This window comes from Pseudomonas sp. Lb2C2 (genome assembly GCF_052112205.1).
Classification (GTDB): domain Bacteria; phylum Pseudomonadota; class Gammaproteobacteria; order Pseudomonadales; family Pseudomonadaceae; genus Aquipseudomonas; species Aquipseudomonas kilonensis.
The window spans coordinates 171,244-228,302 of record NZ_JAUTYW010000010.1 but is presented as its reverse complement, the minus strand read 5'-3'; the positions used below and the strand labels follow the sequence as shown (position 1 = coordinate 228,302).

The 57,059-nt window shown below is 62.3% G+C and carries 52 protein-coding genes (2 of these 52 only partly in view); 25 read left to right on the top strand and 27 right to left on the bottom strand.

Features of this window, described 5'->3' with window-relative positions; all coding sequences use genetic code 11:
• The 4 genes from Q7F16_RS27080 to Q7F16_RS27065 form a co-directional block, all read left to right on the top strand.
• Positions 1-1,287: the 3' portion of an acetyl/propionyl/methylcrotonyl-CoA carboxylase subunit alpha gene (locus Q7F16_RS27080; protein ID WP_409557242.1), read on the top strand. It extends 453 nt beyond the left edge of the window; the window shows 1,287 of its 1,740 coding nt (coding positions 454-1,740); its start codon lies off the left edge, out of view; it ends in the stop codon at positions 1,285-1,287.
• 152 nt (positions 1,288-1,439) lie between these two features.
• A complete protein-coding gene (locus Q7F16_RS27075; RefSeq protein WP_046065197.1) occupies positions 1,440-2,681 on the top strand; it encodes an OprD family porin in 1,242 nt (413 codons plus the stop codon).
• A gap of 56 nt (positions 2,682-2,737) precedes the next feature.
• Positions 2,738-4,621 carry a methyl-accepting chemotaxis protein gene (locus Q7F16_RS27070; RefSeq protein WP_409557254.1) on the top strand — a complete coding sequence of 628 codons (1,884 nt, stop codon included), beginning with the start codon at positions 2,738-2,740 and terminating at the stop codon, positions 4,619-4,621.
• 76 nt (positions 4,622-4,697) lie between these two features.
• Complete coding sequence (locus Q7F16_RS27065) at positions 4,698-5,933, top strand: TIGR03862 family flavoprotein (RefSeq protein ID WP_409557253.1); 1,236 nt, start codon at positions 4,698-4,700, stop codon at positions 5,931-5,933.
• A 128-nt stretch (positions 5,934-6,061) separates the two neighbouring features.
• Here Q7F16_RS27065 and Q7F16_RS27060 read toward each other — a convergent pair whose 3' ends face one another.
• Positions 6,062-7,399, bottom strand: a complete 1,338-nt coding sequence (locus Q7F16_RS27060) for a DEAD/DEAH box helicase (protein WP_024618228.1) — start codon at positions 7,397-7,399, stop codon at positions 6,062-6,064.
• A gap of 58 nt (positions 7,400-7,457) precedes the next feature.
• Positions 7,458-8,360: a drug/metabolite exporter YedA gene (gene yedA / locus Q7F16_RS27055; RefSeq protein WP_014340342.1), complete on the bottom strand. Its 903-nt coding sequence runs from the start codon at positions 8,358-8,360 to the stop codon at positions 7,458-7,460.
• Positions 8,361-8,521: 161 nt separating this feature from the next.
• Here yedA and Q7F16_RS27050 point away from each other — a divergent pair, with 161 nt between their 5' ends.
• The gene (locus Q7F16_RS27050; RefSeq protein ID WP_409557241.1) at positions 8,522-8,974 is read left to right on the top strand and encodes an Lrp/AsnC family transcriptional regulator; all 453 of its coding nucleotides are present in this window, start codon (positions 8,522-8,524) and stop codon (positions 8,972-8,974) included.
• A 227-nt stretch (positions 8,975-9,201) separates the two neighbouring features.
• Here the strand turns inward: Q7F16_RS27050 and Q7F16_RS27045 are convergent, their stop codons facing one another.
• The 3 genes from Q7F16_RS27045 to Q7F16_RS27035 form a co-directional block, all read right to left on the bottom strand.
• The gene (locus tag Q7F16_RS27045) at positions 9,202-9,813 is read right to left on the bottom strand and encodes a 3'-5' exonuclease (RefSeq protein ID WP_003205836.1); all 612 of its coding nucleotides are present in this window, start codon (positions 9,811-9,813) and stop codon (positions 9,202-9,204) included.
• Positions 9,814-9,834: 21 nt separating this feature from the next.
• Entirely contained in the window at positions 9,835-10,314 is a 480-nt protein-coding gene (locus Q7F16_RS27040) for a LabA-like NYN domain-containing protein (RefSeq protein WP_013694260.1), read from the bottom strand.
• Between the two features lie 128 nt (positions 10,315-10,442).
• Positions 10,443-11,201, bottom strand: coding sequence for a DUF2076 domain-containing protein (locus Q7F16_RS27035; protein WP_409557240.1), 759 nt, complete (start codon positions 11,199-11,201; stop codon positions 10,443-10,445).
• A 175-nt stretch (positions 11,202-11,376) separates the two neighbouring features.
• On the opposite strand from Q7F16_RS27035, the gene Q7F16_RS27030 reads away from it, so the two are divergent.
• Both Q7F16_RS27030 and Q7F16_RS27025 read left to right on the top strand, forming a co-directional pair.
• On the top strand, positions 11,377-12,036 hold the full coding sequence (locus Q7F16_RS27030) for a YciC family protein (protein ID WP_024618231.1): 660 nt from the start codon (positions 11,377-11,379) through the stop codon (positions 12,034-12,036).
• Entirely contained in the window at positions 12,033-13,112 is a 1,080-nt protein-coding gene (locus Q7F16_RS27025; protein WP_409557239.1) for an endonuclease/exonuclease/phosphatase family protein, read from the top strand. Before Q7F16_RS27030 ends, Q7F16_RS27025 begins: the two co-directional genes overlap by 4 nt.
• Positions 13,113-13,248: 136 nt before the next feature.
• Here Q7F16_RS27025 and hrpB read toward each other — a convergent pair whose 3' ends face one another.
• Positions 13,249-15,765 (bottom strand): ATP-dependent helicase HrpB, encoded by a 2,517-nt coding sequence (gene hrpB / locus Q7F16_RS27020; protein WP_409557238.1) that lies wholly within the window; start codon positions 15,763-15,765, stop codon positions 13,249-13,251.
• A gap of 95 nt (positions 15,766-15,860) precedes the next feature.
• Here hrpB and Q7F16_RS27015 point away from each other — a divergent pair, with 95 nt between their 5' ends.
• Both Q7F16_RS27015 and Q7F16_RS27010 read left to right on the top strand, forming a co-directional pair.
• The gene (locus Q7F16_RS27015) at positions 15,861-16,280 is read left to right on the top strand and encodes a hypothetical protein (protein ID WP_046065202.1); all 420 of its coding nucleotides are present in this window, start codon (positions 15,861-15,863) and stop codon (positions 16,278-16,280) included.
• A gap of 28 nt (positions 16,281-16,308) precedes the next feature.
• Positions 16,309-17,202, top strand: coding sequence for a cation diffusion facilitator family transporter (locus Q7F16_RS27010; protein ID WP_053182069.1), 894 nt, complete (start codon positions 16,309-16,311; stop codon positions 17,200-17,202).
• A 177-nt stretch (positions 17,203-17,379) separates the two neighbouring features.
• Here the strand turns inward: Q7F16_RS27010 and Q7F16_RS27005 are convergent, their stop codons facing one another.
• Complete coding sequence (locus Q7F16_RS27005) at positions 17,380-18,387, bottom strand: DUF6515 family protein (RefSeq protein ID WP_046065204.1); 1,008 nt, start codon at positions 18,385-18,387, stop codon at positions 17,380-17,382.
• A 414-nt stretch (positions 18,388-18,801) separates the two neighbouring features.
• Here Q7F16_RS27005 and Q7F16_RS27000 point away from each other — a divergent pair, with 414 nt between their 5' ends.
• On the top strand, positions 18,802-19,281 hold the full coding sequence (locus tag Q7F16_RS27000; RefSeq protein ID WP_003205850.1) for an Lrp/AsnC family transcriptional regulator: 480 nt from the start codon (positions 18,802-18,804) through the stop codon (positions 19,279-19,281).
• Positions 19,282-19,480: 199 nt separating this feature from the next.
• A complete protein-coding gene (locus Q7F16_RS26995) occupies positions 19,481-19,690 on the top strand; it encodes a DUF2788 domain-containing protein (protein ID WP_007937369.1) in 210 nt (69 codons plus the stop codon).
• Here the strand turns inward: Q7F16_RS26995 and Q7F16_RS26990 are convergent.
• The 4 genes from Q7F16_RS26990 to Q7F16_RS26975 form a co-directional block, all read right to left on the bottom strand.
• Positions 19,685-20,251, bottom strand: coding sequence for a pseudouridine synthase (locus Q7F16_RS26990; RefSeq protein WP_161798368.1), 567 nt, complete (start codon positions 20,249-20,251; stop codon positions 19,685-19,687). The genes Q7F16_RS26995 and Q7F16_RS26990 overlap by 6 nt on opposite strands.
• Positions 20,252-20,402: 151 nt before the next feature.
• Positions 20,403-21,902, bottom strand: coding sequence for an AMP nucleosidase (gene amn / locus Q7F16_RS26985; RefSeq protein WP_161796662.1), 1,500 nt, complete (start codon positions 21,900-21,902; stop codon positions 20,403-20,405).
• A gap of 167 nt (positions 21,903-22,069) precedes the next feature.
• Positions 22,070-23,719 (bottom strand): acyl-CoA dehydrogenase family protein, encoded by a 1,650-nt coding sequence (locus tag Q7F16_RS26980; RefSeq protein WP_409557237.1) that lies wholly within the window; start codon positions 23,717-23,719, stop codon positions 22,070-22,072.
• 71 nt (positions 23,720-23,790) lie between these two features.
• Positions 23,791-26,175, bottom strand: a complete 2,385-nt coding sequence (locus Q7F16_RS26975) for a hybrid sensor histidine kinase/response regulator (RefSeq protein WP_409557236.1) — start codon at positions 26,173-26,175, stop codon at positions 23,791-23,793.
• A 420-nt stretch (positions 26,176-26,595) separates the two neighbouring features.
• Between Q7F16_RS26975 and Q7F16_RS26970 the strand changes: the two genes are divergently transcribed.
• From Q7F16_RS26970 to Q7F16_RS26955, 4 genes are all read left to right on the top strand, one after another.
• On the top strand, positions 26,596-27,393 hold the full coding sequence (locus Q7F16_RS26970; RefSeq protein WP_024616125.1) for a hydroxymethylpyrimidine/phosphomethylpyrimidine kinase: 798 nt from the start codon (positions 26,596-26,598) through the stop codon (positions 27,391-27,393).
• A gap of 17 nt (positions 27,394-27,410) precedes the next feature.
• Positions 27,411-28,037: a thiamine phosphate synthase gene (gene thiE, locus Q7F16_RS26965; protein WP_014340357.1), complete on the top strand. Its 627-nt coding sequence runs from the start codon at positions 27,411-27,413 to the stop codon at positions 28,035-28,037.
• A 29-nt stretch (positions 28,038-28,066) separates the two neighbouring features.
• Positions 28,067-29,350, top strand: a complete 1,284-nt coding sequence (gene hemL / locus Q7F16_RS26960) for a glutamate-1-semialdehyde 2,1-aminomutase (RefSeq protein WP_046065209.1) — start codon at positions 28,067-28,069, stop codon at positions 29,348-29,350.
• Positions 29,351-29,568: 218 nt separating this feature from the next.
• Entirely contained in the window at positions 29,569-30,123 is a 555-nt protein-coding gene (locus tag Q7F16_RS26955) for a tetratricopeptide repeat protein (RefSeq protein ID WP_014340359.1), read from the top strand.
• Positions 30,124-30,299: 176 nt separating this feature from the next.
• On the opposite strand, the gene Q7F16_RS26950 is transcribed toward Q7F16_RS26955, so the two are convergent.
• Positions 30,300-30,629: a DUF1820 family protein gene (locus Q7F16_RS26950; protein ID WP_003185742.1), complete on the bottom strand. Its 330-nt coding sequence runs from the start codon at positions 30,627-30,629 to the stop codon at positions 30,300-30,302.
• Between the two features lie 133 nt (positions 30,630-30,762).
• Between Q7F16_RS26950 and miaB the strand changes: the two genes are divergently transcribed.
• The 5 genes from miaB (at position 30,763) to lnt (ending at position 36,222) form a co-directional block, all read left to right on the top strand.
• Positions 30,763-32,091 carry a tRNA (N6-isopentenyl adenosine(37)-C2)-methylthiotransferase MiaB gene (gene miaB / locus Q7F16_RS26945; protein ID WP_003205865.1) on the top strand — a complete coding sequence of 443 codons (1,329 nt, stop codon included), beginning with the start codon at positions 30,763-30,765 and terminating at the stop codon, positions 32,089-32,091.
• Positions 32,092-32,329: 238 nt separating this feature from the next.
• Positions 32,330-33,340 (top strand): PhoH family protein, encoded by a 1,011-nt coding sequence (locus Q7F16_RS26940; protein WP_079302723.1) that lies wholly within the window; start codon positions 32,330-32,332, stop codon positions 33,338-33,340.
• On the top strand, positions 33,333-33,791 hold the full coding sequence (ybeY, locus tag Q7F16_RS26935; RefSeq protein WP_046065210.1) for an rRNA maturation RNase YbeY: 459 nt from the start codon (positions 33,333-33,335) through the stop codon (positions 33,789-33,791). Before Q7F16_RS26940 ends, ybeY begins: the two co-directional genes overlap by 8 nt.
• 40 nt (positions 33,792-33,831) lie before the next feature.
• The gene (locus tag Q7F16_RS26930; protein WP_003205870.1) at positions 33,832-34,671 is read left to right on the top strand and encodes an HlyC/CorC family transporter; all 840 of its coding nucleotides are present in this window, start codon (positions 33,832-33,834) and stop codon (positions 34,669-34,671) included.
• A 27-nt stretch (positions 34,672-34,698) separates the two neighbouring features.
• Entirely contained in the window at positions 34,699-36,222 is a 1,524-nt protein-coding gene (lnt, locus tag Q7F16_RS26925; protein WP_409557235.1) for an apolipoprotein N-acyltransferase, read from the top strand.
• Between the two features lie 142 nt (positions 36,223-36,364).
• Here the strand turns inward: lnt and Q7F16_RS26920 are convergent, their stop codons facing one another.
• Both Q7F16_RS26920 and Q7F16_RS26915 read right to left on the bottom strand, forming a co-directional pair.
• Positions 36,365-37,126 (bottom strand): YdcF family protein, encoded by a 762-nt coding sequence (locus Q7F16_RS26920; protein ID WP_409557234.1) that lies wholly within the window; start codon positions 37,124-37,126, stop codon positions 36,365-36,367.
• A 103-nt stretch (positions 37,127-37,229) separates the two neighbouring features.
• Positions 37,230-37,550: a hypothetical protein gene (locus Q7F16_RS26915; RefSeq protein WP_014340365.1), complete on the bottom strand. Its 321-nt coding sequence runs from the start codon at positions 37,548-37,550 to the stop codon at positions 37,230-37,232.
• Positions 37,551-37,842: 292 nt separating this feature from the next.
• Between Q7F16_RS26915 and leuS the strand changes: the two genes are divergently transcribed.
• From leuS to Q7F16_RS26890, 5 genes are all read left to right on the top strand, one after another.
• Positions 37,843-40,449: a leucine--tRNA ligase gene (gene leuS, locus Q7F16_RS26910; protein ID WP_079302727.1), complete on the top strand. Its 2,607-nt coding sequence runs from the start codon at positions 37,843-37,845 to the stop codon at positions 40,447-40,449.
• Between the two features lie 90 nt (positions 40,450-40,539).
• Positions 40,540-41,145: an LPS-assembly lipoprotein LptE gene (locus Q7F16_RS26905; protein ID WP_409557233.1), complete on the top strand. Its 606-nt coding sequence runs from the start codon at positions 40,540-40,542 to the stop codon at positions 41,143-41,145.
• A 39-nt stretch (positions 41,146-41,184) separates the two neighbouring features.
• Positions 41,185-42,222 carry a DNA polymerase III subunit delta gene (gene holA / locus Q7F16_RS26900; RefSeq protein ID WP_003205880.1) on the top strand — a complete coding sequence of 346 codons (1,038 nt, stop codon included), beginning with the start codon at positions 41,185-41,187 and terminating at the stop codon, positions 42,220-42,222.
• 231 nt (positions 42,223-42,453) lie between these two features.
• Positions 42,454-42,618 carry an alternative ribosome rescue factor ArfA gene (gene arfA, locus Q7F16_RS26895; protein WP_003205882.1) on the top strand — a complete coding sequence of 55 codons (165 nt, stop codon included), beginning with the start codon at positions 42,454-42,456 and terminating at the stop codon, positions 42,616-42,618.
• 72 nt (positions 42,619-42,690) lie between these two features.
• On the top strand, positions 42,691-44,013 hold the full coding sequence (locus Q7F16_RS26890; protein WP_014340369.1) for a lytic murein transglycosylase: 1,323 nt from the start codon (positions 42,691-42,693) through the stop codon (positions 44,011-44,013).
• 113 nt (positions 44,014-44,126) lie between these two features.
• Here the strand turns inward: Q7F16_RS26890 and Q7F16_RS26885 are convergent, their stop codons facing one another.
• From Q7F16_RS26885 to Q7F16_RS26825, 13 genes are all read right to left on the bottom strand, one after another.
• Positions 44,127-45,059, bottom strand: coding sequence for a S66 peptidase family protein (locus tag Q7F16_RS26885; RefSeq protein ID WP_409557462.1), 933 nt, complete (start codon positions 45,057-45,059; stop codon positions 44,127-44,129).
• A gap of 895 nt (positions 45,060-45,954) precedes the next feature.
• Positions 45,955-46,977, bottom strand: a complete 1,023-nt coding sequence (lipA, locus tag Q7F16_RS26880; protein WP_014340371.1) for a lipoyl synthase — start codon at positions 46,975-46,977, stop codon at positions 45,955-45,957.
• Between the two features lies 1 nt (position 46,978).
• Positions 46,979-47,626: a lipoyl(octanoyl) transferase LipB gene (lipB, locus tag Q7F16_RS26875; RefSeq protein WP_095963499.1), complete on the bottom strand. Its 648-nt coding sequence runs from the start codon at positions 47,624-47,626 to the stop codon at positions 46,979-46,981.
• The gene (locus Q7F16_RS26870) at positions 47,626-47,901 is read right to left on the bottom strand and encodes a DUF493 domain-containing protein (RefSeq protein ID WP_003185772.1); all 276 of its coding nucleotides are present in this window, start codon (positions 47,899-47,901) and stop codon (positions 47,626-47,628) included. Before Q7F16_RS26870 ends, lipB begins: the two co-directional genes overlap by 1 nt.
• 81 nt (positions 47,902-47,982) lie before the next feature.
• The gene (locus Q7F16_RS26865) at positions 47,983-49,140 is read right to left on the bottom strand and encodes a D-alanyl-D-alanine carboxypeptidase family protein (protein ID WP_014340374.1); all 1,158 of its coding nucleotides are present in this window, start codon (positions 49,138-49,140) and stop codon (positions 47,983-47,985) included.
• A gap of 167 nt (positions 49,141-49,307) precedes the next feature.
• Positions 49,308-50,333 carry a septal ring lytic transglycosylase RlpA family protein gene (locus Q7F16_RS26860; protein ID WP_024619121.1) on the bottom strand — a complete coding sequence of 342 codons (1,026 nt, stop codon included), beginning with the start codon at positions 50,331-50,333 and terminating at the stop codon, positions 49,308-49,310.
• Complete coding sequence (gene mltB, locus Q7F16_RS26855) at positions 50,333-51,343, bottom strand: lytic murein transglycosylase B (protein WP_014340376.1); 1,011 nt, start codon at positions 51,341-51,343, stop codon at positions 50,333-50,335. The genes Q7F16_RS26860 and mltB overlap by 1 nt, the downstream gene beginning before the upstream one ends.
• Positions 51,344-51,360: 17 nt before the next feature.
• On the bottom strand, positions 51,361-52,464 hold the full coding sequence (gene rodA / locus Q7F16_RS26850; RefSeq protein ID WP_044059329.1) for a rod shape-determining protein RodA: 1,104 nt from the start codon (positions 52,462-52,464) through the stop codon (positions 51,361-51,363).
• A 31-nt stretch (positions 52,465-52,495) separates the two neighbouring features.
• Complete coding sequence (gene mrdA / locus Q7F16_RS26845) at positions 52,496-54,391, bottom strand: penicillin-binding protein 2 (RefSeq protein WP_079302733.1); 1,896 nt, start codon at positions 54,389-54,391, stop codon at positions 52,496-52,498.
• A 9-nt stretch (positions 54,392-54,400) separates the two neighbouring features.
• Positions 54,401-54,868, bottom strand: a complete 468-nt coding sequence (gene rlmH, locus Q7F16_RS26840; RefSeq protein WP_003185785.1) for a 23S rRNA (pseudouridine(1915)-N(3))-methyltransferase RlmH — start codon at positions 54,866-54,868, stop codon at positions 54,401-54,403.
• Positions 54,869-54,877: 9 nt separating this feature from the next.
• Positions 54,878-55,372 (bottom strand): ribosome silencing factor, encoded by a 495-nt coding sequence (gene rsfS, locus Q7F16_RS26835; RefSeq protein WP_003205895.1) that lies wholly within the window; start codon positions 55,370-55,372, stop codon positions 54,878-54,880.
• A gap of 71 nt (positions 55,373-55,443) precedes the next feature.
• Positions 55,444-56,130, bottom strand: coding sequence for a nicotinate-nucleotide adenylyltransferase (gene nadD, locus Q7F16_RS26830; protein WP_014340380.1), 687 nt, complete (start codon positions 56,128-56,130; stop codon positions 55,444-55,446).
• A gap of 1 nt (position 56,131) precedes the next feature.
• Positions 56,132-57,059, bottom strand: partial view of a glutamate-5-semialdehyde dehydrogenase gene (locus Q7F16_RS26825; RefSeq protein WP_046065506.1) — the 3' portion only. It continues 344 nt past the right edge of the window; only the last 928 of its 1,272 coding nucleotides appear in the window; the start codon falls outside the window, past its right edge; it ends in the stop codon at positions 56,132-56,134.

The window sequence follows — 57,059 nt, the reverse complement described above, 5'->3', positions numbered from 1 at the left end:
CTGCCAATTGCCATCAAGGCTGCCTTTGGCGGCGGTGGACGCGGCATGAAAGTCGCCTGGCGCATGGATGAAGTGGCTGAACTGTTCGCCTCCGCCGTGCGCGAAGCGCAAGCGGCCTTTGGTCGTGGCGAATGCTACGTCGAACAGTTCCTCGACCGTCCTCGGCACATCGAAGCGCAGATCCTCGCCGACAAACACGGCAAGGTCGTCGTCGTCGGCACACGTGACTGCTCCTTGCAGCGGCGCAATCAGAAGCTGGTGGAGGAGGCGCCAGCGCCCTTTATCAGCGACGAACAGCGCCAGCGTATTCATCAATCCGCTCAGGATATCTGCGCCAAAGCCGGCTACGTCGGTGCCGGCACGGTGGAGTTCCTGCTCAGCCAGGATGGCACCCTGTCGTTCCTCGAGGTCAATACCCGCTTGCAGGTCGAGCACCCGGTGACCGAAGAGACCACTGGGGTGGATCTGGTGATCGAACAACTGCGGATCGCCGACGGTTTCCCGTTGTCCTTCAGTGAGACGCCGCCCCCGCGTGGCCACAGCTTCGAATTTCGCATCAACGCGGAAGACCCAGGCAAGGGCTTCCTGCCCACCCCCGGTCAGATCACCGATTTCCTGCCGCCATCTGGCCCGGGCGTTCGCCTGGACAGCGGCGTGATAAGCGGCTCGCGAGTGCCCAGCACCTTCGACTCGATGATGGCCAAGCTGATCGTCACCGGTGCCACCCGCGAACAGGCCATCGTCCGCGCCCGGCGCGCCTTGGCTGAATTCAACATTGAAGGCATTGCCTCGGTGCTGCCGTTCCACCGGGCCGTGATGGACCATGACGACTTCACCGGTGCCGATAAATTCGCCGTGCACACACGCTGGATCGAGACCGATTTCGCCGAACAGATCACGCTCGCCCCACGTACCGCTGTATCGGCCGACCCTGGCATCCTGCGCACGTTTGTCGAGATCGACGGCAAGCGCCATGAGCTGGGCCTTCCGGCTGCGCTGCTGCGAGGCGTCAGCTTGAACGCAGCGGGTACCGCCAGCGAAAGCACGGCCCCATCCGAGGCCACTGATCCGCAGGCGGTACTGACGCCCGTGGCGGGTAATCTGCATACCTGGCTCGTCAAAGACGGCGAGTCGGTGAGCGCTGGGCAAGTGATCGCGGTGGTAGAAGCCATGAAAATGGAAACCTCGGTCCTCGCACCGTGTGAAGGCCAGGTGCAGATCGCCAAACAGGCAGGCGACTACTTTGAAGCCGGCTCCGTCATTGGCCGCATCAAAACAGCTAACTGATTTAAAACTTTTCTTTTCGCAGTCAGTACGCGCAACGGGGTAATAACCCGGTTGCCGCGTGCTGCCCGCAGAAAACTGTAGATGTAACTTTGCAATCAAAACAACGATAAAACTCAACAAATAAATCTGCCGTTATCTGGAGCATAAAGAGCATGTCAATCAATAAGGCTTTCGCTATTGCGGGTACTTGCGCGTTGATTTTCCCATTCACGGCATCTGCAGATTTTATTGCCGACAGTAAGGCCAGTATTGAACTGCGTAACTTCTACTTCAATCGTGACTTTCGCAACGGCCCTCCGACGGCCCAGCGGGACGCGGCAAAAGAATGGGCCCAGGGAGCCATGTTGCGGTTCGAGTCAGGCTATACCGCCGGCACCGTGGGCCTGGGCATCGACGCCGTTGGCATGCTCGGTCTCAAGCTTGACGGCGGTGATGGTTCCGGTGGCACGGGCCTGTTGCCGGCTGATCTCAGTTCGAAAAACGGCCGCGGCTCACAGGACGAATATTCCAAACTTGAGTTGACGGCCAAGGCGAAGGTGTCGGAAACGGTTCTAAAGGCTGGCTCACTCGCCTTCCGTACGCCCGTGGTATCGAGCAATGACACACGCCTGCTGCCCTCCACTTTCGAAGGCGCGCTACTGACCTCCAAAGACATTGATAAGTTAGTCCTGCAAGGTGGCAAGCTGGAGCAAATCAAGTTCAACAGTTCCTCGGACTATCAGGACTTCACGGGCAACCGCATCGGCGGTGTCAGTGATGACTTCCGCTTTGCCGGTGGTACCTACAGTTTCAACAAAGCCCTTAGCACAAGTCTGTTCTACGGCAATCTGGAAAATGTCTACCGGCAGTTCTTTGGCGGTGTCGTCTATGAAATTCCCCTTGCCACGCAGCAGTCGCTGAAGTTCGATCTACGTTATTCGAAAAGTACCGATGACGGTAACTTCCGCCCGCTCGATAACCGCGCAGCGAACGGACTGGTCTCCTACACCCTGGGCGCCAACGTGTTCACCGCCGCCTATCAACACATGAGCGGTGACGATCCCTTCCCGTACATTGCCAATAGCGACCCGTACCTGGTCAACTTTGTCCAGATCAATGACTTTGCCAACACTCAGGAACGCTCCTGGCAGCTGCGTTATGACTACAACTTCGCGGCAATGGGCATTCCCGGGCTGACGTTCATGAGTCGCTATGTCCAGGGTGACAACGCGTTGGTCGGGGGCAGTAACACGGGCAAAGAGTGGGAGCGCGATACGGATATCGGTTACGTGATCCAAAGCGGTTCGCTAAAAAACCTCGGGGTCAAACTCAGAAACGCTACGGTTCGTTCGAACTTCGGCAATGACCTGGACGAAACTCGTCTGATCGTGAGTTACACATTGGCACTTTGGTAATCCGCTGACGGCGACCTTTGTCCCTGCGCAACCGATCCTTATTCAGAGAAAGTGCAATGAAAAGTCTCAGGTTTAACCAGAAGATACTACTGATTGCTTCGTTGCTTATCATGACGGTGTTTTGCACATTCACCGTATTGAATGATGTTCGGTTGCGTGACGACAACGTAAAAAAAATCGAGGAACACACCCGCGCCCTCTCGGCAGCGATGGCACATGATATCCAGAGCTGGCTGGACGGACGAATGATTCTGCTGAGGGGATTTGCCGAACTCATCGGCGACGATCCTTCGCCGCAAAACATACTCGACAAGTTGCAAAGCCAAGTGCTCATGAGCCAATTTATCGCAGGTTATGCGGGTACCCGTGACGGTGGGTTCCAGATCCATCCCCCGCGGCAGATGCCAGCCGATTACGACAGCAGGAAACGGCAATGGTACATAGACGCCGCAGACCATGGCGTGGCGATGACCGAACCCTACGTAGGGGCCGGGATCGACTACCCGATTATCACCCAGGCGGTCGCCATCCACGCCGGGCAGCAGACGCTCGGCGTCCTGGGCGCCAGTCTGAACATCGAGACGATTTCCCAGACGCTCAACGCGCAAGCCTTCGAGGGCAATGGATACGCCTTTGTGGTGAGCAAGGAAGGTAAAATACTGGTTCACCCCGACAAGGCGCTGATCGGCAAGACACTGTCCGATCTGTTTCCGGGCAATACCCCGACGCTCAATGATCGATTGGTGGAAGCCACTACGGTCGATGGCGTGAAATTCACACTGTTCTCTGCGATCAAGGGTTTGCCGATGAAAGACTGGTACATCGGCATCGTCCTGGACAAACAGGCTGCCATGGCCAGTCTTGCTGCGTTCCGCAGTTCGGCGATCATCACGACAATCGTTGCCGGCATGGCCACCCTGCTGCTGCTCGGGCTACTTATTCGCGTGTTGATGAAACCCCTGCGCCTTATCAGTCACGCGATGGAAGATATCGCCCAGGGCGACGGTGACCTGACCCGACGCTTGTCGATCCTGTCCAATGATGAATTCGGCCAATTGGCCGTGAGTTTCAATCGCTTCGGCGACCGGATCCATGCCTCCATCACCGAAGTCTCATCGACGACGAACTCCCTGAAAGAGGCCACCAGCAAGGTCCTGACGGCCTCCAACTCTTCGGTTGGGAAGTCGGAACACCAATCCGGCTTTACCAGCAACGTGGCGGCGGCCATTGAGGAGCTTGGGGCGTCGGCGCAAGAAATCGCCTCGAGTGCCTCGGCGGCGTCCAGAGGCGCCTCGAGCGCCAGGGCGCAGATCGATTCGAGCTGCATGCTCGTCGAGAACACGGTCAATGCCATGAGTTGCCTGCAAGAAAACATCGAAGAAACCCGCGCACAGATCGAAGAACTCAACGCCAAAAGCACCAATATCGGCAAGGTGCTGGAGGTCATCTCGACGATCTCCGGAAAAACCAACCTGCTGGCCTTGAACGCGGCCATCGAGGCAGCCCGGGCCGGAGCGGCCGGGCGCGGGTTTGCCGTGGTGGCGGACGAAGTCAGAAGCCTTGCCCACCACACCCAGACAGCGACCGAAGAAATCCGCGCGGTGATCGAAGCACTGCAGGAGGGGGCTACCCAGGCGGCCAAGACCATGCTGCGCAGCCATGAAATCGGCAGCCAAAGTGTACGGGTGGCGACCGAGGCCGGGGACAGCCTGCTGACCGTGGTGTCACGCATCATCGAGATCGATGAGATGTGCCTGACGGTCGCCGCTGCAACCGAGGAGCAAACCAGTGCTGTTGACCAGCTTACTCGGGATGTTCATGAGATCAGTCAGTTGAATCGCCATGCCACCGACAATTTGTGCTCGACCCTCAAGGCGTGTGGAGAACTGGATTTTGAAGTCGGACGACTCAGGAGTGTGGTCGACACTTTCAAGTTGTAGACACACACGCCATGCCCCTCGGCCAGTGGACCGAGCTGATAGAATGCCCGCCCCGATCCGCCAGACATCGCTCGCCATGACTCAAGCTTCCAAGCCTTCCAGTCCAAACGTCGCCATCATCGGCGGCGGCCCCGCCGGCCTGATGGCGGCCGAGGTGTTGAGCCAGGCGGGCCTTCAGGTCGACCTGTACGACGGCATGCCATCGGTGGGCCGCAAATTCCTGCTGGCCGGCGTGGGCGGCATGAACATCACCCACTCCGAAGCCTTCCCGGCCTTCCTGTCCCGCTACGGCGAACGCGCGGCGAATATCGCCCCGCTGCTGCGGGCATTTGGCGCAAACGAACTGTGCGAATGGATTCATGGCCTGGGTATCGACACCTTTGTCGGCAGTTCCGGGCGGGTATTTCCCACCGACATGAAAGCCGCCCCGCTGCTGCGCGCCTGGCTCAAGCGCCTGCGCGATGCCGGCGTGACGATCCACACACGCCACCGCTGGCTCGGCTGGAACCCTGATGGCAGCTTGCGCATAGCGAGCCCGGAAGGTGAGAAAACGCTACGCCCCGACGCGACCCTGCTGGCGCTGGGCGGAGGCAGTTGGTCGCGCCTGGGCTCGGACGGCGCCTGGATGCTGGCGCTGGAACAACGCGGCGTGACCCTGGCGCCATTGCAACCGAGCAACTGCGGGTTCGAGGTAGAGGCCTGGAGCGACCTGATGATCAGCAAATTCGCTGGTGCCCCGCTGAAAAATATCGCCATTGGCTTGAACGACGATGTACCGCGCCTCGGCGAATGCGTGATCACCGCCACTGGCCTCGAAGGCAGCCTGGTCTACGCCCTGTCGGCGCCGGTTCGCGAAGCCATCAACCAACACGGCAGTGCGACGATCCATCTGGACCTGCTGCCGGGCCGGCCTGTGGATAAGGTCCAGCAAGCCCTGAGCAAGCCACGCGGCTCTCGCTCGATGGCCAAGCACTTGCACAGCCAGCTGGGGATCGACGGCGTCAAGGCTGCGCTGTTGCGCGAGCTCACGCCGGCCGAATGTTTCACTGACCCGGCGCGGCTGGCCCAGGCGATCAAGGGCCTGCCAGTCACCCTGGTGAAGACCCGCCCTTTGGACGAAGCTATCAGCAGCGCTGGTGGCGTGAGCTTCGAGGCCCTGGATGAACGCCTGATGCTCAAGCAATTGCCCGGCGTTTTCTGCGCAGGAGAAATGCTCGACTGGGAAGCACCGACCGGCGGCTACCTGCTCACGGCGTGCTTTGCCAGCGGTCGCGCGGCGGGCTTGGGGATGCTGGAGTGGTTACAAGCTTGAGGCGCTCCCATCGCGAGCAAGCTCGCTCCCACAGTGGTTTTCAGGTGTTCACAGATCCGGTGTCCACCACAGATCTCCTGTGGGAGCGAGCTTGCTCGCGATAGCGGTGTATCAGGCGCAGCAGATCATCAAGGCTTACGCTTACGCGGCCCAGTATTGAACACCGGCACTTTGCGCACAGGCTTGACCGAAGGTTCCACAGGCGAGGCGTCGCCGCTGTCCACCCACTTGCCCAGGTTGCGCTTGCCGCCACCACCGGAGGTTTTCGGTTTCTTCGGCTTTTTCGGTTTCTTGATCACCTGGCCGCTGGCATCGGTGTCCGGTACCCGATGCTCAGGCTCGAAATCCTGTTCCATCTGGCGAGTCAGCGTCTGGCGCGTCAGCATCTCGATGGCCGACAGCAGGTTCACTTCGTCGGCGCAGACCAGGGAAATCGCTTCCCCGGTCGAGCCCGCCCGACCGGTACGGCCGATGCGGTGGATGTAGTCCTCGGCGACGATCGGCAGGTCGAAGTTCACCACCAACGGCAAATCCTCGATATCCAAGCCACGGGCGGCAACATCGGTCGCCACCAGGATCTGCACTTCGCTGGCCTTGAAGCGGTCCAGTGCGCGCTGGCGGGTGGCCTGGGGCTTGTCACCGTGGATGCCGTCGGCGTTGATGCCCAGGCCCTGGAGTTTTTCCACCAGCGCATCGACGCCGTTGCGGGTCTTGGCAAAGACCAGCACCTGCTTCCACTTGTTCTTGCGCATCAGGTGCACGAACAATTCCGGCTTGCGCTTCTTGTCCACCGTCACCACCCATTGCTTGACGGTGTTGGCGGCGACGTTGCGCGGGCTCACTTCAATGCTCAGCGGATCGTTGAGCATCTGCCCGGCCAGCAGGCGGATCGCGTCGGAGAAGGTCGCCGAGAACAGCAGGGTCTGGCGCTTCTTCGGCAGGGCCTTGTAGATGTTCGCCAGCTCCTCGGAGAAGCCCAGGTCGAGCATGCGATCGGCTTCGTCCAGCACCAGGGTCTGCAACTGGTTGAACTTCAGCGCGTTCTGGCGAAACAAGTCGAGCAGACGCCCCGGCGTGGCGACCAACAGGTCGACGCCTTTGCGCAACTTCATCATCTGCGGGTTGATGCTGACACCGCCATACACGGCGTAGGTGCTCAGCGGCAGGTTTTGCGCGTACTGACGCACGCTTTCATGGACCTGCTCAGCCAGCTCACGGGTCGGCACCAGGATCAGCGCCCGCACCGAGTTGGCCGCGACCTTCGGCCCCTCAGTGGTCAGCAACTGCAACAGCGGCACCGCGAAACCGGCGGTCTTGCCGGTACCGGTCTGGGCGGCGGCCATCAGGTCGCGACCGGCGAGCACCGCCGGCATGGCTTGGGCCTGAACCGGGGTCGGGGTCTGGTAGCCGAGCGTCTCGAGGGCGCGCAGCAAGGGTTCGATCAGGCCAAGGGTGGCGAAAGTCATGGAAGTACCGTAGGAAAAATCAGCGCAAGGTGTGCAATGCGCGGCAGTTTACCCTAAATCAGGCGGCGGCCGGCGCAGGCTTGGGTTTGCGCCACTGCGGCAACCCGATCAACACCACGGCACTGATGATCACCAGCATCGCCACACTTTCTTCAGCGCCAATGGTTTCACCCGCGAACACGATCCCCAGCAACACTGCCACGGCTGGGTTGACGTAGGCATAACTGGTGGCCGCCGCCGGGCGCACATGCTTGAGCAGGTACATGTAGGCATTGAAGGCAACGATCGAGCCGAAGCAGGTCAGGTAAGCCAAGGCAAGCCAACCTTCCAGCGGCGGCATGCTGTCCAGGTGTTCGCCGCTGGCCACGCTGCCGATCAACAGCACCACACCGCCCACCAGCATTTCCACGGCACTGGCCATCGCCCCGGCCGGCAAAGGCAGGTGTTTACTCAGCACCGAACCGAAGGCCCAAGAGGCCGCCGCGAACACCAGCAAGGTCGCCCCCAACGGGCTGGACTGCAGGTTGGAACCGAGGTTGAGCATGGCGATGCCGATCAACCCCAGCACAATCCCCGCCCATTCCAGACGGGTATTACGCGCACCCCAGAAATATCCACAGAGCAAGGTAAACAAAGGCACTGTCGCCACGGCCAAGGCCGCCACCCCGGACGCCACGCCCGTGTGCTCGGCCACACTGACCGCGCCGTTACCAAAACTGAGCAACAGCACGCCAATGATGGCCCCGGCCTTCCATTGCGCCCAGGTCGGCGCCGGTGCCCCGCGCCAGCGCAGGAAGCCGTACATCAGCGAACCGGCCAGCACAAAACGAATCCCGGCCAGCAACAGCGGCGGCCAATGCTCCACACCGATACGAATCACCAGGTAGGTCGAACCCCAGATGACGTACAAGGCAAAAAAAGCAGCGATCAATGGCAGAGGGAAACGGCGTAGGCCAGGCATGTTCAGCTCGAAGTCAGGACAATGAGAGGCTTTATTCTAGAAAGGCGATAGACGGAAAATAAGTTACAAAACCTGTTTATCAAGGCCATACACTTTTCAAAACACGGAGATCAGCGCTATAAATCGCGTTTTCGAAAGTCACGCCAACAGGAAGCCAAACCGTGGATAAATACGACCGCATGCTGCTCAGCGCTTTGTTGGACAACGGTCGGGCGTCCTACGCTGAACTGGCCCGCAAAGTGAACCTGTCAGCCCCCGCCGTGGCCGAACGGGTCAGCAAACTGGAAGCCAGCGGCGTCATCACCGGTTACCAAGCCAAAGTCGACATGGCAAAGATCGGTCTGCCGGTGCAGTGCGTCATCGAACTGCGAATGAACCAGCACGGCAACCAGAAGACCTACGACGAACTGTGCAAGATCCCACAACTGACCGAGTGCCATCGGGTCACCGGCGACCCGTGCGTGATCATGCAAGCGGCGGTCGGTTCGATGCCCGAGCTGGAAGAGCTGATCAACCGCATCGCCAAATTTGGTTTCAGCAAGACCTCTATCGTGCTGTCCAGCGCCATTGAAAAGCGCGTGCCGTTGGGGCAGTTGGAAGGTAACAGCAAATAATCCGCTCAACACAGACCAACCCTGTGGGAGCGAGCTTGCTCGCGATAGCTTTGGATCAGCCAACATTAATGTCGACTGACACACCGCAATCGCGAGCAAGCTCGCTCCCACATTGGATCTTCAGTGAGCACAGGGTCTATGTGTTGCCGGGATATGGTGTGGGAGCGAGCTTGCTCGCGAAAGCGGTCTGTCTGACACATCACTCCCACAGTTGCTTTGTGGTGTGTTTAGAACCCGCGATGCCGCTTGAGGTGCTCATTGATCTTCGCCGCCGGCACCTTCTGCAAACTGCACAGCAAATCATGGGACAACTCCCGCAGCCCATGCTTTTGCCGCAGCTGCGAAGCCAGGTGCGCGGTGAGATTGGCGGCCATTTCGGCGTCGGCCATGGCCCGGTGAGCCTGGCCTGTGTGGGGCAAGCCGGCGAACGTGTTGAGCGTGCCGAGCTTGTGGTTCGGTGCAGCCGGCATCAGGCGCCGGGCCAGCAACAGTGAACAGGCAAAATTCTGCAAGCGAGTACGCTTGATTCGCCCCAGTTCGAAGTCCCAGAACTTCTGGTCGAACGCGGCGTTGTGCGCCAGCAGGGGCGTGATGCCGACGAACTCGTTGACCTCGTTCATCACTTTTTCCGCCGACGGGGCGCTGCGCAGCATGGCGTTGCTGATGCCGGTCAGTTGTTCGATGAAGGCCGGCACCCGTACACCGGCATTCATCAGGCTCTGGTAGCGGTCGACGATCCGGCCTTGCTCGAGCATCACCACCGCGATTTCAGTGGCCCGGCAACTGCTGCTCGGGGTGATTCCGGTGGTTTCAAAGTCGATGACTGCGATGCGTTCCAAACCTTTTGAACTCCGTGAAAATCAATTCTTGAGCAACAACGCGCCTTCGATAGGCACGTAGCGGCTGGCGGCGCGGATCAGCGAGTTGGCAGTCAACCCCGGCACGCCATAGGCCACGGCTTGCACGCCGTGCTTTTGGATGATGCGCTCGAGCAACATGTCGAAATCGCCATCGCCGGAGGCCAGCACCACTTCATCGACGTGGTCGGCAGCGTCCATGATATCCAGCGTGATGCCCACGTCCCAGTCACCCTTGGCCGAGCCGTCGCTGCGCTGGATGTAGGGCTTGAGCTTCACGATGAAGCCCAGGTTGCGCAGGATCTGCTGGAATTGCTGCTGCTTGCTGTCACCGCGATCGATCGCGTAGGCGTAGGCCTCGACGATCTGCCCCTGTTTGCTGACATCGGCCCACAGCGCGGCGTAGTTGAAATGGCAACCGTAGGCCTGGCGCACGGTGTAGTAGAGGTTCTGCACATCGGCGAACACTGCAATTTTTTTCACCGCGTTTCCTCTTGGATGCACATGCACGCAGACCACCAGGGCCGAAAAGTCGCCCAGTATGCCAGCCCGAAGGATTGTTCCGCGAATAATCGGCCCGAGGCGCCAGAGCGCCCCGGACGAATGGCAGGTCAGACGAAGGAGTCGTCGTCGCCGAAGGACGATGAATCGTCGCTGTAGTCCGCGTCGCTGAAGCCGCCCTGGTCGTTGCCGTAGGCGTCGTTATCGGCCACGCGCTGGTCATCGCCCCAGCCGTTGTCGCCGTTGTTGACGGTGTCGTTGACCGGTTGGGCCGGCTCTTCCTTGATGACCTCAACGACTTCCTGCGGTTGCTGGTTGCTGTGGAACAGGCTGCTGATGCCTTGGGCCAGCATCACGCCGCCGGCCACGCCCGCCGCGGTTTTCAGGGCGCCGCCCAGGAAGCTGCCCGCTGCCGGGGCCTGCTGCTGCGGTGCGCCATAATTGCCGGGCGGGGCGCCAAAGCCCTGTTGGGCCGGGGCATTGAAGGACGGCTGTGCCGGTTCGCGCCAGCCACCACCGCTTGCGGCAGGCGCGCTCGCCGGGCGTGAATCCCGCGGGCTGCCACCGAAAATACTCGAGAGGAAACCTCCGCCGCCGCTTGGCGCCGACGTCTGTTTGCGGGCCTGTTGCAGCTCGGCCTGCAATTGCTCGACTTGCTGGGTGAGTTGCTTGTTCTGCTCATCGAGGCGCTTGATCGCGGCCTCCTGCACCAGAATCGCCTGGGCCATGAAATAGCCCGCCGCTGGCTGGCTGGCCAGGTGTTCCTTGATCCGCGCCTCGGCCTGGACGTCGCGCGGGGCTGAATCCTTTTCGGCCTGTTGCAGCCGTGAAAACAGTCCATCGATCAGGGTTTGTTCTTCGCTGTTCATGGCGACCTCATTAGATTGCCGGGTAGAAACCATTCCGATCCCGAAGACCGGTGCCCATCAGTAATGGGGCTCGTCGAAAAGCTTTCAATGGTCTTTACCTGATGTTTACGTTTGTTTCTGCGGTCACCTGATGGGTAAAGTGTCGGACCGCTTTTTCGAACTGCGATACCGACCCATGAATCCGTTAGAAGTACTGCGTGACTCTTTGTATTTTTTCAAGCGCCATCTGGGCCGGATCGCCCAGTTGTGCTTGCCGCTGGTGATACTCGAAGCGGTGCTGCAGCAGGGGGTGGACAGCGCCGTCGGGGCCGACGGCTTTTCCGGCTACAGCGTGATCGTCGGGCTATTGGTGTACCCGCTGTACACCGCGGCTTTGATTCTGTTTCTCGATGCCCGCAGTCGTGGCGAAGCCCCCCGCGCCCGCGATTTGCTCGCCGCCGCCCTCCTCCAGTGGCCACGCTTCGCCTTGCTGACCGCGCTCAATACTCTGCTGATCCTGATCGGCATCTCGTTGTATTTCCTGCCAGGGCTATGGCTGATGGTCGTCCTGGCTTTCGGTGAGTACCTGCTGGTATTGAAGGGCTTGGCGCCACTGGCCGCGATGAAGGAAAGCGCGCGCTTGAGTCGAGGTCATTTCTGGCGAATCCTGCTGTGCATCCTGGCCGTGATGGTCCCGCTGTGGCTGCTCAAGGGCGCCAGCGTCTCGGTGTATCCGCCGCCGCAAAATCCTTTGGTCAGCTTGCTGATCGACAGCATCCACAGTTTTCTGCAATTGTTCACCACTGTCGTGCTGTTCCGAATGTTCATGTTGATTGCAGAAAAGCCTGAGCCATGACCCGTCTACTGCGCCACACCTTGCTGGGCCTGCTGTTGATCCTCAGCCTGGCCGCCCTGTCGATCTACGCCCTGACCTGGCGGCCACAGCCCCGGGAAAGCATGCCGGTCAGTTGCGCCGCCAACGCAGCCCCCCTGGTGCCTGGCCAGGCCTTGAAGGTGATGACCTGGAACGTGCAGTTCCTCGCCGGCAAGCGCTACGTGTTCTGGAACGACCTGGCCCAGGGCGACGATGAAAGCCCGACCCTGGAAGACATGGCCTTCAGCCTCGACGAAGTGGCCCGGGTCATCCGCGACGAACAACCGGACATCGTGTTGCTCCAGGAACTGGACAAGGGCGCCAAGGCCAGCGATTACCAGGACCAGCTCAAGCTGTTGCAGGAACGGCTGGCCGACCTCTATCCGTGCGGCACCAGCGCCTTCGACTGGAAGGCCGACTTCATCCCCGACCCGCACATCTTCGGCAGCGTCGGCCGGCAACTGGCGACCCTGAGTCGCTACCGCATCGACCGTGCCGAACGGGTACAACTGCCGGTGGCCGACGCCAACGTTATCAGCCGTCAGTTCCAGCCGAAGAATGCCTTATTGGTCAGCTACCTGCCGCTGAGCGATGGCGGCCAGTTGGCGGTGCTCAACACGCATCTGGAACGGGCCACCGAGCCGGACGAAACCCTACCCAAGCAAATCACCGCCGTAGCCAAGGCACTGGATAAATTCGAATCCGCAGGCACGCCCTGGCTGATCGGCGGCGACTTCAACCTGCTGCCCCTGGGCCAGTACCGGCGCCTGCCGTCCGAGCAACGCACGCCCTACGCCGCCGACAGCCCCCTGCATCTGCTGTGGGACAAATACCCGATGATCCCCACCAACAACGAGGCCAGCGGCATCGACCGCGGACACTGGCTGACCCACTACCCGAACGACCCTGGCCTCAACGGCCCCGACCGCACCGTCGACTACCTGTTCTACAGCCCACGAATCAAACGGGTCCAGGCCCAGGTAAGGCAGGACGACACCTTGCGCATCTCCGATCATTTGCCGGTGATTGCGCGGTTTTTGTTGCCGGCTACGCCTTAACGGGCTCACCACCGAACACATGTGGGAGCGAGCTTGCCCGCGATAGCGGCGGATCAGCAACATGACTATCAGCTGACACATCGCCATCGCGAGCAAGCTCGCTCCCACAGGGGTTTGGGGGTGGATCGGAATCAGCTCACTTACGCGGCTTGACCCGCGCCGTCGCTTCCGCCACCAGCGGGTCGTCCGGCCAGTAATGTTTGGGATAGCGCCCCTTGAGGTCCTTCTTCACCTCGGCATAGGTGCTGCGCCAGAAGTTCGCCAGGTCCTGGGTGACCTGCACCGGTCGGCGCGCCGGGGACAGCAGGTGCAGCTTGACCACCTGCCGCCCACCAGCGATGCGCGGGGTGTCGGCCAGGCCGAAGAGTTCCTGCAAGCGCACTGCCAGGATCGGCGGATGCTCGCTGTAGTCCAGGCGAATCGACGAGCCCGAGGGCACGCTCAAATGGTGCGGCGCCAGTTCATCCAAGCGTTGCGGCAGGGGCCAGGGCAACAGGTTGTGAACGATGCTCGACAAATCCAGGTTGGCAAAATGGCTGAGGCGCGAGACTCGGCCCAGATACGGCATCAACCAATGCTCTAGGTTGTCCAGCAAGGCGCCATCGCTGACGTCCGGCCATTCGCTCTCGCCCTTGGCGTCCAGATCCAGGCGCCGCAGCAGCGCCACCCGCGCCTGCCATTGCCGCAGTTCCGGGGTCCAGGGCAATAATTCCAAGCCCTTGCGCCGCACCAGGTTCACCAGGGCCTGGCTACGGGCCGACTCATCCAGGCCGGTCAGCGGTTCGCGGCTGAGCACCAGTTCGCCGACCTTGCGCTGGCGCTCGGCGCGCAGCACGCCTTCACGCTCGTCCCAATCCAGTTGATCCACAACGCGTACTTGTTCGGCCAATACCGAATCGAACAGCGCCGGGTCGAAATCCGTCGCCAGGTAGATCCGCTCTTCCCGCTGGCCCTGGCGGCTGCCTAGGTCGGCGATCACCAGCCACGTTTGTTTCATCAGGCTGTCAGCCTCGGCAAACAGCGCCGCACGCCCATTCGCCAGGCGATACTCCGCACCGCCGGGCCGGCGCTGCTGGGCAACGCGGTCCGGGTAAGCCAAGGCCAGCAACGCGCCGAGCCAGCGCGGATGATCGGGATCGACCACGGCTTCTTCGGTCTTGCCCCGCAGGTAGCCGCGATATTGCCGGGCCAGTTGTCGCGCCCGCTGCACCCCACCCTGGGCGCCGCGCGCTGCTCGCTCTTCGCCGGACAGCAAGGCCAGGCGAGTGTGCAGGTCCGCGCCGGCGCCACGCAGAATATCGCGCTCGCCCAACAGCGCGGCGACGTTGCAGGCCATGTCCGCCAGCCCCAGCGCCTGGCCGCGCAACAGCAGATGGGCGATACGCGGGTGGGCCGGCAGTTCAGCCATGGCCTGCCCGTGACGGGTCAGTTGCTCGCCCTCCAACGCGCCCAGGCGTTGCAGCAGATCCTGGGCCTGGGCATACGCTGCGGAGGGCGGAACATCGAGCCAGACCAGTTGCGACGGCGTCACGCCCCAGCGCCCCAATTGCAGGGCCAACCCGGCCAGGTCCGCCGACAGAATCTCCGCGCTGCCGTAAGCGGCCAATTGTTCATGCTGGTCTTCGGACCACAACCGGTAACACACCCCCGGTTCCAGACGCCCGGCCCGACCGGCCCGCTGGGTGGCGCTGGCTCGGGAAATGCGCTGGGTGTCGAGCCGGGTCATGCCGCTGCCCGGGTCGAAACGCGGCACCCGGGCCAGTCCGGCGTCGATCACCACTCGTACGCCGTTGATGGTCAGGCTGGTTTCGGCGATGTTAGTGGCCAGCACCACTTTGCGCTGGCCGGGCGGCGCGGGGTCGATGGCAGCGCGCTGGGCAGCGAGGTCCAGTTCACCGTGCAGCGGACAGAGCAACACCTTGCCGCCCTCGCCCAGGGCCTCGGCCAGTTGCTGATGAACCCGGCGGATCTCGGCCTGCCCGGGCAAGAACACCAAGACGCTGCCGGTTTCATCATGCAGAGCTTCCAGCACGGTCTGCACCAGCCGCGGCTCGATGAACTCGCCGGGCTGGAACGGCCGGCCCCAGCGCACCGTCACCGGGAACATGCGGCCTTCGCTGCGCAGGATCGGCGCGTTGTCCAGCAACCCGGCCAGGCGTTCACCTTCCAGGGTGGCGGACATCAGCAGGATCTTCAGTGGCTGGTCTTCGCGAAACAGCTCCCGACCGTTGAGGCTCAAGGCCAGGGCCAGGTCGGCGTCGAGACTGCGTTCGTGGAATTCATCGAAAATCAGCAGCCCCACGCCTTCCAGCGCCGGATCGTCCTGCAAGCGCCGGGTAAGGATGCCTTCGGTGACCACTTCAATGCGGGTCTTGGGCCCGACCTTGCTGTCGAGGCGAATCCGGTAGCCGACGGTTTCACCGACCTTTTCCCCCAGTTCGCTGGCCAGCCGCTCGGCCGCCGCCCGTGCCGCCAGGCGCCGGGGTTCGAGCATCAGGATGGTCTGCCCGGCCAGCCAGGGCTCGTTCAGCAAGGCCAGGGGAACACGGGTGGTTTTACCGGCACCGGGCGGCGCTTCGAGCACGGCTTCGTGGCGCGATGCCAAGGCATGACGCAGGGCGGGTAAAACTTCATCAATCGGCAAAGAAATCATGCTGGCTCCAAAACAGAGGGCCGAGTATAACGGCGAACTGTTTAGCGTGGTCTGGACTCCAACCAGCAACGCCTTTACCTGTTCAGGAGATTGCTATGCGTATTCCCTTTCGCGTGATAGGTGGCGTCCTGGTCGCCGCCCTGCTGACTCAAATCAGCGCCTGCGGCTCGATCTTCTACCCGGACCGTCGCGGCCAGATCGATGGCAAGATCGACCCGGCGATTGCCGCGCTCGATGCCGTCGGCCTGCTGTTCTACATCATCCCCGGCCTGATCGCGTTCGCCGTGGACTTTGCCACTGGCGCCATTTATTTCGAGCCGGGCCGAAGCGTCCAGATCGAGCCAGAGAAACTCAAGCCGGCCATCAACCCCGACGGCACGGTCAATAACCAAATGCTGCAGGCGATCCTGGAACGCGAACTGGGTCGCAGCTTCCCGCTGGACGATCCTCGGCTGATCCAACACAAGGGCAGCGCACAACAACTGGCTGCCCTGGGTCTCAAACCCGCCGCATGACAAGCGCTATTGAAGGAACGACCGCGCCATGACCACCAGCACCGAACACGCCCGTCTGCTGCGCCTGGCCACCCGAGCGTCGGTGGCCGTGGCGCTTGTCCTGGTCGTCGCCAAGGCCCTGGCCTGGTGGCTGAGCGGCTCGGTGAGCATGCTTGCCGGCCTGACCGACTCGGCATTGGACGGCGTCACCTCGCTGCTCAATCTGCTGGCGGTGCATTACGCCCTGCGCCCCGCCGACGATGACCATCGCTACGGTCATGGCAAGGCCGAATCCCTGGCCGGCATGGCCCAGGCGCTGTTTATCGGCGGCAGTGCGGTATTGATCGCCTTGCAGGCTTTCGAGCGGCTGAAAAACCCGGTGCCGGTGGACGCGCCCTGGCTCAGCGTCGGCGTGATCGTGTTTTCCCTCGGGCTGACCCTGGCGCTGCTGGCGTTGCAGCATCGGGTCATCCGCGCCACCGGCTCCAACGCCGTGCGCGCCGACTCGCTGCACTATCGCTCTGACTTGTTGCTCAACGGCAGCATCCTGGTGGCACTGGTGCTGGCCGGATTCGGCTGGTATCAGCTCGACGCCTGGTTCGGCCTGGGGATCGCCATTTACATTCTGTGGAGCGCCGTCCAGATCGCCCGGGAAAGCTTCGCGGTGCTGATGGACCAGGAACTGCCGCCCGACGTCAGCCAGCACATGCTGGAACTGGCCTGCGCCGTGCCCGGCGTGCTCGGTGCCCATGACCTGCGCACGCGGATCTCCGGCAACCACTGGTTCGTGCAACTGCACCTGGAGTTGCCGGGGGAATTGACCCTGTCAGTGGCCCACGGCATCAGCGACCAGGCCGCCGATGCGATCCATCATGCCTATCCGAAGGCCGAAGTGCTGGTGCATGCCGATCCGTCGGAAGTGGTGCAGCGCGCCAGCACTTAGGGTCCACCAGCCTGTGGCGAGGGGATTTATCCCCGCTGGACTGCGAAGCAGTCCCAAAAGCAGCGACTCCACCTTTCTAGCACACCGAGTTGTGAAACCTGAGAACTGCTCCGCAGCCCAGCGGGGATAAATCCCCTCGCCACAAGAGCAGGTCTCAATCCTGGCGTGCTACCAGACTCAGTACGTCACCTGATACCCACGACTGCTCAAGCAACTGCCCTGGGCCTGGCGATAGGTCTGCACCACTTCCGGTGCCGGAGGGTAGGTGTAGTTGCGCGGGTCGAAACCACTCTGCTGCACGGCCCAGCGATAGCAGTCGTAGCCATCCTGGTTGACCTGCTCGGGCGACTGGCCGTTGGCCGGATAGGCCACCACGTCAAAGCTGTTGCCCTGGGGTTGAGGTTGCGGGTTGGCCACGGGCGGCTCGACCACAACGTAATCCTGAGTATTGGCTTCGTAGATGTAATAGGCGCCGGCGGCGAGAAAGAACAGTGAACTGCCGATCCACACTTCCCTGGCGTAATCGGGCAGGTAACGGGTACGGATGCCCCGCGGCGGTGCGACCACGACATAACGCGGCCCTTGCGGGCGATACCAGTAGCCACCCGAATAGAAGTAATCCTGGCCGCGATAGGGCACGCGGTAGTTGCGATCCGGGAAACGGTCGATCACATAACCCGGGCGGTATTGCGGCCCCGGGCCCCAGCCGTTGCCATGGCCGTCCGGCCGACCGGGCCAATGCTGTTCGGGACGGTTGTCATGACTTGGGCGTGGCCCGCCGCTCGGATAACCATCGCTGCGACGAGGAATGTCGCGGTAGTACCCCGGTTGCGGTTCCCGAGTCTGGCTCACGCTGTCGGGCCGGCCCTGGATCGGCAGGTTGTTACCGGGTTGCGGCTGCGGCGGGCGACCGTGGGCGTTAGGGTCCTGCGCAGGACGATCGTAATGCTGTGCGCCTGGATTCTGCGGCTTGACCTCGAACTGACGACTGTTGTCGCCGCGAATGATTTCGTTGCTCTGCGGCCGCGGCTGGCCCGAATAACCCTGGCCGTTGCCGCCGCGCCCATCCTGCCCGCGACCGCCGTCCGGACCGCCACGGTTTTGCTGATCGTCGGCCATTCCCTGCGCACTGACACTTGCCCACAACAGACCAACACCTGCCAAACGCCAGATGCGCGACTTCATGAAATTCCTCACAACGGTTCAGGGCCTGATGATAAGACTGGAAAAGCCCAGGCCGGTTCTGCGACAGGTTATCAGCCACGGGGTTTATTTCGCAGGCATTAAAAAAGGGAGACCCGTCGGCCTCCCCTTGAGAATTTCGTCCGTGCTCGACGCTTATGACGTCGGCTCACCTCACGCCGTCTTCTGGACAGTGTGCAGCTCGGGGGTCTGCCAGTACCGGTGGGTACTGCGACCGCAGCCGGCCTGATCGGGCGGGCCGCATTGGACTGTTTGTCCGAGCAGTGATCTTGGTGGTAAGCATAAGCCTGGGGCGCCGACAGATGATTGCGAAGATTGCGGAAATAAACATCACTTGCGCAATTTTTAACCCTAGATAGATAATCTGCCGCAATTATCAAGATAAAGGCCCGACCGATGAGCAAACTTGACCGTTACGACCTGAGTATTCTGGCGGAATTGCAGCGCGACGCGCGCATCTCCAACCAGGAACTGGCCGAACGCATCGGCCTGTCGCCCTCCCCCTGCTCGCGACGGGTCAAGCAGCTGGAAGATGACGGCTACATTACCCGCCAGGTCGCCCTGCTCGACCGCAAGCTGCTGGGCCTGAGCCTGACGGCGTACGTGCTGATCGGCATGGACCGCCACACACCCGAGCGTTTCGAAAACTTCGAAGCTGCCATCCGCAACCTGCCGCAAGTGCTGGAGTGCAGCCTGGTCACCGGCATGGACGCCGACTACCAACTCAAGGTCGTGGTGCCGGACATGGACCATTACCAGAAACTGCTGCTGGGGCACCTGACCCGGATCGATGGCGTTACCAGCGTGCGTTCGAGTTTTGTGCTGAACCAGGTGCTTAACAGCACCGAACTGCCGTTGACTCATCTGCGTAACTGAAACCGCCATCGCGAGCAAGCTCGCTCCCACAAGGAATTGCGCCCTGACACAGATCCACTGTGGGAGCGAGCTTGCTCGCGATGGCGTCAGCCCAGCCGATGAATAGCTGCGACACACCGCCGCAGGCCAATCCACCGCCCGCCCCCCATGCCTTATACTCGCCGCGCCTTTTCAACCCCGTCCACGCCGGAGTGTCCTGATGGATCCTGCTGTTTTCGAAGAGTGGATGATGACCGGCCTGGTCAGCATCCTGATCATTTTCATGGGTTTCATCGTCTGGGACCTGGCGAAGAAGTCCAAGGCCGGGCGTTTCGGCTCGTTCATCCTGTTTTTCGTGCTGGGCCTCGGCGTGGCGGCGTTCGTTATCAAGAGCGTGGTGATCGGCCTGATCGAATCCGGGACGTTATAAGCGCGCCGGCACTTCTTTCCACTGGCCCTGATCGAGCCCCTCGATCGTCCAGTCGCCGATCCTGACCCGCACCAGGCGCAAGGTCGGCAAGCCCACGGCGGCGGTCATGCGTCGCACCTGGCGGTTGCGCCCTTCGCGTATCACCAATTCCAGCCAGCTCGTGGGCACGCTTTTACGAAAACGCACCGGCGGGTTGCGCGGCCACAATTGCGGTTCTTCCAATTGGCGCGCCTCGGCCGGCAACGTCATGCCGTCGTTCAACTCCACGCCGTCGCGCAAACGTTGCAACTGTTCAGCGCTCGGCTCGCCCTCCACCTGCACCCAATAGGTCTTGGCCAGCTTGTGCTTGGGGTCGGCAATCCGCGCCTGCAACTGCCCATCGTTGGTCAGCAACAGCAAGCCTTCGCTGTCGCGATCCAGCCGTCCGGCCGGGTAGATGCCCGGTACGTCGATAAAATCCTTGAGTGTCGCCCGCCCTTCACCGTCACTGAATTGCGTCAGCACATCGAAAGGTTTGTTGAACAGAATCAGCTTCGACTCGGCCGGCGGGGCCTTGGCCACGCGGCGCGGCGCGGAGGCTGGAAGCTTCGCGCCAGGGCGACGGGAAGCAGGGCGTGGAGGACGGGGCATGGCGAATACAACATCTAACGGTCAGGGCCGACCATGCTAGTGGCCCGACCGTTAAATAACCACCATCCCCTTCAACGTGGCATCAGCGGAACGGCGGCTCGTCGAAGCTGCGCAACTTGCGCGAATGCAACGAGTTGAGTTCGGTGCGCAACAGATCCAACGCCTCGATGCCGATCTTCAGGTGCTGGTTGACCGCTCGCTCATAGAACGCGTTGGCCGAACCCGGCAGCTTGATCTCGCTGTGCAGCGGTTTGTCCGAAACGCAAAGCAACGTGCCATAAGGCACCCGCAGGCGATAACCCTGGGCGGCGATGGTGCCGCTTTCCATGTCCACCGCCACCGCGCGGGACAAGTTGATCAGCGGACGCTCCTGGGCCCAGCGCAGTTCCCAGTTGCGGTCGTCGTAAGTCAGCACGGTCCCGGTACGCAGGCGTTTTTTCAGCTCATCGCCCTTTTCGCCAGTGATGTTCGCCGCGGCCTGTTGAAGCGCCATCTGCACTTCGGCCAAGGCCGGAATCGGAATGTTCGGCGGCACCACCCGGTCGAGGATCCCGTCGCGACGCATGTAGGCGTGGGCCAGCACGTAGTCACCGATGGTCTGGGACTGCCGCAGCCCGCCGCAGTGGCCGATCATCAGCCAGCAATGCGGGCGCAGCACAGCCAGGTGGTCGGTGATGTTCTTGGCGTTGGAGGGACCGACACCGATGTTCACTAGGGTCACGCCATGGCCATCATTGGTCTGCAGGTGATAGGCCGGCATCTGGTAGCGATGCCAGACCACGCCGGCGGCGATGGCCGACGCTTCGCTGTGCTCCATGTTCTTGTCGATGATCACATTGCCCGGCAAGACCATGCGCACAAAGCGCGGGTCGCTGCGCAGTTGCTCCAGGCCATGGACAATGAACTGGTCGACATAGCGGTGGTAGTTGGTCAGCAGGATCCACGGCTGCACATGGCGCCAGTCGCTGCCGGTGTAATGCACCAGCCGGCGCAGGGAAAAATCCACCCGCGCCGCGTCGAACAGCGCCAAGGGCAGCGGGTCGGTGTTTTCCCAGTCATAGAGGCCATCGGCGATGCCATCGGTGGCGGCCGACAGGTCGGTGCTGGGGAAGACCCGTGCCAGCACGGCGGCGGTCACGCCGGAGCCTGCCAGTTCGTCGCCCTGCTCCACCACGTACGGGTACGGAATGTTCTGCTCACTGACGCCCACTTCCACGGTGACGGTAAAGTCGTGCATCAGCGGGACCAGCTGTTCCAGCAGGTATTTACGGAAGGCCGCGGGATGGGTGACGGTGACGCTATAGGTGCCGGGCAACTGGACCTTGGCATAGGCACGCGTGGTTTGCGGGACTTCGCCGTGGCAGTGATAGGTCAGGCGCAAGGCGGGATAACGAAACAACGCACGCTGCTCGGCATCCGGCTCGACGCGGTCCTTGAGATAACGCATCAGCGCCTGGTTCAACGCGGTGGTCGCACGCTCGTGCAGGGCCGCCAGACGATCCACGGCTTGTTCGGCGGTTTGAACGACAATAAACGCTTCGGTCACGATCAGCTTCCTGTGTTCTGACTTGCAGGCCTTCATCTTGCCTGCATCGCCGCCCGACGGGAACAGTGGCGTAGTGACCGAGACTCCATAAAGCCCCTGTGGGAGCGAGCTTGCTCGCGATGGCAGTGTGTCAGCCACCACAAATGTTGGATGTTCCGACGCCTTCGCGAGCAAGCTCGCTCCCACAGGGGTATGTGTTGTTTCTAAAAGCCGTGCGGGGTGGAGCGGGCGACGATCGCCTCGACATTCAAGCCCCGAGGCAAGGCACCGTACACCCGGCCGGCCGAACCCAGGCGACTGGCGATGAAGGCATCGCTGACATCACTGTTGCCCGCCTCGAGCAACAGCTTGGCTTGCAGGCCGACGGCGATGTCTTCGGTCAATTGCCGGGCGCGGTACTGGATGTCGTCGGTGTCCTTGAACGCGGCGTGCAATTGGTGGATGTGTCCAGCCAGGCGCTTGTCGCCGTGGCCGTCGCCCAATTCGCTGAACAAGACCTCCAACACACCGGGTTCCTTGGACAAGGCGCGCAGTACATCCAGGCATTGCACGTTGCCGGAGCCTTCCCACGTCGAGTTGACCGGTGCTTCGCGGTACAGGCGCGGCAGGATGCTGTCTTCGACGTAGCCGGCACCGCCCATGCATTCGGCGGCTTCGTTGATCATCGCGGGGGCGCGCTTGCAGATCCAGTACTTGCCCACCGCCGTCACCAGCCGGGCGAACTTGGCCTCGTGCTCGTCATTCAAGTGATCCAGCGCCCGGCCCATGCGCAAGCTCAAGGCCAGCGCAGCCTCGCTTTCCAGCGCCAGGTCAGCCAGGACGTTTTGCATCAGCGGCTGTTCGCTCAACAACTTGCCACCGACCTTGCGGTGCGCGCAGTGATGACTGGCCTGGGTCAGCGCCTGGCGCATCAGGGCACTGGAGCCGACCATGCAATCGAAACGGGTCATGGCGACCATCTCGATAATCGTCGGTACGCCCCTCCCTTCTTCACCGACCATCCAGGCCAGTGCGCCACGGAACTCGACTTCGCTGGAGGCGTTGGAACAGTTGCCCAGCTTGTTCTTCAGCCGTTGGATGTAGAACTGATTGCGGGTGTCGTCGGGGCGATGGCGCGGCAGCAGGAAACAGGTCAGGCCTTTGTCGGTCTGGGCCAAAGTGAGGAAGGCGTCGCACATCGGCGCCGAACAGAACCATTTGTGGCCCACCAGTTCATAGGCCTGGCCCGGGCCGCTGGCGCCCACCGGATAGGCCTTGGTGGTGTTGGCTCGCACATCGGTGCCGCCCTGTTTTTCGGTCATCGCCATGCCCAGGGTCACCCCGGCCTTGTGGGCCATGCCGACGTTGCGCGGGTCGTACTCGGTGGCAAGCACCTTGGGCAGCCAGCGCTCGGCCAGGTCCGGCTGCAAGCGCAGCGCCGGTACGCTGGCGAAGGTCATGGTCAGCGGGCAGCCGGTGCCGGCTTCGGCCTGGCTGTGCAGATAGGTCATCGAGGCACGGGCGACATGCGCGCCGGGCTGCGGATGCGCCCAGGGCAAACTGGGCAGGCCGTGCTCGACGGCGGTGCGCATCAACTGGTGATAAGCCGGATGGAATTCCACCAGGTCGACGCGATGGCCGTAACGGTCATGGCTGGAGAACACCGGCTTGTTCTGGTTGGCCAGGAAGCCCGCTTCCATCAACGGCCCGCCGGCCAGCGCCCCATACGCATCGATCCGTGCCTGTGCCCAACCCGCCCCAAAGCGCTGCGACCACTGCTGCAGCGGCAGGTCGATGCGGTACAGGTTGGCGCCATCCAGGGACGGCGGCTGATTGGTGACGTCGTGGGTTTCAGCGAACTGGTGCAGGTTCATGACAGGGCTCCTCGATCGGCCAGGGACTCAGTTAAGCACCGCCTCCAGGCCGAACAAAGTGTCATACACGCCTAAATATCGGCGCTTTCACCCTGCCTCGGGCAAAGCACCCGGCGCTGGAGCATCGCCTGCAGCGCCTCGAATTTCACTGGTTTGTTCAGGTAATCGATCTGAGCGCCCGAGGGACAGCACTCGCGCCCCACGTTCGGGCTGACCACCAGCACCGGCAGTTCCTCGCAGCCGGACAAGGTGTGGATCTGGCAGCAGAGCGACACGCCGTCCAGCGGCGGCGACTGGCAATCGAGGAGCACCGCATCAAAGCGCTCGCCGTGCAGCAGATCCAGCGCGGCGCGGCCACTGTCGGCGGTGCGCACCCGATAACCGAGCTTGAGCAACATGCCGCGCATGACCAACTGATCGATGCTGTTGTCATCGGCCAGTAGCACCGTGCAATCCTGCGGCAGGCGCGAGCCTTGGCGGCTACCGAAGGAAAACGGCGTCGGGACCGCCGCTGGCAAGGCCACGTCAAACTCCACGTCCAACTGGAAACGGCTGCCACGACCGGGTTCGGAGGTGTGGGTCAGGCGTCCGCCCAGCAGTTCCACCAGTTGCCGACAGATAGCCAGCCCCACGCCGAGGCCGCCATATTCGCGGGTCATCGAGCCGTCGAGTTGGAAGAAGCGCTGGTACAAGGTCGCTTCCCCCAGGTCGGTAAAACCGATTCCGGTGTCGATGACGGCAAAGGACAGTACCAGCCGATCAAGCGCCGTCGACCTGCCGCTGACTCGCAGGGCCAGGCCGCCAACCCGGGTGAACTTGATGGCGTTGTCCAGCAGGCATTCCAGGCTCTGGGCCAGTTTGCCGCTGTCGCCGAGCAAGCGGTCCGCCAGGCCCGGGGCCACGTCGACCTTGAAATCCAGGCCCTTGGCCGCCGCATTGGCGCCGAACTGCACCTGCAGCGCATCGACCACCCCACGCAGGCTGAACGGTGCCGGATAGACCTTGAGTTTGCCGGCCTGCAACTCGGTCAGGGTGAGGATGCCATTGACCATGCGCATCATGTCCCGTGCCGAACCGGCGGCGGTCTGTTGATACTGGGTCAGTTCCTCGTCCATCTCGACGGTTTCCATCAGCTCAAGGGAACCGATCACGCCATTCATCGGCGTGCGCAGTTCATGGGTCAGGGTGGCGAGGAATTCATCCTTGAGCTTGTTGCCGTGGGCCAGTTGCTGGTTGAGCACTTCGAGTTTCTGCCCGGCATCCAACAGGGTCTGGGCCTGCTGTTCGCGCATGGCATTGATGCGGTCGGCCAGGGCCAGGGACAACAGCGCCACTTCGATGGCCGAGCCGATCTGGCTGGCGTACATGGTCAGGAAGACGTTCGGCAGGTAACCCAGCACCATCAAGGTATTGATGATGCCCCCCAGCAGAAACGCCGACCAGGCAATGATGAAATAACGCGCCACCCGCAGGCCACGCCACCAGGCAAACAACCCTGCGGCAAAGATCACCACCGTGAACAGCAGCGCCAACACCGTCGCCAGGCGCAGCGCCAGGGCATAACTGGTCATCAGCGACAGGCCGACCACCACGGCGCTGTAGGCGATCAGTGCCAGCAGCAAGCGGTCCAGCCAACGGCTATGCTGGGCGGTTTGCAGGAAACTGCGGGCGAACTGGCTGCCAAACAGGCCCGCGCAGCCGATGAAGAACGGTGTCGCGGCATTGGCCCACCATGGGTTGTCCGGCCAGAAGTACTCCACGGCGGCGCCGTTGACCGACAACTGATACAGGCCGAACGAGGCAATATAGAAGATGTAATAGAGGTAGCTGGTATCGCGCACGCTCAGGTAGATGAACAGGTTGTAGACCAGCATCCCCAGCAGCACGCCGTAGATGATCCCCAGCACATACAAACGCACTGGCTGTTGTTCAAGATAGGCGGTGCTCGACCACAGTGTCAGCGGCGCCTGGATCGAACCCTGGCTTTGCAGGCGCAGGTAGAGGGTCTGCTGTTGTTCGGGTTTGAAAGCCAGGCTGAACAGGTAGTTGTTCTGGCGGATCTCGCGGCTGGCGAACGGCAACGCATCACCGGTCTGGCGAACCAGGCGATAGGCCCCTGCCGCATCGGGCAAATACAAGTCGAGGTGGTCCAGCGGCGGGTACGCCAGCTCCAGCAGCCAGGTGCGCTGGGCGTCCGGGTTGCCGGGGCGATAGTGCAGATCGATTTTCAACCAGAACGCTGATCGCGAGTAACCGGCGTTCAGCGTGGCTTTGTCGTGGGGTTTGAAAGCACCGGCAGCAGCCTGGGCCTGGACCTCATCAATGGTGGCCGTGCCGTCCGCATCTTCGAACACCTGCAGGGCATGGCCCAAGGGCAGGCTTTGAGTGAATTCATCGAATTCCAGGGCACTTGCCAGAGGGGACAAGCACAGCAGCAACATCAGCAAATAGCGCATTTAAGCCCCAGAGTGGACTGTCCGGTTGAGTCAGGAAGCCCCCCATTCCCTGAGTAGACGTAAAACCGGCATTACCTGTTATGAGTTGGATCCATGTCTAGCATAGCCGCTGATGGCCAATTTGCACCATTGAAATTTTTCCTACAGAAGGCTCTAGAACGGGCGTTTCAGAGCAAAGCCTTGAGATAGAGCTGTTGCCTTGGTCAGGTCGTAATTTCGTAGGCGCCGAGTTCTATTGTGGCGAGGGGATTTATCCCCGCTGGGCTGCGAAGCAGCCCCAATAAGTGTCACCTCGGTATATCAGATAGTTTGAATGGGGGCGCTTCGCACCCCAGCGGGGATAAATCCCCTCGCCACAGATGACTTCCATCATCACAGGTACACGCCGACCAGAAGGGTTTGGTGGTAAGCTCGCGCACCATGAATATCTACAGCTCTCGCCCCGTTGTCCTCTGTCTCTCCGGCCACGACCCCAGTGGTGGCGCCGGTTTGCAGGCAGATATCGAAGCCCTGCTTGCCCAGGGTTGTCATGCCGCTCCTGCCGTTACCGCATTGACCGTGCAAGACACCGTCAACGTCAGCGACTTCCGAGTGCTCGACCGAGAGTGGGTGCTGGCGCAAGCCAATGCCGTGCTCAACGACGCCCAGGTGGCAGCGGTCAAGCTGGGGATGCTTGGCTCACTGGAAATGGTCGACACTGTGGTCGAACTGCTCCAGGCGCACCCGCACCTGCCCATGGTCTGCGACCCGGTGCTGCGCGCCGGCGGTGGCGGGCGCCTGGGCAAGGATGAGGTCGGCTACGCCATGCGCGAGCGCCTGCTGCCCCTGGCAATCATCGCCACCCCCAACCTGCCTGAAGCACGCATCCTCGCCGAACTGCCCGAGGGCAGCGCCGACGAGTGCGCGGAAAAACTGCTGCCCTTCGTCAAACACCTGTTGATCACCGGTGGTCACGGCGACGAACATGAAGTCCATAATCGCCTGTACAGCCGCGATGGCCGGCGCGAAACCTTTACCTGCCAGCGCCTGCCCGGCAGTTACCACGGTTCCGGCTGCACCCTGGCCAGCGCCCTGGCCGGCCGGCTGGCCCAGGGCGAACAGCTCGCCAGCGCCGTCAAGACGGCGCTGGATTACACCTGGCGCACCCTGCGCGATGCCGAACAACTGGGCAAAGGCCAGTTCGTGCCGCGTCGCCTGCCGCTGGATTTCTGCTCGTAGCACTGGAGGCCTGTGGAATGAAATTACGTGGCCTTTACGCCATCACCGATAGCCAATTGCTGGCCGGCAAGTTCCTCGCTTATGTCGAAGCGGCCCTGGAAGGTGGCGTCACCCTGCTGCAATACCGCGACAAAAGCAGCGACGAGGCCCGCCGCCTGCGGGAAGCCGAAGCCCTGCGCAACCTGTGCGAGCGCTACAAGACCCAGCTGATCATCAACGACGACGCCGAACTGGCCGCACGCCTGGGCGTTGGTGTGCACCTGGGCCAGACCGATGGCCCGTTGGCGCCAGTGCGGGCACTGCTCGGGCACAAGGCGATCGTCGGCGCCACCTGCCACGCCAGCCTGGCGCTGGCCGAACAAGCCGCCAGCGAAGGTGCCACTTATGTCGCGTTCGGGCGCTTCTTCAATTCCAACACCAAGCCCGGCGCACCCAGCGCAAACCTTGAACTGCTCGAACAGGCACACCTCAAACTGCATATCCCGGTGTGCGCCATCGGCGGCATCACCCTGGACAACGCCGCCCCGCTGGTGGCCCATGGGGTCGACCTGCTGGCGGTGGTCCACGGCTTGTTCGGCGCCGACAGCACCACTGAAGTGACGCGCCGCGCCCGCGCCTTCAATGAGCTGCTGCAGATCAAATAGTCCATTTTTCCGTCTTCGAGAGCCCAACCATGTCCCGTTCCGAAACCCTGTTTGCCAATGCCCAGAAACACATCCCCGGCGGCGTGAACTCGCCTGTTCGTGCGTTCAAGAGCGTTGGCGGCACCCCGCTGTTCTTCAAGCACGCCGAAGGCGCGTACGTCACCGATGAAGACGACAAGCGCTATGTGGATTACGTCGGTTCCTGGGGTCCGATGATCCTCGGCCACAGCCATCCGGACGTGCTGGATGCGGTGCGCAAGCAACTGGTACACGGCCTGTCCTACGGCGCTCCGACCGCGATGGAAACCGAGATGGCCGACCTGGTCTGCTCGATCGTGCCGTCGATGGAGATGGTGCGCATGGTCAGCTCCGGCACCGAAGCGACCATGAGCGCGATTCGCCTGGCGCGGGGTTTTACCGGCCGCGACAGCATCATCAAGTTCGAAGGCTGCTACCACGGCCATTCCGACAGCCTGCTGGTCAAGGCCGGTTCCGGCGCACTGACCCAGGGCGTGCCGAGCTCGGCCGGCGTACCGGCAGCGTTCGCCAAACACACCCTGACCCTGCCGTTCAACGACCTCGAAGCCGTCGAGAAGATGCTCGGCGAAGTCGGCCAGGAAGTGGCGTGCATCATCGTCGAGCCGGTGGCCGGCAACATGAACTGCGTACCGCCGGCGCCGGGTTTCCTCGAAGGCCTGCGCAGCCAGTGCGACCAGCACGGCGTGGTGTTGATTTTCGACGAAGTGATGACCGGTTTCCGCGTGGCCCTCGGTGGCGCCCAGGCCCATTACGGCGTCACGCCGGACCTGAGCACCTTCGGCAAGATCATCGGTGGCGGCATGCCGGTGGGCTGTTTCGGCGGCAAGCGCAAGATCATGGAATGCATCGCGCCGCTGGGCCCGGTCTACCAGGCCGGCACGCTGTCGGGCAACCCACTGGCCATGGCCGCCGGCCTGACCACCCTGCGCCTGATCAGCCGCCCGGGCTTTCACGCCGAACTGACCGACTACACCACCCGCCTGCTCGACGGCCTGCAGGTTCGTGCCGACGCGGCGGGCATCCCTTTCGTGACCACCCAGGCCGGCGGCATGTTCGGCCTGTATTTCAGTGGTGCCGATGACATCGTCACCTTCGAAGACGTGATGGCCAGCGACGCCGACCGCTTCAAGCGCTTCTTCCACCTGATGCTCGACGGCGGCGTGTACCTGGCGCCGAGCGCATTCGAAGCCGGCTTCACGTCCATCGCCCATGGCGAGACCGAGCTAAAGATCACCCTCGATGCGGCCGAACGGGCCTTTGCTGCGCTGAAGTAAGCCTGTGGATAACTGACGCCGGCTGAAGCTGGCGTCAGTGATTGCCGACAACCTACCCGCCCTTTTCCTACGTATTTATGCCCGAAGCAGCTATTGGCATTCCCTCGCAGCAAAAAAACGGGTAAAGACTTTGTAAGGATGGCCCTGCTTATTTCATAATGCGCGCTTATTGGATCCCCCGGAGGGTCCGCGCGCCCCTCAGAGGTAAGTCGATTCCCATGAACCGCACCGGCCGCACCCTTGCCTTGGGCTGCCTGTTGCTCCTTCAGCCCCTGCTGGCGAATGCACAGGCAGGCGGCAACTCGTTGTTGATCCCGGCGCTGGGCCGTTGCACGCTCAATACCCAGCCACAAGATCTCGCACCGGCACTCGACGCCTGTCAAAAAGCGGCGGACGCAGGTGATGCACAAGCGCAATACGAGTTGGGCGAGTTCTACTACGAAGGCAAGGCTGCGCCGCGCGACCTCAAGCTGGCCCTCAACTACTTCGAAAAAGCCTCTCTGCAAGGCCATGCCCAGGCGCAATTCAAGCTCGGTGGCATGTTCTTCCATGGCGAAGGCGTACCAGCCAACAACGTCCAGGCCTACATCGTCCTGAAGATGGCCGCGGTCAATGGCGCCGAAGAAGCCCTGGACACCGCCGACGAAGTCGCCGAGCAAATGCCCCGCGACGAGCTGGAAGTGGCGACCCAGGTGCTGGGCCAGATCTTTCGCAAATACCTGATGGAATTGCAGAACGCCGATGGGCGTACGCCCTTCTCGCCATTGCCCTGAATCCACTGCTGCCCCTTGTGGCGAGGGGATTTATCCCCGCTGGGCTGCGAAGCGGCCCCAAAGCAGTCAACTCAATCAATCTCTAATACCGAGGTGTCAGGTTTTAGGGCCGCTTCGCGCCCCAGCGGGGATAAATCCCCTCGCCACAAAGGACTGCGCTCAACTTATAGACAGGTTTACTTCTCAGGCATCGGCATCGGAAACGGCATCACATTGCCGACCGCACCGCGGGCTTCGCTGATTTTCGGGGTGCCCAGGCGTTCGACTTCGTCGATGCGCACGATCGAATGCATCGGCACGAAGCTGCGCACCACGCCTTCGAACTGCGCCTTGAGCTTTTCCTCGCTCGGGTCGACGACCACTTGCGTGCGCTCGCCAAAGACGAATTCTTCCACTTCCAGGAAACCCCACAGATCACTTTGATAGATCTGCTTGGCGTACATTTCGAACACCTGGCCCTGGTTGAGGAAAATCACCTTGTAGATTGGAGCTTCACGTTTGGTCATGGCTGGCGAAACACATCGGCGGGTAAAAATGAGGGCGCGAACTATAGCATAGCCACTGCTCGCACAGCGGTGGGAACCCAGGGACTTGTTCTCTATAATGCGCGGTTCTTTGAATCACGTGATGATCCCGTCCATGGCCAAGAAGCTTTACATCGAAACCCACGGTTGCCAGATGAACGAGTACGACAGCTCGCGCATGGTCGATCTGCTGGGTGAACACCAGGCCCTGGAAGTCACCGCCCGCGCTGAAGACGCGGACGTGATCCTGCTCAACACCTGCTCGATCCGCGAACGCGCCCAGGACCGGGTCTATTCCCAGCTCGGCCGCTGGCGCGAACTGAAGCTGGCCAACCCGGAGATGGTCATCGCCGTGGGCGGTTGCGTGGCCAGCCAGGAAGGCGCGGCCATTCGTGATCGCGCGCCCTACGTGGACGTGGTCTTCGGCCCGCAGACCTTGCACCGCCTGCCGGAGATGATCGACGCCGCGCGCAGCACCAAGCTGCCGCAAGTGGACGTCTCGTTCCCGGAAATCGAAAAATTCGACCACCTGCCCGAACCGCGCATCGACGGCCCAAGTGCCTACGTGTCGGTGATGGAAGGTTGCAGCAAGTACTGCACGTTCTGCGTGGTCCCTTACACCCGCGGCGAAGAAGTCAGCCGACCGTTCGACGACGTGATCGCCGAAATCATCCACCTGGCGGAACACGGCGTACGCGAAGTGACCCTGCTGGGGCAGAACGTCAACGGCTATCGTGGCCTGACCCATGACGGGCGCCTGGCGGACCTCGCCGAACTGATCCGCGTCGTGGCGGCAGTGGATGGCATCGACCGCATCCGCTACACCACGTCTCATCCGCTGGAGTTCTCCGACAGCCTGATCCAGGCCCACGCCGAAGTCCCCGAACTGGTCAAGCACCTGCACCTGCCGGTGCAATCGGGCTCCGACCGGATCCTGGCGGCCATGAAGCGCAACCACACGGCGCTGGAGTACAAATCCAAGCTGCGCAAGTTGCGCGCGGCAGTGCCGGGGATCTGCATCAGCTCGGACTTTATCGTCGGCTTCCCTGGCGAAACCGAGAAAGACTTCCAGCAGACCATGAAGCTGATCGAAGACGTGGGTTTCGATTTCTCCTATTCGTTCGTCTACAGCCAGCGCCCTGGCACGCCGGCGGCCGACCTGGCGGACGACACGCCCGAAGAACTGAAAAAAGAACGGCTCAACGCCTTGCAACATCGCCTCAACCAGCAAGGTTTCGAGATCAGCCGACAAATGGTCGGCTCCGTCCAGCGGATTCTGGTGACCGATTACTCGAAAAAGGACCCGGGCGAGTTGCAAGGGCGGACCGAAAACAACCGCATCGTCAACTTCCGCTGCGACACCCCGGCCCTGATCGGCCAGTTCGCCGACGTGCACATCGACGCCGCGCAACCGCACTCCCTGCGCGGTTCGCTGATCCAGTAGCCTGCTCAAAAACCCTATTGTCTGTGCAAGCAAGACCTGTGGGAGCAAGGCTTGCCCGCGATAGAAGCACCGCAATCTCACTGAAGACCGCGGCGCCTTGATCGCGGGCAAGCCTTGCTCCCACAGTGGGTGTGCCAAGCCCTGTGATCAGATTCGCCTGTTTAAGAGCTTTCGCACCCAGCCTACTGGCGTTATCCTTGATTTCACCTTAATTGCCCCCGGGCGGCTAAAAACGACCTTGAACGCACCCATCGAACCACATCGCTTTATTCTCGAGCCCTTTGAGGCTCGCCGCTTCGCCAATCTGTGCGGGCAATTCGACGAGCACCTGCGCTTGATCGAACAGCGCCTGGCCATCGAGATCCGCAACCGCGGAAACCAGTTCGAACTGATCGGCGAACCCAAGCACACCACCTCCGCGGAAAACCTGCTGCGCCGTCTCTACCGGGAAACCAAGGGGAGCGAGCTGTCGCCGGATACGGTCCACCTGTTCCTGCAGGAGTCGGCTGTCGAAGAACTCGACAACCCTGCCCCGTCGGAACCTGCCGTGGCCCTGCGCACGAAAAAAGGCATGATTCGCCCTCGCGGCTTGAATCAGCAGCGCTACGTGAAGGAAATCCTGGGCAACGACATCAACTTCGGCATCGGCCCGGCCGGTACCGGCAAGACCTACCTGGCCGTGGCCTGCGCCGTCGATGCGCTGGAACGTGAACAGGTGCGGCGCATCCTGCTGGTGCGACCGGCGGTCGAAGCGGGTGAAAAACTCGGCTTCCTGCCCGGCGACCTGGCCCAGAAGATCGACCCGTACCTGCGCCCGCTCTATGACGCGCTGTATGAAATGCTCGGCTTCGAATACGTCGCCAAGCTGATCGAGCGCCAGGTCATCGAGGTCGCGCCGCTGGCCTACATGCGTGGTCGGACCCTGAACAACAGCTTCATCATCCTCGACGAAAGCCAGAACACCACGGTCGAGCAGATGAAAATGTTCCTGACCCGGATCGGCTTCGGCTCCACCGCAGTCATCACCGGGGACATCACCCAGGTCGACTTGCCCAAGGGCACCAAGTCCGGGCTGAACCATGTGATCCAGGTCCTCAAGGACGTGCCGGGCATCAGCTTCACGCACTTCATGCCCAAGGACGTCGTGCGCCATCCGTTGGTGCAGCGCATTGTCGAAGCCTACGAGCGTTTCGAGAATCGCGCCGATGAAGACGCGGCCGAAAGCAAAGGCCATCGCCACAATGCTTGAACTCGACCTGCAAGTGGCCTGCGAACACGCCGCCCCCAGCGAAGCCCAGTTCCGTCAATGGTGCGAACTGGCCCTGCGCCAGCGCAGCGCCGACTCGGAGCTGACGATCCGCCTGGTGGACGAACCCGAAGGCCGTGAACTGAACCACACCTGGCGGCAGAAAGACTACGCCACCAACGTGCTGTCGTTCCCCGCCGATGTTCCCGACGAACTGCTCGACATCCCGTTGCTGGGCGACCTGGTGATCTGCGTCCCGGTGGTGGAGCGTGAAGCGGCGGAACAAGACAAGCTCCCCGAGGCCCACTGGGCCCATCTGGTGATTCACGGCTGCTTGCATCTACTGGGTTACGACCATATAGAAGATGACGAAGCCGAAGAAATGGAAGCCCTGGAACGAACGTTGCTTGCAGAGCTGGGTCATCCCGACCCCTACGCCGGCGACGAACACTGATACATCAACCTGTAACGACAAAGGATTCAGAGTAATCGCTATGAGCGAAGATCGATCGAGCAACGGGCAGAAGTCATGGCTGGGCAAGCTCACCCAGGCTTTTGCCCATGAGCCGAAGAACCGCCAGGAGCTGCTGGAGCTGCTGCGCGATGCACACCAGAACAAACTGCTGGACAGCGAAGCGCTGGCCATCGTCGAAGGCGCCATCCAGGTCGCTGACCTGCAAGTCCGGGACATCATGGTCCCGCGCTCGCAGATGGTCAGCATCAAGGCGACCCAGACCCCTCGCGAGTTTTTGCCCGCCGTGGTCGACTCCGCTCACTCGCGCTACCCGGTCGTCGGCGAGAGCCATGACGACGTCATGGGCGTGCTGCTGGCCAAGGACCTGCTGCCGCTGATCCTTCAGGAAAACGGCGACAGCTTCAACATCAAGGACCTCTTGCGCCCGGCCACCTTCGTGCCCGAGTCCAAGCGCCTGAACGTGCTGCTGCGTGAATTCCGCGCCAACCACAACCACATGGCCATCGTCATCGACGAATACGGCGGCGTGGCCGGCCTGGTCACCATCGAAGACGTGCTCGAGCAGATCGTCGGCGACATCGAGGACGAGCACGACGTCGAGGAAGACAGCTACATCAAGCCCCTGCCCAGCGGCGATTTCCTGATCAAGGCCCTGACGCCGATCGAGAACTTCAACGAATTCTTCGACAGCCAATTCTCCGACGATGAATTCGACACCGTTGGCGGCCTGGTGATGAGTGCTTTCGGGCACCTGCCCAAGCGCAACGAAACCACGGAAATCGGCTCCTGGCGCTTCCGCATCCTGAATGCCGACAGCCGTCGGATTCACTTGCTGCGCCTGTCCCCCATTGGCCGATAACCCCTGCGAGCCCCGCTAAGGACAAAAATGCGCTGGATAACCCGCCCCGGCTGGCCCGGTAACCTGCTGGCCATGGCGGCCGGCGCGATCACCACCCTGGCCCTGGCGCCGTTCGACCTCTGGCCGCTGGCATTGCTGGCGGTCGGCTTGTTCTATGCCGGGCTGCGCGAACTCTCGCCGCGCCAGGCCCTGGGCCGTGGTTGGTGTTTCGGTTTTGGCCTGTTTGGCGCCGGTACCAGCTGGATCTACGTCAGCATCCATAACTTCGGCGGCGCCTCGGTGCTGCTCGCCGGGTTGTTGATGCTGCTGTTCATCGCCGCCATCGCCTGGTTCTTCGCCCTGCCCGCCTGGCTGTGGGCGCGCTGGTTGCGCCGCAACGAGGCGCCGCTGGCCGATGCCCTGGCGTTCGCCGCGCTGTGGTTGGGCCAGGAAGCGTTTCGCGGCTGGTTCCTCACCGGTTTCCCGTGGCTGTATTCCGGCTACAGCCAACTCGACGGCCCGCTGTCCGGCCTCGCGCCGCTGGGCGGGATGTGGCTGATCTCCTTCACCCTGGCCCTGACCGCCGCGCTGCTGTACAACGCGCCCCGCTTGATCCGCACCGGACGCAAAGGCTTCATTGCGGCGGGCGTGGTGCTGTTGATCGGCCCGTGGGGGGCCGGCCTGGCACTCAAGGGCCACGCCTGGACCAGCCCTTCGGGCGACCCGCTGAGCGTCGCGGCGATCCAGGGCAACATCGAACAAAGCATGAAGTGGGACCCCGATCAGCTCAATGCGCAGTTGGCGCTGTACCGCGACATGAGCTTTGCGTCCAAGCGCGTCGACCTGCTGATCTGGCCGGAAACCGCGGTGCCGGTACTCAAGGAGTCTGCCCAGGGCTACCTGGACATGATGGGCAGCTTCGCCGCCGAGCGGCAGTCGGCGCTGATCACTGGCGTGCCGATTCGCCAACTGGTGCGCCAAGAGAAGCGTTACTACAACGGCATCACCGTGACCGGCGAAGGTGACGGTACTTACTTGAAGCAAAAACTCGTGCCGTTCGGCGAGTACGTACCGCTGCAGGACATCCTGCGCGGCCTGATCGCCTTCTTCGACCTGCCCATGTCGGACTTCGCCCGGGGTCCGGCCGACCAGCCGTTGCTGCAAGCCAAGGGTTACCAGATCGCACCGTTCATCTGCTATGAAGTGGTCTACCCGGAATTTGCCGCCAGCCTGTCAGCGCGCAGCGACCTGTTGCTGACCATCAGCAACGACACCTGGTTCGGCACCTCGATCGGCCCGCTGCAACACCTGCAAATGGCCCAGATGCGTGCCCTGGAAGCCGGCCGCTGGATGATCCGCGCCACCAACAACGGCGTGACCGGCCTGATCAACCCCTTCGGCCAGATCACCGCACAGATCCCGCAATTCGAGCGCGGCATTCTGTACGGCGAAGTGGTGCCGATGCACGACCTGACGCCGTACCTGCAATGGCGCTCGTGGCCGCTGATCATCTTGTGCGTGTTGCTGCTGGGCTGGGCGTTGATGGCGGGACGGATGGCCAGGACGGTTTAACTCGTTCCCCCCATGTGAATGAAAAACCCTGTGGCGAGGGAGCTTGCTCCCGCTGGCCTGCGCAGCAGGCCCTTTTTTTGGGGCCGCTTCGCGACCCAGCGGGAGCAAGCTCCCTCGCCACAATAGCGTTCATTTCAATTATTCAGCGATAAAACAACCAATAACCCACCAGCCCCACCGCCTCGTTCATCAGTTGCCCCGACTGCCAGATCGCCTTGAACTCCGGCATCCAGCCGCCCAGTGGCCGGGCGTTGTCCTGGCCCAGGAAGCCGACAGGCGCCGGCACCACTTCAAATCCCGAGCGCTCAAAACTCCAGACCGCCCGCGGCATGTGCCAGGCCTGGGTCACCACTACGACCCGTTTGATGCCTTCCGGCAGCAGGATCTCGGCGCTCATCTGGGCGTTTTCCCAGGTGGTGCGGCTACGCCCCTCCTGCCAACGCACAGTGACGTCGAAATCTTCCAGCATCGAGTCGGCCATCAGCTTGGCCTCGCTGGGCGGGGTGCCGTAATGCAAGCCGCCGGTTGTCAACACAGGCAAGCCTGAAGCCTTGGCCAGTCGTGCTGCATAACGCTGGCGCTCCAGGCCGACACCGGTGGGCTGGTCCGAGCCCCAGGCCGGGTCACCGCGCTCACGACCGGAACCCAGTACCACGATGGCGTCGGCACGCTGGGCCAGGGTCGCCCATTCGCTACGAAGCAGCGGCGGCTCACGTTCCAATGCCTTGGCGCTCCACTGCACCGCCACCGGCAGACTCATCAGCCAGAAACCGCCCAGGCCCACGGCGAAACACAGCCGGGCCAGACGCGGCCGTGAATGGCGCCACCACCAGGCAAGCGCCAACAGCAGCAAAAGAATGCCGGGCGGCAATAAAAGTTGTTTGATGAAATAGCGAAACGGCATCGGGCATCTCCATAGATGCCCGAAGCCTAAGTGGGTTGACGCAAAGCGACAACAGATTCGAAAGAGCCTTGAACCAAAAAAAGCGATACGCGTGAATCCGGCTTTACTTGAACTGCAGCGACCGGACCTTTACAGCATCCTTATCAGGCGTCCGGTCCTTGAGCCACACAACCTTGGCCGAACGGGGCGCATCGAGACGCTTGAGTACCTGGGCCCCACTGGTGGGGGGTTGATGTCCGGCCTGTTCAAGGTAAGCCTTGACCAGTTCGAACTCCGCGGGGCTCAAGCCTCGCAGTTCCAGCTCTGCCGGGCGTTCATCACGCAAGCGACCGGCGGTTCTTGCAGCGTCCAGGGCCACCCCGAGACGATCGATCAGTTTTTCGTACAACTCAGGTGTAGCGACTTTTCGTTGTGATTCAACCATCCCTCACCTCATTGAAGATAAGACTCACTCCCCATTGAGAAGCTTAGCTTCGCTGGGCAAACCGGCAGGGCGCCGCGACCAACGGCCCTGAACACCGGTCATCACCGATGCTCGGCAACAGTTCGGCAGCAATCAGGGTTTCCCTCGGCAGAGCGCGGTCATGTATGCTACGGCGCTTCCTGTAACTCCACTTCCAGCTTGGCTGGGCATCGAAAACGCCGCATTCGGCGTCGTCTGCGTCCAGCATGGCAACGAAGAGGATTGGGCCACCCCATTCAGTACAAAAGTAGCCATGCACGAACACTACCAGCCCCGTGAAATCGAAGCCGCCGCCCAGTCGTTCTGGGACGAGCAAAAGTCCTTTGAAGTCAGCGAACAGCCAGGCAAGGAGACTTTCTACTGCCTGTCGATGTTCCCTTACCCCAGCGGCAAGCTACACATGGGGCACGTGCGCAACTACACCATCGGCGACGTGATCTCCCGCTACCAGCGCATGCAAGGCAAGAACGTCCTGCAACCCATGGGTTGGGACGCCTTCGGCATGCCGGCGGAAAACGCCGCGATGAAGAACAACGTGGCCCCCGCCAAGTGGACCTACGAAAACATCGCCTACATGAAGACCCAGCTGCGCAGCCTGGGCCTGGCGGTGGACTGGTCCCGCGAGGTCACCACCTGCAAGCCCGACTACTACCGCTGGGAACAATGGCTGTTCACCCGCCTGTTCGAAAAAGGCGTGATCTACCGCAAGAACGGCACCGTGAACTGGGACCCGGTGGACCAGACCGTACTGGCCAACGAGCAAGTGATCGACGGTCGCGGCTGGCGCTCCGGCGCGCTGATCGAAAAGCGCGAGATCCCGATGTACTACTTCAAGATCACCGCCTACGCGGATGAACTCCTGGAGAGTCTCGACGAGTTGACCGGCTGGCCCGAGCAGGTCAAGACCATGCAGCGCAACTGGATCGGCAAGTCCCGGGGCATGGAAGTGCAGTTCCCGTACGACGTCGCCTCCATTGGCGAAGCCGGCACCCTGAAAGTCTTCACCACCCGCCCGGACACGCTGATGGGCGCCACCTATGTGGCCGTGGCCGCCGAGCACCCGCTGGCCACCCTGGCGGCACAGAACAATCCTGAGCTGCAGGCGTTTATCGCCGAATGCAAGGGCGGCAGCGTCGCCGAAGCCGATGTCGCCACTCAAGAGAAGAAAGGCCTGGCGACTTCGTTGTTCGTCGAGCACCCGCTCACCGGCGAGAAACTGCCGGTATGGGTCGCCAACTACGTGCTGATGCACTACGGCGACGGCGCTGTCATGGCGGTGCCGGCCCACGACGAGCGCGATTTCGAATTCGCCCACAAGTACAACCTGCCGGTCAAAGCCGTGGTGCGTACCAGCGCTGGCGACCAGACCCCGGAACCTTGGCAGGACGCCTATGGCGAACATGGCGAGCTGATCAACTCCGGTGAGTTCAACGGCCTGGATTTCCCTGGCGCGTTCGATGCCATCGAGGTCGCCCTGATCAAGAAGAACCTCGGTGCCTCGCGCACCCAGTTCCGCCTGCGGGACTGGGGCATCAGCCGCCAGCGCTACTGGGGCTGCCCGATCCCGATCGTGCATTGCGACACCTGCGGTGACGTACCGGTGCCGGAAGATCAACTGCCCGTGGTCCTGCCGGAAGACGTCGTACCCGATGGCGCCGGTTCGCCCCTGGCGCGCATGCCCGAGTTCTACGAGTGCAGCTGCCCGAAATGCGGCGCACCGGCCAAGCGTGAAACCGACACCATGGACACCTTCGTCGAGTCGTCCTGGTACTACGCGCGCTACGCCTCGCCGCACTACCAGGGCGGCCTGGTGGAAAAATCCGCGGCCGACCACTGGCTGCCAGTGGACCAGTACATCGGCGGCATCGAACACGCCATTCTTCACCTGCTCTATGCGCGCTTCTTCCACAAGCTGATGCGTGACGAAGGCCTGGTGAGCTCCAACGAGCCGTTCAAGAACCTGCTGACCCAAGGCATGGTGATCGCCGAGACTTACTATCGTCGCGAAGCCAACGGTGCCTACACCTGGTTCAACCCGAGCGACGTCGAACTCGAACGCGACAGCAAGGCCAAGGTCATCAGCGCCAAGCTGATCGCCGACGGCCTGCCGGTGGAAATCGGCGGCACCGAGAAAATGGCCAAGTCGAAGAACAACGGCGTCGACCCACAGTCGATGATCGACCAGTTCGGCGCAGACACCTGCCGCCTGTTCATGATGTTCGCCTCGCCACCTGACATGAGCGCCGAGTGGTCCGATTCGGGCGTCGAAGGCTCGCACCGTTTCCTCAAGCGCGTCTGGCGCCTGGCGCAAGCCCACGTCAGCCAGGGCCTGCCAGGCAAACTGAGCGTCGCCAGCCTGAACGACGAGCAGAAAGCCATTCGTCGCTCGATCCACCTGGCCATCAAGCAGGCCAGCCATGACGTCGGCCAGAACCACAAATTCAATACCGCCATCGCCCAGGTGATGACGCTGATGAACGTGCTGGAAAAAGCCGCGCAAGGTACAGAACAGGATCGCGCACTGGTTCACGAAGGCCTGGAAGCCGTGACGCTGTTGCTGGCGCCAATCACGCCGCACATCAGCCACGAACTGTGGAAGCAATTGGGTCACGCCGACCCGGTGATTGACGCTCGCTGGCCGGTGGTGGACGAAACCGCGCTGGTGCAGGACAGCCTGACCCTGGTCATCCAGGTCAACGGCAAGCTGCGCGGCCAGATCGAAATGCCGGCCGCCGCCACGCGCGAAGAAGTCGAAGCCGCTGCGCGGGCCAACGAAAACGTGCTGCGCTTCGTCGATGGCCTGACGATTCGCAAAGTGATCGTCGTGCCCGGCAAGCTGGTCAACATCGTCGCAAGCTAATTGGATCGGGCGCAAGGCTTGAGCCTGGCGCCGAATACAACCTGCGGGGTCGCATGGTCGACCCCCATAGGGTTCAAGGGGAGCAACAAGATGATCAAACGTAATCTGCTGGTAGTGGGCCTGGCGATCCTGTTGAGCGCCTGCGGCTTCCAACTGCGCGGCACCGGCACCACCGAACTGGCCATCACGGAGCTGGACCTCAGCGCACGGGACGCCTATGGCGACACCGTGAAACTGCTGCGCGACACCCTGGAAAACAGCGGTGTGAAAGTCTACAGCGGAGCCCCGTACAAGCTGGTATTGACCCGTGAACAGCAAAGCCAGCGCAGCTTGAGCTATGCCGGCGCCGGTCGTTCCGCCGAGTACGAACTCAACAACGTACTGAGCTATGAGATCCGTGGCCAGAACAACCTGGTACTGCTGGACGACAAGCTGCAGGTGCAGAAGGTCTACCTGCACGATGGCAACAACATCACCGGCTCCGACCAGGAGTCGAGCGAAGTGAGCGACGAAATGCGTCGTGACCTCGTACAGCGCATGATGCTGCGCCTGCAACAGTTGAGCCCGGCCCAACTGGACCAGCTGCAACAGACCGCCGACGCCAAGGCCAAAGCCGAAGCCGAAGCGCTGGAAGCGGCACGCAAGGCTGAAGCGGAAACTCCGCAGCAGTCGCCGATGCAGATCCCGGCTGAATAAGCCTTGCGGGGCGCTTCGGCGCCCCGCACGCCCTCTCCTATGAAACTGGCCCCCGCTCAACTCGGCAAACACCTGCAAGGCGCTCTCGCGCCGGTCTACATCATCAGTGGCGATGACCCGCTGTTGTGCCAGGAAGCCGCCGACGCCATCCGCTCTGCTGCACGCCAGCAGGGCTTCGACGAACGCCAGGTATTCGCCGCCGACGCCAGTTTCGACTGGGGCACGCTGCTGCAGGCCGGGGCGAGCATGTCGTTGTTCGCCGAAAAACGCCTGCTGGAGCTGCGCTTGCCGTCGGGCAAACCCGGTGACAAGGGCGCCGCTGCGCTGATCGAATATTGCTCACGGCCCGCCGAGGACACCGTGCTGCTCATCAGCTTGCCGAAACTCGATGGCAGTGCGCAAAAGACCAAATGGGGCAAGGCCCTGGTCGAAGGCCCGCAGACCCAGTTCGTGCAGATCTGGCCGGTGGATGTCAGCCAGTTGCCCAGCTGGATCCGCCAGCGCCTGTCCCAGGCCGGTCTCTCGGCCAGCCAGGACGCCGTGGAGCTGATTGCCGCCCGGGTCGAAGGCAACCTGTTGGCCGCCGCCCAGGAAATCGAAAAGCTCAAACTAATGGCCGAAGGCGGGCAGATCACCGTGGAAACGGTGCAGGCTGCCGTGGCCGACAGCGCGCGCTTCGATGTCTTCGGGCTGACCGATGCGATCCTCAACGGTGAGGCCGCCCACGCCCTGCGCATGCTCGAAGGCCTGCGGGGCGAAGGCGTCGAGCCGCCGGTGATCCTCTGGGCCCTGGCCCGGGAATTGCGCCTGCTGGCCAACCTGTCCCTGCAATACAGCCAGGGCGTACCGCTGGACAAAGCCTTCAGCCAGGCCCGTCCACCCGTCTGGGACAAGCGCAAACCGCTGATGAGCAAGGCCCTGCAACGCTATTCCGCATCGCGCTGGGCGCAATTGCTACTCGAGGCCCAGCGCATCGATGCGCAGATCAAGGGCCAGGCCGCTGGCTCGCCGTGGATGAGCCTCAGTCGCTTGTCGCTGTTGATGGCTGGGCAGCGGTTGACGTTGCCTGCCGAATAAGCAATTTCTTCCGCCCGCAGAGCTTTTTGTGGCGAGGGAGCTTGCTCCCGCTGGGGCGCGTAGCGGCCCTGTTTTTTGGGGGGCTGCTGCGCAGCCCAGCGGGAGCAAGCTCCCTCGCCACAAAAGCGCTTCACCTCAGATGACATTTCCTACGCAATGCAGGGACTGGACAACGCCCCAACGCTGTCCCATGATTTGCCTCGCAAAACCCACCCTACGAGAGTACCCATCATGAGCAAAAAGCCATCCAAGCATGGCCCCAACAAGGCCAAGTCCATCGTCGCCCAGCCCCTGTTCCGCAGCCGCCAGGAACGACCCGCCAAGGGCAAAGGCAGCTACCGCCGCGAAGCCTTCCAGTCTGACAACTGGGAGGCTTCTTGCTTTCTGGCCGCTTGAAACACCCGGACAAGCCCTACGCCCCTTTCGCATGTTAAGGTCAGCACCTGATTTGTATTTCTGGACCCGTGCATGCCCTTCTGTCTTTCCCATCGTTGGCCACTGCGCCAAATGATTGTTGCCGCAAGCGTTGTCCTGCTTGTCGCCTGCGCCGAAAAACCTACTGCCGCCGACGCCCAACCGCTCCAGACAGCCCCCGTCGTGACCGCGCCGGCCATCGTGCCGCCCTTGGTGCCGACCGGTGACGACCTGGCCATTGCGCCCACCCAGACCTTCGCGCAATGGCAGGCCGGGTTTCGCAAGGAGGCACTGGCCGCCGGGATCCGTGACGACCTGTTCGACCGTGCGTTCATCGGCGTCAGCCCGGACATGAGCGTGATCAAGGCCGATCGCAGCCAGCCGGAATTCACCCGTCCCGTGTGGGAATACCTCGATGGCGCGCTGTCGCCACTGCGGGTCAACAAAGGCAAGAGCCTGATCCAGCAGAACGCCCAGGTCCTGCAAAGTATCGAACAGCGTTATGGCGTCGATCGCGAGGCGCTGGTGGCGGTGTGGGGCATGGAGAGCAACTTCGGCCAGTTCCAGGGCAGCAAGTCGGTGATCAACTCCCTGGCGACCCTGGCCTACGAAGGACGGCGCCCGGGTTTTGCCCATGCGCAACTGATCGCCGCGCTGCAGATCCTGCAACAGGGCGATATCACACCGGAAAAAATGCTCGGTTCCTGGGCCGGCGCCATGGGCCAGACCCAGTTCATTCCAACCACGTACAACACCCATGCGGTGGATTTCGACGGCGACGGCCGCCGCGACATCTGGGGCAGCGCCACCGACGCCCTGGCCTCGACCGCGCACTACCTGCAAAGCTCCGGCTGGCAACGCGGCCAGCCGTGGGGGGTCGAGGTCTCGCTCAACCAGGGCTTCGACTACACGCTGGCCGATGGCACGATCCGCAAGCCCGTCTCCGAATGGATGCGGCTGGGTGTTTCAGAATATGGCGGCTTGCCGATCGCCGCCGATGACAAGCAGCTATCGGCGTCCCTGCTCCTGCCGGCCGGCCATCGCGGCCCGGCGTTCCTGATCTTCGATAACTTCCGCGCCATCCTCAAGTACAACAACTCGTCGTCCTATGCCTTGGCGGTCGGGCTGCTGTCCAAGCGCTTTACCGGTGCCGGGCTGGTCTACAGCCAGTGGCCAAAAGAGGACCTGCCCCTGAGCCGCAGCGAACGCATCGAACTGCAGACCCTGCTGGGCAAACACAACTACGACGCGGGCAACCCCGATGGCATCATCGGCGCCAACACCCGCAAAGCCATCCGCAGTGCCCAGCAGTCATTCGGCTGGCCGGCGGATGGGTATCCGACGCAGCAGTTGCTGGAGGCGTTGCGTAGCCGCTGAGTCAGCCGTATGGCGGCTACCGCTATCGCGAGCGAGCTCGCTCCCACAGGTATCCCCGATCAACCTGTGGGAGCGAGCTCGCTCGCGATGACTGAGTGACAGACGCTACATGACTAGCGGCTGACCACCACATCCTGCTCCAGCACCAACCTCTTCTCCCCCGCATCCAGCGTCACCAATGCGCCCATGGGCAAGGTCAGGTTCGGATCGCAGTGCCCGCTGCGCCAGCCGGACAACACCGGGATGCGCAATGGTTCGAAGGTCTGCTTGAGCAATCGGTTCAACGCCTCGACGTCGACCCCGGCCACATCTCCCACCAACACGCCCCGTAGCTGGTGCAACGTGCCGGCCAACCGTAGCTGCGTCAGCAGTCGGTCGATGCGGTACAGCGGCTCGTTGATGTCTTCGATGAACAGGATCACCCCTTCGGCATCGATCTGATAAGGCGTGCCCATGGTCGCGGCAATCATCGACAGGTTGCCGCCCAGCAGACGTCCGTGGGCGATGCCCGGCTCGACGGTGGTCAATGGGTAGGCGGCGGGGTGGTTCAGCGCGCTGCCAGCCTTCATCTGTCCACGCAGCAGGCTGAAAAACGAGGTGACGGTTGGGGGTTCCTTGTCGCCCAGCAGATCGGCGTTGAGCAGCGGGCCGTGGAAGGTCACGAAGCCGGCGTAACGGCTGATGGCCAGGTGCAGGGCGGTGATGTCGCTGTAGCCTACGAATGGTTTGGGGTTGCGCTTTAAGAGCTCGAAATCGATACGATCGAGTAGACGCGGGGTGCCGTAGCCGCCGCGTAGGCAGATGATGGCTTTGACTTCTGGGTCGGCGAAGGCGGCGTGCAGGTCGTTGAGCCTTGTCTCGTCGCTGCCGGCCAGGTAGTTGTCCTTTTCGTAGACGCCGGGGAATATTCGCAGCTCATGGCCCCTTGCGCGCATCCATTGGATGGCTTTTTCCGTGTCCAGGGGGGCGGGGCCGGCGGGGGCGATTACTCCGATCAGGCCTTCTTTTGGGAGTGCTGGGACGGGGTGGTGTGGGGTTAGGGCCATGGGGTTCCCGGTTTGTTCGGCGTGCTTTGTGTATATATCCGTTTTTTTTGTAACGGCGGCTGGCGGTTCCGCTCTTACAGCGGGTCACTTTTGGAAGAGCACAAAAGTAACCAAAACGCTCTTGCCCCACCACTCGGCACCTCGCCTAGGCTCGGTGTGCCCTCACTCCGGCATTGCTCCGTGGGCCCGCCGCGAAGGGCCATCCATGGCCCAGCGCGGCTATCCCGGCATCCATGCCGGGATGCCCACTGCGCAATGCCTGCGTTCGGCCAGCGTGGTTTAACGGGGCGCCCAAGATCAAAAGCCAAAGCAAAGCAAAGCAAAGCAAAGCCAAAGCGCGGCACATCCAGCATTTATGTAGCTGCACCACCGCTATCGCGAGCAAGCTCGCTCCCACATTGGATCTTCAGCAGCCACAAAACTCATGTACACCGCAGAACCTTGTGGGAGCGAGCTTGCTCGCGATGAGGTCGGCACACATTACCGCAAACTGACACACCGCTTTCGCGAGCAAGCCCGCTCCCACAGGAGAAACGCGGTCTCACCAAGAACCAGGTCGGCTCTAAGGCCGCCTCGCTTTGGCTTTTGATCTGGGGCGCCCCGTTAACCACGATGGCTGAACGAAGGTATTGCGCAGTGGGCAACCCGGCATGGATGCCGGGTTAGCCGCGCTGGGCCATGGATGGCCCTTCGCGGCGGCCCACGGAGCGATGCCTTCGTTCAGGCATGCCGAGCCTAGGCGAGGCACCGAGTGGTGGGGCAAAAGCGTTTTGGTTACTTTTGACTGGGCCGGCTTCCGGGCTCTTCAAAAGTGACCCGCCGTAAGGGCGGAACCATAAGCCGCCATTACACAAAAACGGATATACACACCACCCCAAAAACCAACGCTAAAAAATCAGGACCCGAGAAGCTCAGCCTTGACCAACTTAGCCTGCTCATCCGCATGATACGAAGACCGCACCAACGGCCCCGAAGCCACGTTCTTGAAGCCCATCTTGTACCCTTCCTCAGCAAACCAGGCAAAGGTATCCGGATGCACAAAACGCTGCACCGGCAGGTGACTACGCGAAGGCTGCAGGTACTGGCCCAAGGTCAGCATATCGATGTCATGCTCACGCATGCGCTTCATGACCTCGATGACTTCCTCATCGGTCTCACCCAGGCCCAGCATCAAGCCAGACTTGGTCGGAATGTGCGGCATCATCTGCTTGAAGCGTTGCAGCAAGGTCAACGACCACTGGTAATCCGAACCCGGACGCGCGGCCTTGTACAGGCGCGGCACGGTTTCCAGGTTGTGGTTGAACACATCCGGTGGCTCGGCGGCGGTGATTTCCAGGGCGATGTCCATGCGGCCACGGTAATCGGGCACCAGGGTTTCCAGCTGGACGTTCGGCGACAGCTTGCGGATCTCGCGGATGCAGTCGGCAAAGTGCTGGGCACCGCCGTCACGCAGGTCGTCGCGGTCCACCGAGGTGATGACCACGTACTTGAGTTTCAGGTCGGCGATGGCGATGGCCAGGCTTTCCGGCTCGTTGGTGTCCAGCGGCTTCGGCCGGCCGTGGCCGACGTCACAGAACGGGCAACGACGGGTGCAGATGTCGCCCATGATCATGAACGTGGCGGTACCGCCGGAGAAGCACTCGCCCAGGTTCGGGCAGGAGGCTTCTTCGCAGACGCTGTGCAGCTTGTGCTTGCGCAGCAGGGCCTTGATCCGGTCGACTTCCGGGGACACCGGGATGCGTACACGGATCCAGTCGGGTTTCTTCGGCAATTCGGTGGTCGGGATGATCTTGACCGGGATGCGTGCAACCTTCTCGGCGCCGCGCAGCTTGACGCCGGCCTCTACCTTGGCACGCGGGGCCGGACGCTCGGTGACGTCCAGCGTCGGGATCATGGTTTGCACTGCATCAGTAGTCATATCAGTCGATTCCGCCCGTGAGGGTCGTCTGCTCAGCATAGTCGAGGTGTTTGACGAGCTGCGCGCGCAGCCGGGCACTTACCTCGGCAAATTCAATCGATCCTGCATGCTCGCTCAACTGGGTCATCGCCAGTCCCGCGTAGCCACAGGGATTAATCCGTCGAAATGGCGCAAGGTCCATGTCCACGTTCAGCGCCAGGCCATGAAACGAACAGCCGTGGCGGATTCGCAATCCCAAGGAGGCGATTTTCGCCCCGTCGACATAGACGCCCGGCGCATCCGGCTTGGCCGCCGCCGTCACACCGTAGCTGGCCAGCAGCTCGATCAGGCATGTCTCCATGCGGGTGACCAGCTCGCGCACGCCAAACCCCAGCTTGCGCACATCCAGCAACAGGTAGGCGACCAATTGGCCAGGGCCATGGTAGGTCACCTGCCCGCCCCGGTCGACCTTCACCACCGGGATATCCCCCGGCAGCAACAGGTGCTCGGCCTTGCCGGCCTGGCCCTGGGTGAACACCGGTGGGTGTTCCACCAGCCAGACTTCATCGTCGGCGGTGTTGCCGCGTTCGTTCGTGAAGCGTTGCATGGCATGCCAGACCGGCTCGTAAGCCATCGTGCCCAGCTCGCGAAAGCCCAGCGTGCCCGGCATCACAACACCATGTGCACGAAACCGGTCGCGCGCAGCTCGCTGTTGATGTCGTAGAGCTGTTCCTGGCCGGTGGCAATGATGTGCAACTGGATCGTCGTGTACTTGCCGTTGGTACTCTGGCGCTCGGCCAGGGTCTTGTGGTCAACGGTGGCATGTTTTTCAAGGATCGCGATGATCCTGTCCTTGAAACCGACACCGGTGTCGCCGATGACCTTGATCGGATAATCCGCGCAGGGGAATTCGATCTTTGGCGCTTTTACTTCAGAGTCTGTCATGGGGTAACGGCCTCGTAAGCCGTGGTAACGCACATGGCCCCGCTCCGGATGGGAACGGGGCCATGCAGGTCAACACTTCAATCAGTTGAACAAGCCGTAGAAGAATAGACGGATGCTATCCCAGATGCGGCGGAAGATACCACCTTCCTCGACCGCGTCCAGAGCGATCAGGTCAGCGCTGTGCACCACTTTTTCGTCCAGCTTGACTTCGACTTTACCGATCACGTCGCCCTTGGCGATGGGAGCGGTCAATTGCGGGTTCATGGTCATGCTGGCAGCGAGCTTCTTGAGCTGGCCTTTGGGCAAGGTCATGGTCAGGTCCTGGGCCAGGCCGGCCTTGACCTGATTGGTCGAGCCTTTCCAGACCTGGGCCTGGGCCAGTTCGGTGCCCTTCTGGTAGAAGGTCTGGGTTTCGAAGAAGCGGAAACCGTAGGTCAACAGCTTCTGGGTCTCGGCGGCACGGGCCACTTCGCTGCTGGTGCCGAAGACGACGGCGATCAGGCGCATGCCGTCACGCACAGCCGAAGACACCATGCAGTAGCCGGCTTCGTCGGTGTGGCCGGTCTTCAGGCCATCGACGGTCTTGTCGCGCCACAGCAGCAGGTTGCGGTTAGGCTGCTTGATGCCGTTCCAGAAGAATTCCTTCTGGGAGTAGATGGCGTAGTGCGCCGGGTCTTCATGAATGATTGCCCGGGCCAGGATCGCCATGTCGTGAGCCGACGAGTAGTGCTCCGGGTTCGGCAGGCCGGTGGGGTTCATGAAGTGGCTGTTGGTCATGCCCAGGTCGGCCACGGTTTTGTTCATCATGTCGGCGAACGCATCTTCGCTGCCGGCGATGTGCTCGGCCAGGGCGACGCTGGCGTCGTTGCCGGACTGAATGATGATGCCGTGCAACAGGTCGCTGACGGTCACTTGCGAACCGACCTTGATGAACATCCGCGAACCGCCGGTGCGCCAGGCGTTTTCGCTGACGGTCACTGGATCGTTTTCACCGATCTGGCCGCGACGGATTTCCAGGGTGGCGATGTAGGCGGTCATCAGCTTGGTCAGGCTGGCCGGTGGCAGGCGCTGGTCACCGTTGTTCTCTACCAGGACCTCGCCGCTGCTGGCATCCATGAGCACAAAGGATTTGGCGGCCAATTGAGGAGGCGCCGGCATCATCTCGACCGCGAACGCGGCGGGTGAGAGAAGCAGCGGGACTAGCAGGCAAAGGCGTTTGGCAAAGGTGGTGATGTTCATCCGTCTCTCGAAATCGCTAATGGAACTGCCCGAAGGCAAAACTAAACAGGCAGCCTCTTAACGGGCCACCGCGTATTTAAGTTGCTCACTCACTACCCTTGCCGGGCTTTTGTTATGCATGGAGCCAACAACCTGACCCGCTCCAACCGCAAGCGGGCCTCAATCAATTACTCGGCGGTGACCAGGCTCGGCGAACCGAGATTGGCCAGGCGCACACTGTTCTGCACTTGCTGGACTTCACCCGGAGAACCGATCGGCCCCAGGCGCACCCGATGCAGTGTCTGCTGGTTGCGCACGATCGAGCTGATGAACACCGGAGCGCTCACCATCGAGCTGAGCTTCGACCTCAGCAGCTCGGCAGCGTCCGGGTTGGCGAACGCGCCCACTTGCAGAAACTGGCCAGACGCTGTTGCAGAAGCGTTTTTTTTTGCATCGATCTGTACCGGCAGCACGGCCGCGGCGTGTTGCTGCGGCGGTGGTGTCCACTGCTCGACCGTGCCGGTGGACGCCGTCACGGTTGGCGCGGCATTTTGCGCCACTTTCGGCTCGTTGAGCATCAAAGGCGCCGGACGGCCGCGTTGGGCCCACCATTCTTGCGGGTCGATGCCTTCGACCTTGACCCGGGCGGTGCCGGTTTCAGCGTAACCGAGCTTTTTCGCCGCCGCATACGACAAGTCGATGATGCGATCGGAATAGAACGGCCCACGGTCATTGACCCGCAGGATCACGGTCTTGTTGTTGTCCAGGTTGGTCACCCGCACATAGCTGGGCAGCGGCAGGGTCTTGTGCGCCGCGCTCATGCCATACAGGTCATACACCTCGCCATTGGCGGTGTTCTGGCCGTGGAACTTGGTGCCGTACCAGGACGCCGTGCCCGAGGCCACATAGCGCTTGGACTCGGCCATCGGGAAATAGGTCTTGCCCAGCACCGTGTACGGGTTGGCCTTGTACGGGCCGGTGTGCAGGGTCGGCGTGGCGTCGGGAATGCGCGAGACGTCCACGTCCCACCACGGTGCGCCGTCCTTGTGGGCCCGGTTGATGTCCAGGCCCGGCGTCGCGCGCACAGCGGTGGAGCTTTTCTGGGCCGGCGCGCGGCTGGTCGAACAACTGACGACCAACAGCGACAGCGCGGCCAACGCCACGAGCTTGAGGGGCTTGGCTTTCAGGGGTAGATAGGTAGGCAATGCCCGCATTATTTGACGCCCCGTGCTTTGACCAGCTCTTCAGACAGTTGATATACGGCCATGGCGTACATCACGCTGCGGTTATAACGCGTAATCGCGTAGAAATTCTTCAGGCCCATCCAATATTCGGGGCCTTGTTCGCCTTCCAGGCGCATCGCGGTGACCGGCATGTCGTCACGCAGCGCATCATGACTCGACCAGCCCAACGCCCGCAACTCCCCGACGGTTTTCGTCGGCTCGATGCCCTCGGTCAGGCCTTCGTCCACTTGCTCGCCACGCACGTCGGCACGGCTGACCACCGGCTGGCCGGCTTCCCAGCCATGACGCTTGAAATAGCTGGCGACACTGCCGATGGCATCGGTCGGGTTGGTCCAGATATTGATGTGGCCATCGCCGTCGAAGTCCACCGCATAGGCGCGGAAACTGCTGGGCATGAATTGCGGCAGGCCCATGGCCCCAGCGTAGGAGCCCTTGAGGGTCAGCGGATCGACCTGCTCTTCGCGGGCCAGCAGCAGGAACTCGCGCAGCTCCTTGCGGAAGAACTCGGCACGCGGCGGGTAATCGAAGCCCAGGGTCGACAGCGCGTCGATCACCCGGAAATTCCCGGTATTGCGGCCAAAGAAGGTCTCGACGCCAATGATCGACACAATGAACTGGGCCGGCACGCCGTATTCCTGCTCGGCACGGGCCAGGGCCGCCTCATGCTGGCGCCAGAAGTCCACGCCCCGGGCGATACGCGCCTCGGTGATGAACATCGGCCGGTACTCGCGCCACTGCTTGACCCGCTCGGCGGGCCGGGAGATGGCGTCAAGGATCGACTGCTTGCGCTCGGCCTCGCGAAACACCCCCATCAACTGCTCACCGGCAAAACCGTAGTCGCGGGTCATCTCACCGACGAACTCGGCCACCTGTGGCGAGCCTTCGTATTCGCCAGCCAGGGCATGCGGCGCACCGCCCAGGAAGCCGACCAGACCGATCCACGGCGCATATCGCGTCGACCAGCCACGCATTGCTTGCATTGAACTCTTCACCTTATTCAAACCTGCGCGATCCACTTGCGATGCGTATGAATCGACATCAAAACCCCAAACGCTGACAGTAGTGTCACCAGCGAAGTTCCTCCGTAGCTAATGAATGGCAACGGCACCCCCACGACCGGCAACAGGCCACTGACCATACCGATGTTGACGAAAACATAAACAAAAAACGTCATGGTCAGGCTGCCCGCGAGCAATTTACCGAACAACGTCTGGGCCTGGGCGGTAATCACCAGCCCCCGGCCAATCAGCAGCAAATAGATCAGCAGCAGTACGCAAATGCCCACCAGGCCGAACTCCTCGCCCATCACGGCGATGATGAAGTCGGTGTGGCTTTCCGGCAAAAAGTCCAGGTGCGACTGGGTGCCCATCAGCCAGCCCTTGCCGAACACCCCGCCAGAACCGATGGCGGCCTTGGACTGGATGATGTTCCAGCCAGTGCCCAGAGGATCGCTCTCCGGGTCGAGGAAGGTCAGTACCCGCTGCTTCTGGTAGTCGTGCATCACGAAGTACCACATGGCCACCGATACCGGCACGGCGGCGGCGATCACGCTGAGGATCCAGCGCCAGCGCAGCCCGCCCATGAACAGCACGAAGGCACCGCCGGCCAGGATCAGCAGCGAGGTGCCAAGGTCGGGCTGGCGGACGATCAGGATGAACGGGATGCCGATCAGCAACAGGCTGATGCACACATGCTTGAGCTGCGGCGGCAGGGAACGCTTGGCCAGGTACCAGGCGATGGTCGCCGGCATGATGATCTTGAGGAACTCCGATGGCTGGAAGCGGATCACCCCGGGAATGTTGATCCAGCGGGTGGCGCCCATGGCGTTGTGGCCCATCACGTCCACCACCACCAGCAAGCAGACCCCCACCACATAGGCCAGTGGCACCCAGCGCGCCATGAATCGCGGCTCGAGCTGGGCGATGACGATCATCGACACCAGGCCGATGCCGAACGAGGTGGCCTGCTTGGCCAGCAGGTCCCAGTTCTTGCCGCTGGCCGAATACAGCACGAACAGGCTGCCCGCGGCCAGGGTCAGCAGCAGAATCAGCAACGGGCCATCGATGTGCATGCGCTGCAACAAGGTGGCACGGCGGCGCATCACGTCTTCGCTGGAGAGGATCCGGTCGAAATTATTCTTCACGGGCCGTAGCCTCCGCAGTGATGGGGCTTGCGTATTCAGGCTTGAGCTGGCCGTGCTCATCCAGCAACCAGGCATCCATGATCTGGCGCACCACCGGCGCGGCGACGCCGGAACCGGACTCACCGTTCTCGACCATCACCGCCACGACAATCTTCGGGTTTTCGGCCGGCGCGAAGCCAACGAACAAGGCGTGGTCGCGGTGGCGCTCCTGGACCTTGGAGCGGTCATACTTCTCGCCCTGCTTGATGGCGACGACCTGGGCCGTACCGCTCTTGCCGGCAATGCGGTACTGCGCGCCGATGGCCGCCTTGCGAGCGGTGCCTCGGGCGCCGTGCATCACCGCCTGCATACCGTTGTTGACCTTCTGCCAGTCCGACGGATTGCGCAGGATGATGTCCGGCATCGGGTCCGGGTCCACCGGCTTCTGACCCTCGATGGTCTTGGCCAGGTGCGGGCGATACCACTTGCCCTTGCTGGCCACCAGCGCCGTGGCCTGGGCCAGCTGCAAGGGCGTGGCCTGCATGTAGCCCTGGCCGATCCCCAGGATCAGGGTTTCGCCGGGGAACCACGCCTGGCGCCGGGTCGCGCGCTTCCATTCCCGGGATGGCATCAGGCCGGGCGATTCTTCGAACATGTCCAGGGAGACTTTCTGGCCGAGACCGAACTTGTTCATGTAGGACGACAACCGATCGATCCCCAGCTTGTGGGCCAGGTCGTAGAAGTAGGTGTCGTTGGAACGCATGATGGCCGTTTCCAGGTCCACATAACCGTCGCCGGTGCGGTTCCAGTTGCGGTACTTGTGGTCGTAGTTCGGCAGTTGGTAATAACCCGGGTCATAGACCCGGCTCCCAGCGGTCACCACGCCGGCGTCCAGCCCGGCAATCGCCACGGCTGGCTTGATGGTCGAACCTGGCGGATAGAGGCCGCGCAGCACGCGGTTGAACAGCGGCCGGTCGATGGAGTCGCGCAACTCGGCGTAGGCCTTGAAGCTGATGCCGGTGACGAACAGGTTCGGGTCGAAACTCGGCTGGCTGACCATCGCCAGCACCTCGCCGGTGTTCGGGTCCAGCGCCACCACTGCGCCGCGCCGCCCGCCCAGCGCCGCTTCGGCGGCCTCTTGCAGCTTGATGTCCAGGCTCAGGACGATGTCCTTGCCGGGGATCGGGTCGGTGCGCTTGAGCACCCGCAACACGCGGCCGCGGGCGTTGGTCTCGACTTCCTCGTAACCCACCTGGCCATGCAGCTCGGGCTCGTAGAAGCGCTCGATACCGGTCTTGCCGATATGGTGGGTGCCGCTGTAATTGACCGGATCGAGGGTCTTGAGCTCTTTCTCGTTGATCCGTCCCATGTAGCCAACCGAGTGGGCAAAGTGCGGCCCCTGGGGGTAATGCCGCACCAACTGCGCCACCACCTCGACGCCTGGCAGGCGGAACTGGTTCACGGCGATCAGGGCGATCTGCTCTTCGGTCAGCTCGAACAGGATCGGCACCGGCTCGAACGGACGTCGGCCCTGGCGCATGCGCTTCTCGAAGATCGCCCGGTCCTCGGGCGTCAGCTGCAGCACTTCGACAATCACGTCGAGCACTTGCTGCCAGTCGCCGGAGCGCTCGCGGGTCATGCTCAGGCTGAAGCTGGGCCGGTTATCCGCTACCACCACGCCATTGCGGTCGAAGATCAAGCCGCGGGTCGGCGGAATCGGCTGCACGTGCACCCGGTTGTTTTCCGACAGGGTCGAGTGGTACTCGTACTGGATCACCTGGAGGAAATACAAGCGCGCAATCAGCACGCCGATCAGCGCCACCACCGCAATAGCACCGAACACGACGCGGCCCCGCACCAGGCGGGCGTCTTTTTCGTGGTCCTTGATGCGGATCGGCTGGGGCATGGGGCAGGATTACTTGTGGTAAGGGTGCCCGGACAGGACTGTCCAGGCACGATACAGCTGTTCGCCGATCAGGATCCGCACCAGCGGGTGCGGCAACGTCAACGGCGACAACGACCAGCGCTGATCGGCCCGGGCACAGACTTCCGGCGCCAGCCCTTCCGGGCCACCGACCATGAAATTGACCGTGCGCGAGTCCAGCCGCCAGCGATCGAGCTCCACCGCCAGTTGCTCGGTACTCCAGGGCTTGCCGTGGACTTCGAGGGTGACAATGCGCTCGTTCGGCCCGACCTTGGCCAGCATGGCTTCGCCTTCCTGGCGGATGAAGCGCGCCACGTCGGCGTTCTTGCCACGGGTATTGAGCGGAATTTCCACCAGTTCCAGGGCCAGCTCGGACGGAAGACGCTTGGCATATTCATGCCAGCCTTCTTCCACCCACTTGGGCATGCGAGAACCGACGGCGATCAGGCGCAGTCGCACAGCGGTCCCTTATTGCTGGTCTTTGTTGAGCTTGGTGAAGTGCTCATGGGGGTTTTCCGGGCTGTGGTGCGCAGCGCTGGCCGAACGGCTCTGCTCGGCACCGGCCCACAGGCGCTCCAGGTCGTAGAACTGGCGCGCCGAGGCAGTCATCATGTGCACGATGACGTCGTCCATATCCAGCAGTACCCAGTCGCTGTCACCCTTGCCTTCTTCACCCAGCGGCTTGACGCCCTGGGCCTTGACCGCTTCGCGGACCTTGTCCAGCATCGCGCCGATCTGGCGGTTGGAGGTACCGGTGGCGATGATCATGTAGTCCGTGATGCTCTGCTTTTCACGAACGTCGATCACCTGGATGTCCTGGGCCTTGACGTCTTCCAGGGCCGCCACGGCCACCTTGACCAGTTCTTCACCGGCCAGTACGACGCCGGTGTGGGCCTCTACCGGCAGCGGGGCGCTTTTGAACGTGCCTTTGCGCTTTACTTTGTTTACGTCTTTGTCAGTCATATAAAACTCGTTTTGCTCGTATGTTCGGGCGCTTCGCTACACGCATTCACGTGCCTTGAAGCACACCTTTTTCAGTTCGACGCACGGTAAAGCCCGTGCGCATCGATGTAGGCCAGGACCGCGTCGGGCACCAGGAAACGTACCGACTTACCGCTGGCCAGCAGTTGACGGATCTGGGTGGCGGATACCGCGAGCGGCGTCTGCCAGACGAATGCAATCTGTCCGCTCGGCCCTTTCAGGGCCAGCGGGTCGCTCACCGAGCGGGCCGCCAGCAGGTTGCGCAAGGCATCCGGCGGCTCGCTGTCGGCATCCGGGCGTTGCAACACCAGGATGTGGCAATGCTGGAGCAACTCTTCCCAGCGATGCCAAGTGGGCAGGCCGCAAAATGCGTCCCAGCCCAGAAGCAGAAAAACCTGGGCATCAGCGGCCAGTTCGGCGCGCATCAGCTCCAGGGTATCAATGGTGTAGGACGGTTTGTCCCGCTGCAATTCGCGGGCGTCCACCACCAGCGGCGCCACACCGGCCACCGCGCACTCGACCATCGCCAGGCGGTCCTGCGCCGACACCTGCGGCGTATCCCGGTGAGGTGGCCGGGCGCTGGGCGTCAGGCGTAGCTCATCGAGGGCCAAGGCGTCGGCGACTTCCAGCGCACCGCGCAAATGGCCGATGTGCACCGGGTCGAACGTGCCGCCCAGGATGCCAATGCGCCGGGGCGGGGTTGTCGTCGTCACAGCAGCTGGCGGGTCGAGATCGCCCAAGTCAGACCGGCTCCTGTCCGCGCAACTGGCCGTCACCGACCACGATGTACTTCTCGCAGGTCAGGCCTTCGAGGCCCACCGGGCCGCGGGCGTGCAGCTTATCAGTAGAAATGCCGATCTCGGCACCCAATCCGTATTCAAAGCCATCGGCGAAGCAGGTCGGGGTGTTGATCATCACCGACGCCGAATCCACTTCGGCCACGAAGCGCCGGGTTTCACCCAGGTTTTCACTGACAATGGAGTCGGTGTGGTGCGAGCCGTGGCGGTTGATGTGCTCGATGGCCTCCTCCAGCCCGTCGACCACACGGATCGACAGGATCGGCGCCAGGTATTCGGTGTCCCAGTCTTCTTGCGTGGCCGCAACGGCCTCGATGATCGCCCGGGTGCGCTCGCAACCACGCAGCTCGACGCCTTTTTCGCGGAACTGGGCAGCCATCGACGGCAGGAAGTCCTTGGACACGGCCTGGTCCACCAGCAGGGTTTCCATCGCGCCGCAGATACCGTAGCGGTAGGTCTTGGCGTTGAAGGCGATGCGCTGGGCCTTCGGCAATTCGGCGTGGGCGCTGACGTAGACGTGGCAGATGCCGTCCAGGTGCTTGATCACCGGCACGCGGGCGTCACGACTGACCCGTTCGATCAGGCCCTTGCCGCCACGCGGCACGATGACATCGACGAACTCGGGCATGGTGATCAGCGCGCCGACTGCGGCGCGGTCAGTGGTTTCCACCACTTGCACCACGGCCGCCGGCAGATCGGCCTCGGCCAGGCCGCGCTGGATGCAGGCGGCAATGGCGCGGTTGGAATGGATGGCCTCGGAGCCACCCCGCAGGATGGTCGCGTTACCCGACTTCAGGCACAGGCTCGCGGCGTCGATGGTCACGTTCGGCCGCGACTCGTAGATGATCCCGACCACGCCCAGGGGCACGCGC

Bases quoted from the DNA above. Each gene is read 5' to 3' on its own strand.
- mltB (WP_014340376.1), bottom strand. From the start codon at position 51,343: ATGCAAGCAATGCGTGGCTGGTCGACGCGATATGCGCCGTGGATCGGT.
- Q7F16_RS26885 (WP_409557462.1), bottom strand. From the start codon at position 45,059: ATGGCCCTAACCCCACACCACCCCGTCCCAGCACTCCCAAAAGAAGGC.
- Q7F16_RS27005 (WP_046065204.1), bottom strand. From the start codon at position 18,387: ATGAAGTCGCGCATCTGGCGTTTGGCAGGTGTTGGTCTGTTGTGGGCA.
- lipB (WP_095963499.1), bottom strand. From the start codon at position 47,626: ATGCCGGGCACGCTGGGCTTTCGCGAGCTGGGCACGATGGCTTACGAG.
- Q7F16_RS26955 (WP_014340359.1), top strand. From the start codon at position 29,569: ATGAACCGCACCGGCCGCACCCTTGCCTTGGGCTGCCTGTTGCTCCTT.
- hemL (WP_046065209.1), top strand. From the start codon at position 28,067: ATGTCCCGTTCCGAAACCCTGTTTGCCAATGCCCAGAAACACATCCCC.
- Q7F16_RS26975 (WP_409557236.1), bottom strand. From the start codon at position 26,175: ATGCGCTATTTGCTGATGTTGCTGCTGTGCTTGTCCCCTCTGGCAAGT.
- Q7F16_RS26890 (WP_014340369.1), top strand. From the start codon at position 42,691: ATGCCCTTCTGTCTTTCCCATCGTTGGCCACTGCGCCAAATGATTGTT.
- Q7F16_RS27035 (WP_409557240.1), bottom strand. From the start codon at position 11,201: ATGAACAGCGAAGAACAAACCCTGATCGATGGACTGTTTTCACGGCTG.
- rodA (WP_044059329.1), bottom strand. From the start codon at position 52,464: ATGCGCCGCCGTGCCACCTTGTTGCAGCGCATGCACATCGATGGCCCG.
- rsfS (WP_003205895.1), bottom strand. From the start codon at position 55,372: ATGACTGACAAAGACGTAAACAAAGTAAAGCGCAAAGGCACGTTCAAA.
- Q7F16_RS27075 (WP_046065197.1), top strand. From the start codon at position 1,440: ATGTCAATCAATAAGGCTTTCGCTATTGCGGGTACTTGCGCGTTGATT.
- Q7F16_RS26930 (WP_003205870.1), top strand. From the start codon at position 33,832: ATGAGCGAAGATCGATCGAGCAACGGGCAGAAGTCATGGCTGGGCAAG.
- Q7F16_RS27070 (WP_409557254.1), top strand. From the start codon at position 2,738: ATGAAAAGTCTCAGGTTTAACCAGAAGATACTACTGATTGCTTCGTTG.
- Q7F16_RS26970 (WP_024616125.1), top strand. From the start codon at position 26,596: ATGAATATCTACAGCTCTCGCCCCGTTGTCCTCTGTCTCTCCGGCCAC.
- Q7F16_RS27015 (WP_046065202.1), top strand. From the start codon at position 15,861: ATGCGTATTCCCTTTCGCGTGATAGGTGGCGTCCTGGTCGCCGCCCTG.
- Q7F16_RS27065 (WP_409557253.1), top strand. From the start codon at position 4,698: ATGACTCAAGCTTCCAAGCCTTCCAGTCCAAACGTCGCCATCATCGGC.
- holA (WP_003205880.1), top strand. From the start codon at position 41,185: ATGAAACTGGCCCCCGCTCAACTCGGCAAACACCTGCAAGGCGCTCTC.
- mrdA (WP_079302733.1), bottom strand. From the start codon at position 54,391: ATGCCCCAGCCGATCCGCATCAAGGACCACGAAAAAGACGCCCGCCTG.
- ybeY (WP_046065210.1), top strand. From the start codon at position 33,333: ATGCTTGAACTCGACCTGCAAGTGGCCTGCGAACACGCCGCCCCCAGC.
- arfA (WP_003205882.1), top strand. From the start codon at position 42,454: ATGAGCAAAAAGCCATCCAAGCATGGCCCCAACAAGGCCAAGTCCATC.
- Q7F16_RS26920 (WP_409557234.1), bottom strand. From the start codon at position 37,126: ATGCCGTTTCGCTATTTCATCAAACAACTTTTATTGCCGCCCGGCATT.
- Q7F16_RS27010 (WP_053182069.1), top strand. From the start codon at position 16,309: ATGACCACCAGCACCGAACACGCCCGTCTGCTGCGCCTGGCCACCCGA.
- Q7F16_RS26995 (WP_007937369.1), top strand. From the start codon at position 19,481: ATGGATCCTGCTGTTTTCGAAGAGTGGATGATGACCGGCCTGGTCAGC.
- Q7F16_RS27000 (WP_003205850.1), top strand. From the start codon at position 18,802: ATGAGCAAACTTGACCGTTACGACCTGAGTATTCTGGCGGAATTGCAG.
- leuS (WP_079302727.1), top strand. From the start codon at position 37,843: ATGCACGAACACTACCAGCCCCGTGAAATCGAAGCCGCCGCCCAGTCG.
- Q7F16_RS27025 (WP_409557239.1), top strand. From the start codon at position 12,033: ATGACCCGTCTACTGCGCCACACCTTGCTGGGCCTGCTGTTGATCCTC.
- miaB (WP_003205865.1), top strand. From the start codon at position 30,763: ATGGCCAAGAAGCTTTACATCGAAACCCACGGTTGCCAGATGAACGAG.
- Q7F16_RS26950 (WP_003185742.1), bottom strand. From the start codon at position 30,629: ATGACCAAACGTGAAGCTCCAATCTACAAGGTGATTTTCCTCAACCAG.
- hrpB (WP_409557238.1), bottom strand. From the start codon at position 15,765: ATGATTTCTTTGCCGATTGATGAAGTTTTACCCGCCCTGCGTCATGCC.
- lnt (WP_409557235.1), top strand. From the start codon at position 34,699: ATGCGCTGGATAACCCGCCCCGGCTGGCCCGGTAACCTGCTGGCCATG.
- Q7F16_RS27060 (WP_024618228.1), bottom strand. From the start codon at position 7,399: ATGACTTTCGCCACCCTTGGCCTGATCGAACCCTTGCTGCGCGCCCTC.
- Q7F16_RS26915 (WP_014340365.1), bottom strand. From the start codon at position 37,550: ATGGTTGAATCACAACGAAAAGTCGCTACACCTGAGTTGTACGAAAAA.
- Q7F16_RS26980 (WP_409557237.1), bottom strand. From the start codon at position 23,719: ATGAACCTGCACCAGTTCGCTGAAACCCACGACGTCACCAATCAGCCG.
- lipA (WP_014340371.1), bottom strand. From the start codon at position 46,977: ATGACTACTGATGCAGTGCAAACCATGATCCCGACGCTGGACGTCACC.
- Q7F16_RS27030 (WP_024618231.1), top strand. From the start codon at position 11,377: ATGAATCCGTTAGAAGTACTGCGTGACTCTTTGTATTTTTTCAAGCGC.
- thiE (WP_014340357.1), top strand. From the start codon at position 27,411: ATGAAATTACGTGGCCTTTACGCCATCACCGATAGCCAATTGCTGGCC.
- yedA (WP_014340342.1), bottom strand. From the start codon at position 8,360: ATGCCTGGCCTACGCCGTTTCCCTCTGCCATTGATCGCTGCTTTTTTT.
- Q7F16_RS26860 (WP_024619121.1), bottom strand. From the start codon at position 50,333: ATGCGGGCATTGCCTACCTATCTACCCCTGAAAGCCAAGCCCCTCAAG.
- Q7F16_RS26905 (WP_409557233.1), top strand. From the start codon at position 40,540: ATGATCAAACGTAATCTGCTGGTAGTGGGCCTGGCGATCCTGTTGAGC.
- Q7F16_RS26870 (WP_003185772.1), bottom strand. From the start codon at position 47,901: ATGACAGACTCTGAAGTAAAAGCGCCAAAGATCGAATTCCCCTGCGCG.
- amn (WP_161796662.1), bottom strand. From the start codon at position 21,902: ATGAAGGCCTGCAAGTCAGAACACAGGAAGCTGATCGTGACCGAAGCG.
- Q7F16_RS26865 (WP_014340374.1), bottom strand. From the start codon at position 49,140: ATGAACATCACCACCTTTGCCAAACGCCTTTGCCTGCTAGTCCCGCTG.